Here is a 56,383-nt window from a genome sequence, read left to right on the forward strand (position 1 = left end):
ATCGCCTGGACCCGCGGCGGTTGGCGATTACCGGTTTCGTGATTATGACGGCGTCGTTTAGCGCGGCGCTCGTGGTGATTAATCTAGATTTCGGCGCGTGGTGGATGTGCGCGCCTATTGCTGTGCTGGGCTGCGGGCAATCCTTCATCTGGGGCTCGAATGCAGCGACCACTATGCGCGACGTACCGCCGGAGCTAATGGGGGCTGCTTCGGGCGTGTACAACACCTCGCGCCAGGTGGGCTCGGTCCTCGGCGTCGCGGCAGTCTCGGCCGCACTTCAGGTGGCGGGTATTTCTGCTGCACTTTTCGTCATCATAGCGGTGCTTGTAGTCGGTGGGCTGGCTTCCTTAAGCTTTCGGGACACCCTGCACGGTGCGAGCGAAATTATGAGCGGGTAAGTTGGAACTCATGCGCCTTGCTGTACTTACCTCCGGCGGCGATTGCCCCGGCCTGAATGCTGTTATCCGCGCGGTTGTTCGCACCGCTTCCAACGAATTCGGTTCCACAGTCGTGGGCTACGAAGACGGTTGGGTAGGCCTGATGGAAGATCGCCGGCGAGATCTTTATGACGACGCCGAAATCGATCGCATCCTGTTGCGTGGCGGAACCATTCTGGGTACTGGCCGTCTGCACCCCGATAAGTTCAAGGCTGGTCTGGATACCATCAAGGCAAATATGGAAGACGCTGGCGTTGACGCGCTCATTGCCATCGGTGGCGAGGGCACGCTAAAGGGCGCGAAGTGGCTGTCCGACAATGGAATTCCGGTCATTGGTGTACCAAAAACTATTGACAACGACGTTAACGCCACCGACTACACCTTCGGTTTCGATACCGCAGTATCCGTGGCTACTGACGCTATCGACCGCCTGCACACCACTGCTGAGTCCCATGACCGCATCCTCATCGTGGAGGTCATGGGCCGTCACGTGGGTTGGATTGCACTGCACGCGGGCATGGCCGGCGGCGCGCACTATACGGTCATTCCCGAGGTGCCTTTCGATATCGCCGACATCACCAAGGCGATGGAACGCCGTTTCCAGATGGGCGAGAAGTACGGAATCATCTGTGTGGCTGAGGGTGCGTTGCCGAAGGAAGGCACCATGGACTTTGAAGAGGGCGGAGTTGATCAGTTCGGTCACCAGACCTTCAACGGTATCGGCCAGGTTATCGGTGACGAGATTAAGAAGCGCACCGGCTACGACGTGCGTACCACGGTGCTAGGCCACATCCAGCGTGGCGGTACGCCGACTGCTTATGACCGTGTGCTTGCAACGCGCTACGGAGTCCATGCCGCTCGCGCCGCTCACGATGGCAAGTCGGGCATGTGCGTGGCGCTGCATGGCGAGAGCATCGACCTGGTTCCGCTGGAAGAAGCCGTGGGCAAGCTGAAGGTTGTTCCGCCGAAGCGTTATGCCAACGCCCAAGCGTTGTTTGGCTAGATAGGACGCATATAAAAAATGTCACCTCGCCTGTGAGGTGACATTTTTCGTTTTGCCTAGAAATGGATGCGAAGGGCGGGCACGTCGGCGTCGACAATCCACGGCTCCGCAGTGATGCGAATCGGGGGTTCGCCCTCCGCGAAGGCCATGGTGTCGCCATCCTTTAAGGTCGCGCCTTGTTGGGCGTAGTCAGCAATGTTGGCAAGCATGGAGTACAGTTCGTCGGGGCTGCCCTGGAAGTCGCGGATCTGGAGTTCTGGGTGGCCGAGCATGGGCATGCCCAAAGTATAGGCCTGAAGGCCGTTGTCGTCCTGTGCCACCCAAGTGGACGCGAGGTAGTGCGCGGGCAGCTTATCGGCCACAGCTTCAACGTAGTTTTCCGTGCTCTCGGCCACGCGGCCCACGGAGTTAAGGACCGCAATTGCGCCGGGAGTCTGGGCAATTGCCGACGTCGCAAGGCCTAACGTGACCAGCTGGTGCAGACGGGCCTCGCGGGTGTTCTTGATGAGTTCGAGGCGCTCGTTAGAGGGGAAGACGTTGATAAGGACCATGCACGCGATGTCCTCCCAGCCTGCAGGATCGCCGGACAGAATTGGGTGCTGATGGAAGGATGGATCACCTTCAAGGTCTGCTCGAGTTGCTGCGGCCGGAGTAAACGCGAGGGCATACTCGTCGTTGATTTCTACGACCATGGACTTCTCCGATTTCTCCAGCGGTCCGAGGTTCTTGCCGAAGGCTTGTGTAATCATGGACTTCATCGCTTCGGTATCGGGCGCGCTGTCGAAGAACACGAGGGAGGTGGCCAGAGACGTGACGAGGCCATAGTCAACAGCGTGTGGGGTTCCTTGTGGGGAAGCGGTGGTCATTGAGGGCTCCTTAGCTGTTTGTGGCTTGCTTTCGCTGTAGTTTCGCTTTAGTTATGCGGTGGTTTCGGGCGCACGCCGCGTAACCGTATCGGCCATCATAGGGGAATGCATGCGCGTTCGTGGCTTCATACTAAGATGGCACCCATGACTGCTGCGATTTATGACCTGATGGACTACGACGAGGTCCTAGAGAAGTTCGAACCAGTAATGGGTATGGAAGTTCACGTCGAGCTCAATACCCAAACCAAGATGTTTTCCACATCGCCGACGAACTTCAACGCAGCGCCGAACTCGAACGTCGACCCAGTGTCCTTGGGCCTGCCAGGCGCACTGCCGGTAGTCAACTCTGCCGGCGTCGAGGGCGCAATCAAGATTGGTCTTGCGCTCAACTGCAAGATCGCTGAGTCTTCTCGGTTCGCGCGCAAAAACTACTTCTACCCAGACCAGCCGAAGAACTACCAGATCTCTCAGTACGACGAGCCGATCGCGTACGACGGTTACCTGGATGTCGTTCTGGAGGATGGCACCGAGTGGCGCGTTGAGATCGAGCGAGCACACATGGAGGAAGACACCGGCAAGCTGACTCACATCGGTGGCGCTACCGGCCGTATCCATGGTGCGACGAGCTCCCTGGTGGACTGTAACCGCGCCGGCATCCCGCTCATCGAGATCGTTACCAAGCCGATCATCGGCGCTGGCGAGCGCGCTCCTGAGGTTGCCAAGGCTTATGTTTCCGCTTTGCGCGAGCTGGTTGCAGCCCTCGGTGTTTCTGATGCTCGCATGGACCAGGGCTCTATGCGCGTTGACTCCAACCTCTCCCTGCGCCCGGTGGGCCAGGAGGAGTTTGGTACCCGTACCGAGACCAAGAATATTAACTCCCTGAAGTCCGTGGAGCAGGCAGTGCGCTTCGAAATGCAGCGCCAGGCCCAGGTCATCACCGATGGCGGCGAGATCGTCCAGGAGACCCGCCACTACCAGGAGGCGGATGGTTCTACCTCCAAGGGACGTCCAAAGGAGACCGCTGAGGATTACCGCTACTTCAACGACCCGGATCTGCCGCCGGTTATCGTTTCCCGCGAGTGGGTGGAAGAGATCCGCAAGACCTTGCCGGAGATGCCATGGATCCGCCGCGCTCGCATCCAGGAAGAGTGGGGCTTGAAGGATGAAGAAATGCGTGACCTCGTCAATGCTGGCGCGCTTGATCTCATCGTCGCTACCGCTGAAGCTGGCGCGAAGCCGGATGAGGCACGTTCCTGGTGGGTTTCTTACCTGGCGGGTAAGGCGAACGAGGCCGGCGTGGAGCTTAGCGCTCTCGATATCAGCCCGGAGCAGGTCGCGCGCGTTATCGCATTGATTAACGAGGGCAAGCTGACCAACAAGTTGGCGCGCCAGGCGGTCGACGGCGTCTTGGCGGGCGAGGGGGACGTTGACGAGGTCGTCGCTAAGCGCGGGCTCGAGGTTGTGCGTGACGACGGCGCGATTGAAGCTGCTGTTGACGAGGCTCTTGCCGCTAACCCGGACATCGTGGAGAAGTACAAGGCTGGCAACACGAAGGTCACCGGCGCCATCGTGGGTGCCGTCATGAAGGCCACCCGCGGCAAGGCAGACCCAGCGCAGGTTAACAAGCTGATTGCGGAGAAACTGCAGGGTTAATTGAGTTTTGGGAGCCATTTTCATTAGGCGCCGGTAATGAAAACAGGCGTAGGGTGGTTCTCATGCCAATTAAGACTAAAGCACTTCAGAAGACCTCTCCCGATGCACCATTCAAGGTCGTGGAAATCGAGCGCCGCGACCCGCGCGAGGATGATGTAGTTATCGACATCAAGGCCGCGGGTATCTGCCACTCTGATATCCACACCATTCGTAATGAGTGGGGAGAGGCTCATTTCCCGCTGACCGTCGGTCACGAGATCGCCGGAGTTGTCTCCGCGGTGGGCGAGAACGTCACCCAGTTCAAGGTTGGTGACCGCGTCGGCGTCGGCTGCCTCGTCAACTCCTGCGGAGAGTGCGAGCAGTGCCAGGCCGCTATGGAGCAGAACTGCTTGAACGGCAACGTTGGCACCTATAACTCTAAAGACGTCGACGGGACCATCACGCAGGGTGGCTACGCGCAAAAGGTCGTTGTTAACGAGAATTTTGTTCTGCGCATTCCAGACGGACTCGACTTCGACGTTGCCGCACCGCTGCTGTGTGCAGGTATCACCACCTACTCACCCCTAGCGCGTTGGAACGTCCAGGAGGGGGATAAAGTAGCCATCGTCGGTCTCGGCGGCCTGGGCCACATGGGCGTCCAGATTGCTGCGGCAAAGGGCGCAGACGTCACCGTGCTCTCCCGTACCTCACGCAAGGCGGAGGAAGCGAAGAAGCTTGGCGCACACCGCACGCTCGCAACCTCTGAGGAAGAGGACTTCTTCAAGAACCACCGTGGTGAGTTCGATTTCATCCTCTCCACGATTTCGGCGCAGTACGATCTTGAGGGCTACCTTGGGCTGCTGAAGCCACGCGGCACTATGTCCGTGGTTGGCCTGCCTCCGGAGGCAATGTCGCTGAAGCTCAGCCGAATTGTTGGCGGCGGTAAGGTCCTCACGGGCAACAATATCGGCGGCATCGCCGAGACTCAGGAGATGCTCGACTTCTGTGCGGAGCATGGTTTGGGTGCAGTCATCGAGAAGGTGGATGTAGACGAGGTTGACGCAGCTTACGCTCGCGTGGTCGAAGGTGACGTCAAGTTCCGATTCGTAATTGATACCGAATCGTTTAATAACTAAATACTTCTCGGGTTTCCACAGGTCCGGGCGCTTTTCTATCGAGCCTAGTTTTCAGGTTTTAAAGGATTGGCGCTCGGGCGTTTGTGATTTGCGGGCTAGGCTTGCGTACTCTTGATCGAGGCTATCGTTTATTAAATCGTCTAATAAGTAAGGCAATCAGACACACGTGTCTACCAAAAATATTCTGTCCATTTCTTTGTCCTTCGTGGGACTGCTCGTCGGTGCCGGCTTTGCAACCGGCCAGGAAGTCGTGCAGTACTTCACGTCCTTTGGCCTATCTGGCGTGTGGGGAATCATCGTTGCTGGCATCGTAATGACGCTGGCCGGCACAGTCTTCCTGCAGTTGGGTAGCTACTTCCATGCCTCAGAGCACAACCAGGTATTCCGTGAGGTCACCCACCCAATCGTTTCCAAGTGCCTCGATGTGGCCGTTATCTTGACCTTGTTTGCGGTCGGCTTCGTGATGTTGGCAGGCGCAGGTTCCAACCTAGAGCAGCAGTTCGGCTGGTCGGCTTGGGTGGGCTCACTGCTCATGCTCGTCATGGTCATGGGTGTGGGCATGCTCGACGTCAACAAGGTCTCGCAGGTCATCGGTATGCTCACGCCAACCATCATCATCGCGGTTTTGGGCGTTGGCATCTACACGTTGATGAACATGCCCGCTGATCCGGGTGCCGCTATCGCAGCTTCTGCTGAGATCGAGTCTCCGATCTCCAACTGGTTGGTTTCAGCGCTCAACTACAACGGCCTAGCTCTGATTCTCGCGGTGTCCATGTCCCTGGTTATCGGTGGCGATAACATCAGCCCGCGCGAAGCAGGCTGGGGCGGCGTTGTCGGCGGCTCTCTCTATGCGGTCCTGATGGGAATCGCAGGCTTTACGCTGCTGATGAACACCGATATGCTCGGTGACTCTGACATTCCGATGCTGACCTTGGTTGACTCCATCCACCCAGTACTGGGCGTCATCATGGCAATTATCATCTACCTGATGATCTTCAATACCGCTATCGGCATGTTCTACGCGCTGGGCAAGCGTCTGTCCGCTGGCCATGAAGACCGTTACCGTCCGATCTTCCTGGCGGGCTGCCTGGCAGGCTTTGCGGTTTCTTTCGCCGGCTTCAAGACTCTGATGCAGTACGTTTACCCGGTTCTGGGTTACATTGGCTTCATTCTGGTGGTCATCTTGGCCGTTGCGTGGCTGCGTTCCCTTGGCCAGATCCGGGATGAGGGCATGCGCCGCGAGCGTATCCGTGCCCTGATGCACCTGAAGCTGCACCCAGATAAGGAATACGACGCTGCTCGTTACGATGACGAAATCGGCCAACACATCGTTGACTCCAACATGGAGGACGAGACACTGTACGAGGATCTGGCGACCGAAGTTGCAGAGAGTCTAGACGGTGACGAGGAGGTCGACTTCGATAAGGACGAGTGGGAAGAGAACCGCAACGAAGCGACCTACTACACCGAGCGCGATGCAGTCGAGACTGACCGCTCTGAAGAAGAAATCAAGGCGTGGATTGAGGAAACCGGCGCTACCGGTGACCCAGAAGAGGACGAGGAGCTTCCTGCCGAATCTGGCGAGGCCAAGCCCTTCACGCCAAACAGCAAGTAAAAATACTCGCTAATGAAGAAGTAGCTTCGCTGTCAGAACCATCATCACGCAACCGATAGCGAAGTTCACATAACGCCATGTGATGGGCTTTGCAAGCACAGGCGAAAGCTTGAATGCTCCATAGCCCAGGGTGGGGAACCACACGGCACTGGCCAGCAGCGCGCCGGCGGCAAAAAGCCAGCGCTGCTGGCCATATTGCTGTGCAATGCCGCCAAGCATGACCAATACGTCAACGTATGCCAGGGGGTTGAGCCAGGTCAGTGCCATCGCTCCCATAACGGGTTTTAGCCAGGTGCGTGACTTAAGGCGGGGTTTGGTTATGACGGCAGTAGAGCCGTGGACTGGCCGTGGCTGCACCGTGGGCTGAGTGCTTTCGACGACGAGTGCCTCTTGTTCCTTCTTGAAGGCATCGCGGAAGCAGCTAAAGCCAAAGTAAAGCAGATAGGCCGCACCTAGGTACTTCATGATGACTAGGCCGGTAGGGAACTTTTCCACGAGGACGCCCATGCCGCCGACACCGGCATTGATCAGGATGACGTCGCTAAGCAAGCAGGCGAGGATGATGGCGCTAATGTGATCGCGTTTAACACCCATCTTGATGATGTACGCATTTTGGGGGCCAATGGCGATGATCAGAGATAGACCGAGAAGGAAGCCTGCGAGCAGAATTGACATGAGACTTAGTGTGCCTGAGCAGTGTTCTGAAGTCTAGTTAATGATTCTAAAGCTGATTTAGAATAGCTTCATGAACCCGGTGCATTTGGAAACTTTGCTGGTGATTTTAGAAGAGGGCAGCTTTGAAGTTGCGGCCGCAGTGTTGGGAATCACTCCTTCGGCGGTTAGTCAGCGCATCAAGGCGCTTGAGCAGAAGACGGGCCGTATTCTTCTGCATCGCTCCACGCCTGTTACGGCAACCGAGGCGGGGGAGATTTTGCTGCAGTCGGCCCGGCGCATGGCGTTGTTGCAGGCGGAGACAGACGCCCGTCTGCAGGCCCGGCTAGCTCGCGTGCCGCTTACCGTAGCGGTCAATTCTGATTCCTTGGCCACGTGGTTCAAGCAGGTGGTGCGCGACGTCGCCAAGCGCGGCGAGGTGGCGCTGCGCATCCGCATTGAAGATGAAGCGCGCAGCCTGGCCATGCTGCATCGCGGCGACGTGCTGGGTGCGATCACCCGCGAGCATGCGCCGGTCTCCGGCTGCGAGTCGACCTACTTGGGTTCGCTGCGTTATTTCGCGGTGGCGGCCCCGAACCTGGCTGAAGGGTTTGAGTCATGGGAGACAATGCCGCTGGTGGGATATGGCCCCAATGATCAGATTTTGGACGATGCGATGCGGGAGCGATTTATTGATTCGCATGTCATCCGCGCGGGTCTCACAGATTCCTTCTTCCGAGGGCTATCTCGACGCTGTGCGTTACGGCTTGGGGTGGGGCCTAGTCAGTGAGCTGCAGGCGCGGCCGCTTATCGACGCCGGGGAGCTAAAGGTCTTGGATGATAAGCCGATGGACATCGATCTCTACTGGCAGCGCTGGCGCCTGGAGTCAGAGATGCTCGAGCATCTCACCGAGACAGTGATTGCTGCCTCTAGTGTTTTGCGGCAAGTTGGCGCTGGAAGGGCTCAGGATTCTTAATCTCCTCGCCAGCAGGGAGTGGTCCTGGAAGCTGGGTGCCTGCAGCAAAAGGCTGACCGCTAAATCGCCCGCGGTCATGTGGCTGCATGAGCCAGTCCATATTGGGGCCAACCGGGACAATCTTGGTGGGGTTGATCTCGGTGTGGACCATGAAATAGTGCTGCTTGATCTCAGTGAAGTCGGTGGTATCACCGAAGCCCGGAAGCTGGAAGAGCTCCTGCAGGTAGCCGCGGATGTTGGGCATTTCCGCCATCTTGGCCCGCGAGCACTTGAAATGGGAGTAGTAGACGGGATCAAATCGGATCAGCGTGACGAAAAGGCGGATATCGGTCTCGGTGATGTGGTCACCGACCATGTAACGCTGGGTGCCCAAGCGCTTTTCAACCCAATCGAGCGCCTCCCAGAGGTCTGCGTATGTCTTTTCGTAGGCATCCTGGGAGCTGGCGAAACCGCAACGGTACACGCCGTTGTTGATGTTGTGGAAGATATAGTCGTTTAGCTCTTCAATTTCGGCAGCGTGCTCGTCAGGGTAAAGATTCGGCGCACTGGCGCGCTGGAATGGCATCCACTCCTTGATGAAGTCGCGCACCATGGAAGAATAGTCATTGGTGACTACGCGCTTCGTTGACTCTTCGACGAGCGCAGGGACCGTGATTCCACGTGGGTAGTCGGGGTAGCGGTTGAAGTATGCCTCCTGAAGGCGCGCGATGCCGAGGACCGGATCTACTTCGCCCGGATCAAGGTCGAAGGTCCAGGAGCGGATGTCATGGGTGGGGCCGGCCAGGCCCAAGGAGATGGCGTCTTCCAGCCCCATGAGGCGGCGGGTGATAACGGCGCGGTGTGCCCATGGGCAGGCGCGGGCGGCAATCAGGCGGTATCGTCCGGACTCTAGTGGCCAGCGGAAGGTGCCGTTTTCTTGGGCGGTCACCTCGCTTACCCGGCCGGAGATCCTGTCTTCGATGTAGTTGGTATCGCGGATAAATTCGCCGTCGGGTGAGGCATTTTTAGCGTCGCCGGCCCAGTCGGCTTTTGAATTGGTGCTCATTTCGAGTGGCCCTCCAGTGGTCTGCGCAGTTTTGTATACGTGTCAACAAAGTTTATTTCTCGATGGTACATCCTTTAAATGGAAGTGGCCAAGGCGTCGATAAAAATCTATGGCTAGCCCGCGCCGCGCCGTGTGATGTGCAACATTTGCGCTGGGTGCTGCCCTAAGTTTGAAGTATGAGCGATAAGAACGTACCCGATAAAGCAACGAGCTTCGACGACGATCTCGATATCCCGACCTATAACGCCGACGCGAAGGCTGAAGAAAAGCCCACCCGGTCCCGCTTGTTTAAGCGTGCCGGCCGCGCTGAGCCGCAGGAAATTAAGCCGAATGCGCAGACTGTGCCAGAGACGGCCCTCGGGGAGGAAGAGGCTGAGGAAGAGGCTACTGAAACCCGGCAGTTTGAGACGCTGCGTGCGGAGGACCCAAAGACGGAGAAGGTGGAGAAGGTAGAAGAGGTGCCGGAACCTGTCTACGGTGACGAGGACTTTGCTACCGCTGCGATGCCGACTAGCGCGGCTGACCTCGATGAGGATGAAGAATCGGTGGATGAGACTGCTGTCGAGACCAACGAAGACGAGCAGGTACGCCGTGATGGCTACCGCGAGTATGGTCGCCGCGGAACCATTGACTTTGGTCTGCTTTTCGTGCGTATCGCGCTGAGCGCTTACTTGCTTATCGCCGGTGCAACCACCTTCTTCAAGCTCGGTGGCGGCGAAGGGCTTTCCGGCCTGGAAACGGACTTTGCTGATTACGCTTTCGCATCCCCGCTGGCTATCGCGGTTCCGACGATGCAGCTTATCGCTGGCGCCTTCTTGCTGCTCGGCCTAGTGACTCCTTTTGCGGCAATGATTGGCCTCGTCGTTACCGGCTTTATGGCGCTGCACGAGCTGGCCGCCTCCGGTGCTGGCCTGGACATTTTCAACTGGCCGGATTCCGTCTGGCTGTCGCTGGTGCTGTTCGTTATTGCGGTGGCACTGCAGTTTACTGGCCCGGGCTTTATCTCCTTCGACGCAAAACGTTCTTGGGCGCGTCGCCCACTAGCTACCTCGTGGATCTTCGTGGTCATCGGCATCGCCGTGCTGGTAGCGCTGTGGTGGTTCGGCGCCGCCGTTAATCCGCTGGCCTAAATCGCTCTTTAGTTTAGGAATCCGCTGGCTCGCATTGGGCTGGCGGATTTTTTTAGATCCCCTTGATTTCCATAGTGGAAAGTGTCATAGTTTCTTATATGGAAAACAAGCAGAACTCCGATGACGTTCTCGAAGCTTTGAACTTCGAGACGCAGGTAAACGCGCGGGCGAGCCGCAAACAAACTTTTCTATATTTTCTGATTGCGATTTTTGGAGCCGGTTCGATCGTCGCGATGAATCTTCTCCCCAAAGGAGCGCCCTTGGCAGCCTTTTTAGTGGTCTTTTTGGTTGTAATATGCGCCATTGCGATTGTTGTGGAGCGTAAAAAGAAGACGCGCCCCGCTCTGCGCCAAGATCCCCTCAACCAGCCCAAGGCGGATAGGCGCTATATGTTGGGCGTGTTCATTATGCTAAGCCCGATGCTTTTCAACCCGTTCATTAAGGGCAATGTCGTTGCGGTGGTCGTTGTGGCCGCGGCCTGGGCGTGCGGAGCTTTTTGGGCACTGCAAAGCGGTGCGCTGGATTTGCAGAAGCGAGCAGTGGGCAATGCCTGAGCTTCATCCGGTGATTCACCCGATTAACCGCTTCAAAATTTGCGCCACGCTCAATGCTTATGGCGCGGCGGATGTCACGATGCGCATGGAGATGCGCTTTTCCTCTCTGCGTGATGAGACGGGGCTTTCCGACGCCACGCTGTCCAAGCAGTTGAATACGCTAGAGGAGGCAGGGTTGGTCAGCCGCTTTAGAGAATATGGTTCCTCACGGTCGAAGGACACCGTGTGGGTGATGCTGACTGCCGAAGGCCGTGAGGCCTTTGCAAATCATTTGGCGGCTCTGCGCGAGATGGCAGGCGAGGCCGCAACGTAGCGCAGGCAGTAGGCAAAGAGCGCTACTGCGATGAAGGTGAGCCAGACGAAGTCGTCGACCAAGAACTTCTGATAGTAGGGCTGGCTGTGAACGTCGATGGAATCGCCGAACCACCATTTCGGCGGGACGGATACAACCATGGCGATCCACGCCGTCATTACTGCGAGGAGAAAGCCCGCAACCCAGGTGTGGTTGCGCCAAGTCCATGCGCGGTAGGTAAAGACCGGGATGATAAGCGCCAGCCAGACCCAGTGGTGTGACCACGAGACGGGGGAAATCAGCAGCATGACGAGGGCGGTGACCAACTGGGCGTCGACAAGCATGTTGCGTTTCAAAAGAGCCAGGATAAGGCGTGAGCCAATCACAACTACCGCGAGGGAGCCGACCAACCAGATGAGATTGATCAGGGTGCTGTTGTTTTCCATTGCTTCCGTGGAAGTATAAAGGCGCTGGACCACCGCCTTGAGCGAGCTATTGGACTGATAATCCGTGGCCACGCCGAAATCCGCGCCGGAGCCCATGTCGAGCAGCTTTGAGGTGAAAAACTCCTCGAAGGCCTGCCAGCGCACTGCGCCGGCGATGAGGGTGGCCGCGGTTGCTGTGCCGATCGCAACGAAGATCGGCTTCAGTTCTTTGCGCAGCAAGAAATAAAGGAGCATCGCCAGCGGGGTAATCTTGATGGCGGCAGCCAATCCGATGAGGATGCCCTGCGGCAGAAAACGCTTACGGGGTACCAGATCGAGGACAACCAATGCCATCACCACGATGTTGACCTGGGCAAAGCCATTGTTGAGGCGAATCGGCTCAAATGCCAGGGCAGTCGCCCAACACAGCGCAACGACGGGAAGCAACAGGTCTTGACGCTTTAAAATCGCGCGGAATACAAAATAGAGGCAGACCAGAAGCAGCAGGTCTGACAGGACGTTCATGATGTCGCCGGCTAGATCGTGGGTGATCCAGTCGGGCGCAGTAAGCGGTACCATCGCGAGCGCGCCGAAAGGTGGGTAGATAAAAGGCAGCGCAATATCACCGGCCATCATTGGCTCGGAGTAAAGCGAACGTCCCTCGATGTATGCCTTGACGCCTTCGCGGTAGATCACCATGTCGATGGGGAAGTCGGTCATACGCGTGTGCATGACCATTCCAATGGTTCCGGCAATTAGTCCAAAGAGGGTCAGCGCCCATTTGGCCGCCGATGCAGTCGTAGTATTCGCGGATTTCATCGGAATCCACAATAGGACACTTTCGCCCATGCGCTGCGTAGGACGTGGCGCATGGGCGAAGTTAGTGTGATGATTTGGGCTAATTCACGTGTCCATCGACCACGCGGACTGCGCCGCGGTCGGCCGAGGTGGCCATCGCCGCGTAGGCGCGCAGTGCCTTGGTGACGGGGCGATTGCGGGAGATAGGCGTCCAGGGCTTTTCGCGGGACAGCTGCGCTTGGCGACGGCGCTCAATTTCCGCCTCATCAATGTCCAGGGTGAGCTTGCGCGCGTGGACGTCGATGGAAATCTGATCGCCATCTTCGACCAAGCCGATGAGTCCACCGTGCGCGGCCTCCGGGGAGATGTGCCCGATGGAGAGTCCGGAGGTGCCGCCAGAAAAACGACCGTCGGTAATCAGCGCGCATGCCTTGCCGAGACCCGAGCCCTTGAGGAAGGACGTTGGGTGCAGCATCTCCTGCATGCCGGGGCCGCCGGCCGGGCCCTCGTAACGGATGACGATGACGTCGCCCGCCTGCACCTCGCGCTTCAAGATGATGGAGACGGCCTCCTCCTGGGACTCCACCACGCGGGCCGGGCCGGAGAACTTCCACAGCTCTTCCTCGACACCAGCAGCTTTGACGATGGCGCCATTCGGAGCGAGGTTGCCGCGTAGGACCACGAGGCCGCCGTCGGAGGAGTAAGCGTGCTCTGCATCATGGACGCAGCCATTGGCTTGGTCGGTATCCAGCGACTCCCAGCGGTTGGATTGGGAGAAAGGCTGGGTGGTGCGCACGCCACCCGGTGCGGCGTAGAAGAGCTCGCGGGCCTTGTCCAGAGCCTTGTCGTTACGGATGTCCCAGTCGTCCAACCACTGTTCAGCGTTGTCGTAGAGCGCGGTGTGGACCTTGAGGTTCAAGTGGCCAGCGCGACGCAGCTCACCAAGGATGGCGGGGATGCCGCCGGCGCGGTGTACGTCCTCGATGTGGTAGGTGCCGTTAGGCGCGACCTTGGACAGGCACGGTACGCGGTAGGAGATCTCGTTGATGTCCTCCAAAGTGAAGTCCACCTCGCCCTCCTGCGCTGCGGCCAAGGTGTGGAGGATGGTGTTGGTGGACCCGCCCATGGCCATGTCGAGTGCCATGGCGTTGCTAAAGGCTTCCTTCGTTGCGATGGCGCGCGGCAGCACGGAATCGTCCTCTTCACCGTAATAGCGGTGACACATGTCGACGATGGTGGTGCCTGCCTTTGTAAAGAGCTCCTTGCGCGCGGTGTGGGTTGCCAGAGTGGTGCCATTTCCGGGCAACGCGAGACCCAAAGCCTCGGTAAGGCAATTCATCGAGTTGGCGGTGAACATGCCAGAGCACGAGCCGCACGTCGGGCACGCGGATTCCTCGATGGTACGTAGGTCGGAGTCTGATACTGCCTCGGATGCCGAGGCGGTGATGGCGGTGATGAGATCCGTCGGTGCGTGCGCAATGCCATCGACGACGACTGCTTTGCCTGCCTCCATCGGGCCACCGGAGACGAAGATGGTGGGGATATTGAGACGAAGCGCGGCATTGAGCATGCCCGGGGTGATTTTGTCGCAATTGGAGATGCATACCAAGGCGTCGGCAGTATGCGCGTTGGCCATGTACTCGATGGAATCGGAGATGATCTCGCGCGAAGGCAGGGAGTAGAGCATGCCTCCGTGGCCCATGGCGATGCCGTCATCAACTGCGATGGTGTTGAATTCCTTGGGCACGCCACCAGTGGCGCGGATTGCATCCGCTACGATGTCGCCGACGTTTTTAAGGTGAACGTGTCCGGGCACAAACTGTGTATAGGAGTTTGCGATCGCCACGATGGGTTTGCCGAACTCATGTTCTTGGGTGCCGGTTGCGCGCCAGAGCGCTCTGGCGCCAGAGGCTTGCCTGCCTACGGTTGTAACTTTAGAGCGCAGCGGATACATGGGGAGTGGGTCATCCTTACTTAATTAGTGCGACCAGCGTCTTTCTTGAGCTCCGGGTGCTTTGCTAGATGGCGGGCATACTCTTCTTTGCTCATCAAGACTTGTTGGCCGTCGCGGTGGACTACCACGACTTTCTCGTCGGCCGCCTCGCGCCCGGCAGTCAGGGCGTCGGGAATGCGGCCACGCGAGGCCTTAGAAAGCTCAGGTAGAGAATTGAAGGTTATGCCGGGAAGGGAGTGCTGCTTGCCCGACTTCGTGCGCGCAAAGGCGCGTGCACGCTGGAAGCCGATACCAGAGAACTCTTCCCAGGGGATGGTCTTGGAGCCTTTGAACGCGTAGCTAATGGCGATGCCTTTTTCGCTCACGCGGGTGCGAGACTTGAGAACCCACCAGATTCCGAGGATGGGGATGATGAGCAGCCATCCCAGGTATTTTGGGGCCCAACCGATGCTGAGCAGAGCGATGGCGGAGAGGAAGATAATTCCTAAGATGTGGTCGCGGGCGGGTGTGAATACCTTTGCCTGGGCATGGGTGGCCTGGGCGTCCGCGGTAGATGCGGAGTCAGCTTTCCGTGGGTGAGATGGCGTCATAGCTGCCTATGCTAATTCACATGGACAGCGCTGTGTAAACCGCCTCACCAGAAAAATCCCAACTTATGGGACGCACATCCCAAAAATGGGGGTATCTGCCGCATCCTGAATACCTGTATGTGTATAGTAATTGCCATGATCATTATTCGACTTCAGCTAGTAGTACCGGCGCGGCGTTTGTCGCATCGAGTCGCCGAGCAACTTCTTTAGCGACGTCGAAAAGCAAACGCCCTCGTCAACTACCTACCAGGCAGTTGGAACGAGGGCTTTTGTTATTTCTGGTCAGCTTGTAAGCCTCGCCGCCGCACCCTGGGCGCCGAAAGCTTACGGACTCCTCGCCACCCATTGGGGAGAAAACGCAAAGTAAATACCGAGACCAAGTAAAAGGAGCGCTTTAGAAGTGGCGACTACAAAAATGCCGACACCGGCAACGGTAGCTTCTGCAATGCAGGGGAAGCCGGAAACGCTAAGCGGCGCTGAGACCATTGTTCGGACCCTAGAGGATCTTGGTACTGAGATCGTTTTTGGCATCCCAGGCGGCGCAGTTCTGCCACTCTACGATGCGTTGAACCGTTCTGCGAAGCTGCGGCACGTGCTCACGCGTCATGAACAGGGTGCGGGTCATGCCGCTGAGGGATACGCGCAAGCTTCAGGGAAGGTGGGCGTCATGATCGCAACCTCTGGCCCTGGGGCGACCAACTTGGTGACGCCGCTTGCCGACGCCAACCTTGACTCCGTGCCGGTGGTGGCCATTACGGGGCAGGTGGGCACTGGGCTCCTTGGCACCGACGCCTTTCAGGAAGCGGATATCAGGGGCGTGACGATGCCGATTACCAAGCACAACTTCATCGTCACCGATCCGCAGGAGATCCCCACTGCCATTGCTGCGGCCTTTCATTTGGCGTCCACAGGTCGGCCTGGTCCGGTGCTGGTTGATATCCCTAAGGACGTGCAAAATGCGCGGGTGGCGTACAAGTTTCCGCCGGAAATTGATCTGCCAGGATACAAGCCCAACACCATTCCACACCCGCGGCAGATTGCGCAGGCCGCCCAGCTGATTGCTTCGGCGAAGGCGCCGGTGCTGTACGTCGGCGGTGGCGTAATCAAGGCTAATGCTGCGCAGGAGCTAAGGGAGTTTGCGGAGCTTACTGGTATCCCCGTGGTTACTACCCTCATGGCCTTGGGAGCATTCCCGTCTACACATCCGCAATTTTTCGGTATGCCCGGTATGCACGGAACTGTATCTGCGGTTGCCGCCCTGCAACGAGCGGATCTTCTGATAGCGGTCGGTGCGCGCTTTGATGATCGAGTTACGGGAGAAGTGGCAACCTTTGCTCCGCGTGCGCAGGTGATCCACGCTGATATTGATCCAGCCGAAATAGGCAAGATTCGTGCGGCCGAGGTACCCATCGTTGGCGATGCCAAAGGGGTGCTGATCCAGTTGCGGAAGGCTTTCGTTCGGGACGATCAATTAGCCGTGCCCGAGATTGGGGAGTGGATGACCTATCTGGTGGGGCTGCGAGAGCAATTCCCGCGTGGCTACGAGCCGACCCCGGATGGGTTGATGAATCCGCAATATGTGATTGAGCAACTCAGCGAGCTTGTTGGACCTGAAGCCATTTACTGCTCGGGAGTTGGTCAGCATCAGATGTGGTCGGCTCAGTTTATTGACTTTGAGCATCCGCGCACGTGGCTGAATTCTGGTGGCGCGGGAACGATGGGCTATTCCGTCCCTGCGGCGTTGGGGGCAAAGGCTGCCTGTCCAGATAAAGAGGTGTGGGCAATTGATGGTGATGGATGCTTTCAGATGACCAACCAGGAATTGGTCACTGCCGCCATCGAGGGGCTGCCGTTTAAGGTGGCCGTCATTAACAACGGCAACCTGGGTATGGTGCGCCAATGGTAGACCCTTTTCTATGACCGGAACTACTCGCACACCAAGCTGCGCGAGCCTGACGAGTATCTGCCGGATTTTGTCCAACTGGCCAAGGCTCTTGGATGCGAAGCGATTCGGGTGACCACTCCGGAAGAGATGGCACCTGCCATACGCAGGGCGCGGGAGATAACTGACCGGCCGGTGGTCATCGACTTCATCGTGGGGCACGATGCGCAAGTGTGGCCCATGATTGGCGGTGGCGCATCCAATGAACAAATTGAATACGCGCGGGGACTGCGCCCATTGTTTGAGAAAGCCGGGGAAGAAAAGTGAGTCAGGTAGCAACGAATGAAGTTACTCGCCATACCCTGTCGGTATTGGTCAGGACATTGAGGGAATAGTCTCGCGCGTGACCGGTATGTTCACCAGGCGCGGCTACAGCTTAGTGTCCCTCGTCTCGGCGCGCACCGAAGTGGAGGGGATAAACCGGCTTACCATCGTGGTTGATGCCTGCGACGTCGTTATCGAGCAGGTGACCAAGCAGCTGAATAAGATCGTGCCGGTTCTCAAGGTAGTGGAGCTGGAAGAAGAGGCAAGCATCGCCCGCGCGATCATGCTGGTGAAGGTCAATGCTGACAACACGAACCGCCCGCAGGTTGTGGATGCGGTGAATATTTTTAGGGCCCGCATAGTCGACGTCGCGCAAGAGTCGGTTGTCATCGAGGCAACCGGTACGCCAGGTAAGCTACGAGCATTGCTCGACGTCTTGGAGCCGTTTGGCATCCGGGAACTAGCGCAGTCTGGTCACGTGGCGCTGGGGCGCGGGCCTAAGACTCTAGCCCCTTCCAATTAAGAATCTCACAACACGAACATTCAATCTCACAGTGTGGTACAAGTGGACTTAGGTTCCACACCCACCATTGACACAGTAAGGAATTAAAGAAATGGCAATCGAGACTTTTTACGAAGCCGACGCTGACCTGTCCATTATCCAGAATCGAAAAGTTGCCGTCATTGGTTATGGCTCTCAAGGCCATGCGCATGCGCAGAACCTGCGCGACTCCGGCGTGGAGGTTGCTATCGGCCTGCGCGGGGAGTCTGCATCCCGAGAGCAGGCAGAAGAAGCTGGCTTCCAGGTTATGAGTAACGCTGAGGCTGCGCAGTGGGCCGACATCGTCATGCTGCTTGCTCCGGATACCTCGCAAGCGCAGATTTTTGCCGAGGATATTGCACCCAACCTGGAGCCTGGCAACGCGATCTTCTTCGGCCACGGACTCAATATTCACTTCGGTCTCATCAAGCCGGATGCGTCCATCACGGTCGGCATGGTTGCGCCGAAAGGGCCGGGTCATCTGGTGCGCCGCCAGTTTATCGACGGCAAGGGCGTGCCTTGCTTGATTGCAACGCAGCAGGACCCGCGTGGGGAAGGCCGCGATCTGACGCTTTCCTACGCTGCCGCTATTGGTGGTGCTCGTGCCGGCGTCATTCCAACGACGTTTAAGGCAGAGACCGAAACCGATCTCTTCGGCGAGCAGGCGGTTCTGTGTGGCTCCCTCGAGCAGTTAATTATGTATGGCTTCGAGACGCTGACTGAGGCGGGCTACGAGCCGGAAATGGCTTACTTTGAAGTCTTGCACGAGATCAAGCTCATCGTGGACCTCATTTACGAAGGTGGCCTGAGCGCCATGAATCACTCTATTTCTGATACGGCCGAGTTTGGCGGTTACCTGGCGGGTCCTCGCATCATCGACGCTTCCGTGAAGGCGCGCATGAAGGATGTGCTGACTGACATTCAGAACGGCACCTTTGTGCGACGCTTGGTCGCGAACGTTGAAGGCGGCAACAAGGAACTGGAAGATATGCGTGCCAAGGTTGCCCAGCACCCGGTGGAGGAGACCGGCGTGAAGCTGCGTGAGCTCATGAGCTGGGTGCAGACGCCGACGCAGAGCGGGTTCTAGAACACCATCGGTGTGGCTTTGATGTCTGAATGATTGCGAATATGTGAGATATATTTCTGGACGGGCAATGCCGTGTGAGCGAGGGTACTGTCAAAGTTATGGGTTTTACGACGCCAAGCTACGACCTCAACGACCTCTTCGCACGCATTGACCGCGGCGATATTCAGCTTCCGGACTTTCAGCGCTCATATTCCTGGGACGAGGATCGCATCCGTTCCCTCATCGTCACGGTGTTACGTGGATATCCCATAGGCGCGCTCATGGCGCTGGATACGCGCAACGAAACGATGCGCTTCCAGCCCCGGGCGCTTGCGGGCGCTCCCGATACCGGCGTCAACCCGGGACTTTTATTGTTGGATGGTCAACAGCGTCTGACCACGCTCTATCATTGCTTCCGCGGCAACGGCTCGGTTGCCACTACCGACTTCCGTTCGAAGAAGGTAACCCGCACCTTCTACTTGGACTTGCGCAAGGCCATCTCGCATGAAGTTATGCCGGATGAAGCGGTCTTCGCCGTCGATGAGCGCGGTGAGGTTTGCTCCCACTTTGCGCCGGCTATCGAAGGCGCCATCGTGGACCGTGAATCTGCGCTAGGTGCTTGCTGCATTCCGGTATCGGCGCTGCTGAGCGAAGAGGGCACCAGCATGCTCTTCGAGCTGGCTGCAGTCGGCGACGGCATCAACCGAGAGGTTGTCGCGGCCTTTAACAACCGCATCCTGCGTCCGCTTTCTGGCTATAACGTTCCGATGATTCGTCTTTCCCGCGAGACAGCGCAGGCGGGCATCGGCTCAATCTTTGCGCAGGCAAACTCCGCTGGCCTACAGATGGACGTATTCGATTTGCTCACCGCAGTCTTTGCCTCTGAGGATCCAAAGTTCCATTTGGCGGATGATTGGGCGCTGGTCGAGGCCGATCTGCGCAAGTGCGCGGCGCTTGACGGAATCGGGCGCACAGAGTTCCTTTCTGCGGTCTCGCTATATGTTTCCGGGCAGAAGGGAGCAGCCGGCGGGCAGCGTGAGGATATCCTGCAGCTGTCACTGGACGAGTATAAGAATGCCTCGGCAACATTGCGCATCACCTTCCGCGAGGTCGCAGAGTTCTTGGCGGATCGCTGCATCTTGAGCCTGGAGCAGGTGCCTTATAACGAGCAGATCATTCCGTTGGCCGTAATTCTGGCTCGCTTGGCCGGTCGTCGTGGCGTCTTGGCGGATAAGAAGTCCTGGGACCGTTTAAACCGTTGGTTCTGGAGTGGCGTATTTGGTGAGCTTTATGGCTCCTCAGCAGTTATGCTGCGCGCGGCACGCGACGTCGACGAGGTCACCGCCTGGGTTGCTGGCGATACCGAGGAGATGCCGAAGACCGTGAAAGATGCTTCCTTCCGCGAGTCCCGCCTGCTTTCGGTGGGCGAGCACGACGGAGTCTGGCATGGTCTCTATGCACTGCTCATGGCTCGCGGTGCACGCGATTGGCGCACGGGTACCGAATTTAGCCGCAAGACTTTCGAGGAGCTGAAGCCGGGCTTTTATCCGGTCTTCCCGCTGAACTGGTGCAAGCGCCATGGGATCAGTGACGTTCTTGCTAACTCCGTTTTGAACCGCACACCGATGGGCAAGCGCACCGAGGTGGTCCTGGATGGCTATGCGCCGGAGCGCTACCTGCCGCGTGTACAGTCCAAGTCGATCATGGAAGATGCCGAGTTCGACGCCGTACTTTCCTCGCACGAGCTCAACATCGACCTTTTCCGTTCGACCAAGGCCGAGCAATTCTTCGTGGATCGACGTGAACGCTTCGTCGGCATCGTTGAATATGCGCTCGACAAGGAGGTAATCCGCGACGTTGATGAAGCCAACCTCTCTGGCGGCGAGGAAGGCCCGCGAGCTTTTGGGCGTTAAGAAGGTCCTCGCGGCGTCGTTAACCGCGCTGATGCTTCCCACGCTTTATGCATGCTCTGACATCGGGCGTGGGGAAAAGCTTGTCACGCCTGCGTTGGCGAGAATGGCTGACGAGGACATCGATCTAACCCGCGCGCATGCGGAGAACACGAACCGACTTATCGACCCGAAGTTCGTCGACAAAGTGACGGTGGTCCAGGACGAATGGGGCATCGAATCAGCGCGACTTTTCTTTAATAAGTCGCATACCTTGTTCGTGGCGGAAAATTCCGACGCGGCAAAACTGCGTTCGGCTTCAATTGCCATCGCGCAACGTGCGCCGATGGTGGTCTACGACGATTCCAACCGCAGCGAGATTCTACGCTTGGTTGACGACATCGGAGCTGGGCTCGTGGTTACGGTGGGTGATGTTCCCTTCGCCGATACTTTCCATCCGGGCCATGAGCACGAGCATCAATTTGTCCATGACCCGGGAAACACTAAGGCGCTGGGAGAATACACAGCCTATTCATTTACCTCGAAGGTGATCGCGGATCCTGCACGCATGGTCGAGGAAGTAGCGAGACTGGATGCAAACGACCGCTTCGAGTTGAAGGCGGCATGGCAGCCGCTGCCGCAGGAGATTACCCACGAGAAGATGCCGGCTATTCCTGGCCAGACCCGCAGGGACGGGCAGATGGCGCCGAACATCGTTGCCACGGCGCAGACTCCGCTGGTCAATGTTGCCAACGCCAACGCATATGGCGGCAGCATTCTGCTGATGCCGGACCCGGATCCCACGGCAACCAAGGTAGGTGCGGCCATGGTTATCGGTCTCGAAAACGGGCCGGTAGTGGCCCTCGGCCCCGAATTCGGTCAACCGAAAGAATTTAGCGAGAAAATCGCTCAAGGCTGGCAAGAATAAACTACACTTCCTTGCAACATGCGCATGGTTCATGCGTTTGCCCAACACAGCCTAACTAAGGAAGTCATGTCGAAGCCGGTCGTATTAATCGCCGATAAGCTTGCCCAGTCCACCGTCGTCGCATTGGGAGATGGGGTGGAAGTCCGCTGGGTCGATGGGCCAAACCGCGCCGATCTGCTCGCTGCAGTGCCGGATGCGGATGCCTTGCTCGTGCGTTCTGCCACGCAAGTCGACGCCGAGGTGCTCGCCGCAGCTCGGCGCCTCAAGATTGTCGGGCGTGCGGGCGTGGGGCTCGACAACGTTGATATCCCTGCTGCCACCGAGCGTGGCGTCATGGTGGTTAACGCACCAACCAGCAATATTCACAGCGCCTGCGAGCAGGCGATTGCCCTGCTGCTTGCTACCGCCCGGCAAATTCCTGCAGCCGATAAGTCCTTGCGTGACGGCGAGTGGAAGCGCTCCTCGTTCAAGGGCGTGGAAATCTACGGCAAGACCGTCGGAATCGTCGGCTTTGGCCACATTGGCCAACTGTTTGCCCAGCGCTTGAAGGCCTTTGAAACCACCATCATCGCCCATGATCCTTATGCCAATCCGGCACGCGCTGCCGCATTGGGTGTCGAACTCGTGGAACTTGAGGAGCTAATGCGCCGTGCTGACTTTGTCACCATTCACCTGCCTAAGACGAAAGAGACCGCGGGGATGTTCGACGCGGAGCTGCTTGCTAAGGCGAAGGAGGGCCAAATCCTTATTAACGCCGCACGCGGTGGTCTTGTGGATGAGGCTGCGCTGGCGGAATCCATTAAGGCGGGCAGGCATAGGGGAGCAGGATTCGATGTATTCGAAACCGAGCCGTGCACCGATTCGCCATTATTTCAGCTGCCGCAGGTGACCGCTTCGCCGCACCTAGGCGCCTCGACGGTTGAGGCGCAAGACCGGGCGGGTACGGATGTGGCGGCCTCTGTGCTCAAGGCGCTTTCGGGCGAATTCGTTGCTGATGCCGTTAATGTGTCCGCGGGACACGTGGGCGAAGAAGTGGCCGGTTGGCTGGATCTCGCACGAAAGCTGGGGCTTACCGCAGGAAAGTTGCTGGGCCAGGCACCGGTTGCCATCGAGGTAGAGGCGCGCGGCGAACTCGCTAACGAGGACGTCTCGGCGCTGGGCCTTTCGGCTGTGCGCGGCATGTTCAGTGGCGTCGTCGACGAGCCTGTGACCTTTGTTAACGCCATGCAGATTGCACGTGCGCGCGGAGTCGAGGTGGACGTGCGGACCCAGGCTGAATCGAAGGGGCAGCGTTCCTCGCTCGTGGTGATGGTGATTGGCGCGGATGGCTCGACCTCCCAGCTGACCGGCGCCATCACGGGCATCGACGGCGTGGAGAAGATCATCCGCATCAATGCTCGTGGCGTTGACATGCGGGCAACGGGTCGCAACCTCTTCTTTAGCTATGATGACGCCCCCGGTGCGCTCGGCACGGTGGGCACCAAACTGGGGGCCGCCGGGATCAACATCGTGGCGGCTGCACTGACACAGGGCAAGACGCCAAGCGACGCCGTTCTCATTCTCCGCGTCGAGCAAGAGGTGCCAGACGAGATGGTTGAAGACATTAAGGCGGCGCTCGGTGCGGAGTGTGTGCAGCTGGATCTCGACGCTTAAAGAGGGAGGCGGAAATTCGAGAAATAGCGTTGAAGGGTCTGCTAACCTGATTCTCACATCCATTATGTGAGAAAGGAATCCCGCATCATGAAACTGGCGGTTATTGGTGGAGACGGCATCGGGCCTGAGGTCACTGCGGAAGCGCTCAAGGTATTGCGTGCCTTGCGTGACGATATCGCAGTGACCGAATTTGACCTCGGTAGCCGCCGTTACCTGCGCAATGGCGAGCTTCTCACTGCTGCCGACCTTGAGTCGCTACGTGAGCATGATGCGATCTTGCTCGGCGCCATCGGCGCGCCCGATAAGGTTGCGCCCGGCATCTTGGAGCGGGGCCTGCTGTTAAAGCTGCGCTTCGAGCTTGACCATCACGTCAATCTGCGCCCTGCCAAGCTCCATCCCACGGCAACCTCGCCTTTGGCAAACCCGGGGGAGATTGACTTCGTGGTGGTCCGCGAGGGTACCGAAGGTCTCTATTGCGGCAACGGTGGAACTTTGCGGGAAGGCACCAAATATGAGGTGGCTTCGGAGGTTTCCCAAAACACCCGCTTTGGTGTCGAGCGCGTTGTGCGTGACGCATTCGAGCGGGCGGCGAGCCGCCGTAAGCATTTGACCCTGGTGCACAAGACCAACGTCTTGGTCAATGCGGGTGGGCTGTGGCAACGCACCGTCGACGAGTTATCCGCGGAGTATCCCGAAGTAACCGTGGATTATCAGCACATCGATGCTGCGACCATTTTTATGGTGACGGATCCTTCGCGCTATGACGTCATTGTTACCGATAACCTTTTCGGCGATATCCTCACGGATTTGGCCGGAGCCATCACGGGCGGTATCGGGCTCGCAGCCTCTGGAAACATCGACGCCTCAGGCGTGAATCCTTCTATGTTTGAACCGGTGCATGGCTCAGCGCCGGACATTGCGGGTAAGGGGGTCGCCGACCCGACTGCGGCCATTTTGTCCGCGGCGATGCTCCTGCGGCATCTCGGAGACGATGTAAACGCGGTGCGGATTGAAGCCGCTGTGGAAGGCGACGTCGCCAAGCGGGGCAATGAAACGATCCATACCGCAGAAGTCGGCGACAGGATTGTGTCCGCGCTAGCCTAAGCTCGGGTGTGAAAAGAATTCACACGCACCCTTAGCTAACGAGTGAAGAACGCAAATTGGTAGCATAGCCGTTATGCGTTTAGGACGAATAGCTCACCCAGAAGGAATCTGTTTTGCCATCATCGACGGGCCAAAGGATGCCCCGCTCGAGGAACTAACGGCAAAGGAGATTGCCGGTACTCCATTTACCACTCCAGAACCGACTGGCCGCGAGTGGAAGTTGAGCGAAGTTCGCCTGCTAGCTCCGACCCTGCCAACCAAGGTTGTAGCGCTTGGCCGAAATTATGCAGACCATGTCGCGGAGGTCTTCAAAGAGTCCGCCGAGCACCTCCCGCCGACAATCTTCATCAAGCCTTCCACCGCAGTCGTCGGCCCGAACGTGCCAATCAAGATCCCGGACTTTGCCACCAAGGTGGAGTTCGAGGGTGAGTTGGCCGTTGTGATCTCCAAGGTTTCGAAGAATATCAAGGCTGAGAACTGGAAGGATCACGTTTTGGGCTACGTCATCTGCAATGACGTCTCTTCCCGTGATCTGCAGTTCAAGGATGGTCAATGGGCGCGTGCGAAGGGTATCGATACCTTCTGCCCGCTGGGTCCATGGATTGAAACCGACTTGGACTCATTGAATCTGGATGATCAGAAGATCAATGCTTACCTGACTCACGATGGTAAGCGCGAGCAGAAGCAGGACTCCAACACTGACCAGATGATTGTGAAGATGGGCGGAATTCTCGAGGAAATCTCCGCCTCCTATACTTTGCTGCCTGGTGATGTCATCACAACCGGATCTCCGGCAGGTACCGCGCCGATGTTCCCTGGCGATACGATTGAAATCGAGATTCCGGGACTTGGCACGCTTAAGAACCCGATTGAAAAGGCTTAAAGCTTAAAGCCTTCGTTGCCTACTCGCGAGGAATTCGAGGAGCATTACTTACAACGCGGACGTGGTTTTAAAGGCCCAACGCCCGCAGAATGGTGCGTAGCTTTGCGGTGGTCTCAGCCAGTTCCTCCTGCGAATTAGAGGACTCGACAATTCCGCCGCCGGCCCACGCGCGGGCGCTAAGGCCGTTGCCGGCTACTTCGGCGCAACGGATGGCCACCATGTACTCGCCGTCGCCGTTGTTGTCGCACCAACCCACGGTGCCCGCGTAGAAGCCGCGATCGGTTTCTGCGGTTTCGATGAGTGCCTGGGCGGCCTCGGTGGGTGTACCACAGATTGCCGGGGTGGGGTGAATCAGCATGGCAAGCTCCAGTGCGGTTAGCTCGGGTTCCTTCAAGGTGCCGGCGATAGGCGTGCCCAAGTGCCACATCTCATTGGTGTTGATCAGTTCCGGGGTGCTCGGTGCGTCGAGAGTGGTGCACAGCGGACTGAGGATGCGGCGCAGGTGATCGACCACAAAGGAGTGTTCGTGGAGATCCTTCGCGGAACGCAGTAGGTCTTGCCCAGCCAAATGGTCGCGGGCTTTATCAGCTTGGCGTGGTGCAGAGCCTGCTAGCGGGAAAGCGGTGACAGTCGAGCCTTGTTTCTTGACTAGAACCTCTGGGGAGGTGCCGACCAGCGTGGCGCCCTCACGGCCCGCCGGGGTGAGATCGGCGATGAAACCGTCACGGTTCGCGGAAAGATCGATAAGCCTTGCGGCCACGAGACGTGGATCGACCGCTTCGGTGAATTCGAGGTCGACGGCGCGCGCTAAGACCACCTTGTCAAGCTTGGAGGTTTGAATCGTGGCAATTGCGGCGTCGACGCGGCGCAGGTGTTCTTCTGGTTCCGGGTCGAATCCGGTAACCCGTGCGTTGAGCGTGCCCTGGCGATAGTAGGCCGGCGGTTCAAGCGGGCCGTCCTCGCGAATGATGGAAGCAGGCTCGGTGAGTGCGGCTGGCTCATCCGTGTTGAATGGCAGCGCGCCGACAATCATCTCCGCGGACTTATCACGCAGTGCGGCGATTGCTTTCTCGACGTCGGTAAAGGTGCGTTGAGAACCCTGTGTGCGTACCGATCCCGTGGCTCGGGAGAGCAAAAAGTCAGGTGCGGTGGCTGGTCTGTTCTCGTGCATGAGAATCAAGCTTACTTCCTTAGAGAAATTTGACAGAATCCCGTGTGTTGAATGAGGTCTGTGTGAAAAGCGTGATTACTGTGTCAACAGTGATCTTTTCCCTACCAAAGGAGTCCCCAGGTGCTTAGCGCCCAAAACTGGATGAATAAGCTTAAACGCTCAGCGGTATCCCTCGCCGCCGCAGCCATCGTCGTCAGCGCGCCTGGTTTCGCCGCCGCTCAGGAAGCGCCTGCTCCGGCACCAGCTCCAGCACCCGTTCCGGCCCCTGCACCAGCTCCAGCCCCCGCTCCTGCTTCTGCGCCAGCCCCGGTATCAGCACCTGCACCTACGGCTGATGGCTCTCATCTGATTCCTGAAGGTGTTAAGGAATCGACCCCGGCCGTATCGCCTGAGCTGGCAACTCAGCCGCAGCTGCCGCCAGAAAATGTTAATCCTGCCGCGCCAGCTGAGCCGGTAGTCCCAGCGGACCCGACCGTGAACCCAGTTCAGCCGATTTCAAATGGCCAGATGCGTTCTATCAACATGGAGCACGAGGGCAAAACTCGCCGCTACCTGCTGCGGATCCCGAACAACTACAACCCGGACGTGGCAGCACCGGTACTCTACGGCTTCGGCGGTTGGGAGGATTCCCCAGAGAACTTCTCCAGCTACAACCGCATGGGAAATACTGGCGCCGCTAAGGAAGCGATCATCGTTTACCCTGAGGGCTTCGAGCGCGCTTGGGAGGCTGCGCCGTATGCAAAGACTCACGACGGCGAGGATATTCGCTTCATTCAGCGCATCTTGGACGACGTCGACAAGGATTACCGCGTCGACCGCTCCCGCGTTTATGCGATGGGAATGTCTAATGGCGGCGGCTTTACTTCTGTTCTGGGCTGCCACGCGCAGGAGACCTTCGCTGCTGTGGCAACCGTCTCCGGCGCTTTCTACAATCCGGTCGAGCAGAACTGCGTTGACGCCCCGATGCACACCCTCATCATGCACGGAGTGAATGACCGCATGATGCAGTACGAGGGCGGCATCCGCCATGAGGCCGGCTACCTACCGGTTCGTGAGGTTCTTGGCGGCTACCTCAAACGCAACCGTTGCGATATGACTTTCCAGGCTGAGCAGAACGGCCCAATGGCTGAGCGCCTGCGCTTTAACAACTGCCTGAAAAACGTTGAGCTCCTCAAGGTCAAGGGCGACCACACCTGGTGGTACGAGCCGGACACCTCGAACGAGGTGTGGAACTTCCTTTCGGATAAGCGCAAGTAACTAAAGGATCTGCTGGGTTTGGCCTAGTTCCTGTGACTGATTGCGCTTTGGCTTGCGGAAGAACTGGGCCCAAATAAACAAACCGGTGCCCAAAAGCAATGCGAATGCACCGATACCGGAGAGAACGCCGGCCCAGAAGTTGAGCATCGGGACGCCATAGCTTAATTCTTGCGCATCCGTTTCTACATAGCCTTGTCCGTCTTCGGTGGCAAGGCTATTTCCACGTCCGGGGCGGTGTGCGCTTGCCGACGCCTTCTTCTTTTTCTCTGTTTCCTTTTGTTCGGACTTCGACGGTGCTGACTTGGTTCCTGTGTTAGTGGATCCTGCCGTATTAGCCGAGCGGACTGCTGGCTTGCTGCCCATAACCGTGCCGCCTGGCGTCGATTGTGGCTGCGGGTTAGCAGCCTTCTTTTCGGTTTGGGCCTTGGTGGTGTCCTTGGCCTTGGACTTGTCCTTGGCCTTGTCTTTGTCTTTTTGCTCGGTCTTGTTCTTGCTTTCGTTCTTGCTCTTGTCAGACTTGGCTTTAGGCGCCTCCGTGGCAACCATCTTGTCGGCCTCGTCGAGGGTCTTATCGAGGGCCTTGTCGAGGGTGCCGATGGCCTTTGCGGTATCGTTGATGTCAGTGGTCAACTGTCCAGCCTTGCTCTTTGGGCCAGAGTTGCCTGCGGAGCTGCCGCCCCAATCGAGCTCACAGAGCTCTGAATCATCGGTTGAATTGCCCACGAGGAACGGGGCGTCGAGTGAGTGCTCGGAGCCGTCCGGGAGGGTGAAGGTAAAAGCGACGGCGTAGGCGCCCGGCTGGGTGAAGCCGAAATTGACGTGGGTATGGGAGCGTGGGTAATCCCATGTCATGCTCGGGTCTTCGCTATCGAGTTTGAGCTCTGAGTCGCTCAAGTCGCCGGTTTGCCAAGCGAGGACGCGGCCGCCCTCAGGTGCGTCGTGAAGCTCCATGGATAGCTGAGCGGTTTCATCCTCAGTCATGTTCGAAAGGTGCAGCAGCGAGAAACCGAACCACGGGCGGTCATGGTCTTGGTCTTGGGGAAGCAGCCATGCATCGCCAGAAATGCCGGGGAAGCCTAGCTCGTCGAGAGAGCCCGTCATGTTGTCATCGACTACCACGACGAAATCGCGGGAGTCACGCTCGACGTGCTCACCGGAGCTGTCGTCGTCCACGGTAAAGCGCAGCGGGCCGTCGTCGTCGCGCACTGCGACATCCTGGTGGCCTTTTTCGATGTGGTAGCTATCCGCCACGGCGCAGGTATCCTCCGCGAAAGCCTGTGGTGCGGAAAGGCCTAGGAAAGTCGCAGCGCCGAGGGCGACGACGGTGCGTGGTACGCGGGAGTGCGAGAAAATCATGTGGGGTAGTCCTCTCTATGAGTTGGTCTTGGATTCGGAAGTCTTCTTCTGAAGAATCGGGGAGATTGCCCATGCCGCAAGGAAGAGGGTGGTAAGCACGAGCACGATGGTGGCGCCCGCCGGTAGGTCGATGGCCCACGCCAAGTAGATGCCGGTGAAGCTCGCGAAGATGCCTATGGCACTGGAGGTGAGCATCATCGTGCCCAGCGAGTTGGTTAGCAGGCGGGCAGTAGCCGCGGGAGTGATAAGCAGTGCCAGCACCAGGATGTTGCCGATGGTTCCCACCGAGATGACCACCGCGCCGGTTACGCAGAGGTAGAGCACGATGTCGAGGGCGAAGACGGGAAGGCCCATCGCGCGTGCCGTTTCTTTGTCCAGGCAGTTGGCCGTAAGTTGTGGGCTAAGCAATGCGATGAGGCCCACGATGATCACGGTGACTGCAGCGGCGGTGTAGAGATCCGCTTTCGATACGCCGGTCAAGGTGCCGAAGAGAAAGCTCGTCAGCGATGCGGTGTAGCCCTCAGTCCGAGAGATGATCACCATGCCGAGGGCAAAGGAAGCCGCAAAGAAGATTCCGATGACGGAGTCGGCGCGCACGCTGCGGCGCTGCGAAAAGCAAGCGATGAGCAATGCTACGACCGTGCCGGCAACCGCCCCACCCAGCAGGATGGATCCCTGCAGGGCAAAAGCAACCGCCAGGCCCGGGAACACCGCGTGGGAGACAGCATCGCCGATGAAAGCCATACCGCGCAGCACCACGTAGCAGCCCACCACGGCACAGACCACCGCAGACAGCATCGAGATACCCACCGCGCGAGCGAGGAAGTCTAGCTGCGGGTTAGCCAGATCGCTAAAGAAATCAAACAGGGAGACCTCGATCATGCGGCCACCCCAATCGCGGAAAGGAGCGGGGAATCGGTGCTGACGCCGAAGGCGGCGGTCCAGGCGGCGGCGTCGCCAAGCACTTGCTCAGCAGGGCCATCCGCAGTGATTTCCTTATTGAATAGCACCAAGCGCTGGCACGTGTGCGCAGCCTCCGCCAGATTGTGGGTGGACATGATGATGCTCGTGCCACCTGCACAGAGCTCGTCGAAAAGATAGAGCAACGCCTCCGTATTGGGGGCATCGAGACCCGTGAAAGGCTCATCAAGCAGGAGCACCTGCGGATTTGTGGCTAAAGCGCGCGCGATGAGCACGCGCTGGCGTTGGCCACCGGAAAGCTCAGCGATGGGCCGCTTTGCCAAGTGCGTGAGGTTCGTCAGCTCCAGCGCGCGCTTGGTTGCCGCGTGGTCTTTGGCGCGGGGCCTGCGGAACCACCCAATCAAACCCGTGCGCCCGTTCAACGCCGCCTGATAGACGTTGATGGGAAAGTCCCACTCTACGTCGTGACGCTGTGGCACATAACCCACCGACGCCGCGCACTGAATGTGCCCGCTGGCAGGAACCAAGCCCAGGATTGAGCGCATCAACGTCGTCTTGCCGGCGCCGTTGGGGCCTAAAAGACCGATGAATTCGCCAGGGTATACGCGCAGCGATGCATCGTTGATAACGCGGCGCCCGCTCAAGGTCACGCGCACGTGTTCTAGATCTATCAGTGCTTCCTTAGTCTTGGTCGGCATGCTTGCCTTTCTTGCGCGCTGCAAGGATAAGAAGGAAAGCCGAGACAATAAGCACGACTGCGCCGGCTCCGAGCAATACCCAAATCCATCCAGCGATGGAGGAAGAGGAGCCTTCTTGAGCAGCCTCTGGATCCCACTCGGTGGCGTTGGCCTCAGTCACGTCGGTCTCTGCTCCAACCGCGAAGGTCAAAATGCCGTCGGTGCTGAAGTCTTCTCCATTTTTGGTCTTTCCCTTAAGGCGGATACCCACCTGGTGGATGCCCGGCTCAGCGAAAACCCAGTTGGCGTGGGTATGGGTGTTGAGGTCTACCCAGAAATCCTCGCGCTGGTTCTTAGCGGTGGACCAGAGCACCTGGGGTGCTTCGAAGCCGCCATTTTGGAGGAAGAGCGAAAAATCGCCCGGGCCGGTGTGACCGAGGAACTCCATGTTCACGCCGCGGTCGGCGGCATCGATAAGCGAGGGTGCCTGGGTATTCCAGCCCACCCAGGGAACGCCTGCTTGCTCCGTCTGCGGGATGACCCAGACGTTCTCGCCGGCATTGCCGCCGACGAAGCCGAATTGCTCATCGTCTGGGAGCGCGAGTTGGGCTTCGTCGCCTACTTTGAACACGACGTCGTCAAGCTCGCGCCATACGGGTGTGGCTGCGGAATCGTCGCGCGCGAGGAAGTGCGCGCCTTCGCCTGTAAACTGCGCGCCGACGTCCACGTGGCCATGGTCAATGATTGCTTCGGTGCCTGCCGGAGCGAATTCTTCGTCGTCTTTGACCACCTGGGCGAGGTCACCAGCCCATGCACTAGGCGCCGGGATGGCGGCGGTTACCAAGATCACAGCTAGAACGGCCAAGCACGCATAGACCACCGTCGCACTCGCGAGGATGCGACTTAGCGGCCCAGTGGCTTTCGCGGAAGTTGAATTCATTTGTGGATTCCTTGTTTCTCAGAGATTTTCTTTAGGTGTGACTGGTTAGGGCGAAGGGTTAAGGCAGCGGTGGAGCGTCTGCGCATTGGTACGCATCATGTCGATGTACGTCGGAGCCTTTTCATCCAACGTGTCGCCGTAGATGGTGCAGACGCGGATTCCTTGTTGCGCGGCTGCCTCGGTGAGTGTTGCCGTGCTTGCTTGCTGTGTTGGCTCTACAAAAACGGCCGGTAGGTGCAGGTTCTCCAACGTCCTGCGCAGCGCAATGACATCGCGCGGGGAGGGCTCGATGGCAGGATTCGGGGTGATAAAGCCTGCGACCTGCATGCCGTAGCCTTGGTCCAGGTAGGCATAGCCGTGATGCGGCGTGACCAGATGGCGCTGGGCCTGCGGGATGGAGGCTATTTGCTCGGCAACGAAAGCGTCGGTCTCCTTCAGCTGCTCGATATACGACGCCGCGCGCTCGCGGTAGGCCGCACCATGGGTAGGGTCTGCCAGCGCGAGGTTATCGGCCACCACCTCGGTTTCTGCGATGACATTGTCGACGTTGTGCCACAGGTGTGGGTCAACCTCGCCATGGATGTGCTTGCCCAGCACGGCTTGTGGCAGGAGATAGGTCTCGCTGCCCGGGCGGCCCAAGAAGCGATACGCCGGATTCGGCGGAATCGGCTGCAATGTTGAAGAAGGCAAAGCCACCGCAGTGGTGTTGGGATCGAAGTGGGAGCCGTTATCCTGCAGATCAATGGACCCCAATGCGATATTCGCGGTGATGTCCACGTGCCCCTCATCGTGTGTGCGCATTCCTTCTGGGGGATTAACGCCCACGGCGACGGTGATATTTTGCACCGCGGTATCGCCGTCTTCAGAGTGGGCCTTAAACCCAATGCGATAGATACCGGGTTTGGAAAAGCCCCACGAGACATGCGTGTGCGCGTTAGCGGGCAAGCGGGCGGTGTCCTCATGATCGTTGATACCGTCTGCGCTGTTGAACAGCACCTCTGGCGTACCGAAGGTGGAGACCACGTAAGCTGCCACATCACCGGGTCCCTCCGCAGAAACCATGCTGAGCTCCACCGCGTGCGAGTTGGCCGGGGCATCCTGGATGCGCAGTCCGAGCCACACGGTATCGAGGGCCGTGTTTTCCACGAGCGGAACGAGCTTCGCGCCGCGGGTGGAAGCCTGGTCTGCGACCTCGATGACCGGGACATGCGTGGTCTCACGCAAGGTATCCATGAGCCCTTGCGGCTCAAGCAGATAGCCGTTTGCGAACGCGACGTCCGCGTTCGCCGCGTTACGGATGGTGCGCAGCGAAGGCTCAAAGGTATGTGGGTCTTTACCTGCAGGGATAAGGGTGGTGACGTTGGCGTCTTCGCCTGCAACGTGGCTAATGACGTCCGCGAGAATCGGCGTTGTCGCCACGACATTCAGGCCCTCCGGCGCCTGCCCAACACCTGGGGCCGCGCAGCCGGCTATGAGAGCCACGGCGCTTAGCGACGACGCGACAGCCCAACGATTGTTTCGGTGCAGCATTAGTCCTGGACCTTCGCCAGCACCCAGCGCATAACACCAAGGCCCAGCATCAACATGCCAACGCCGAGCAACCCCAAGCCCCACGGCAGGTAGTTGGGGGCTTCAACGAAGTCGTTGCCCGCCGATTGCAAAGCCACATCCGAGCCATCTTCCTGCGCACCCGAGTGCGACTTGTGGCCCCGACGCACATGCTTGCGCGACTTTTCGCGGCCGGGCTTGCCCGAAGACTTTGCGCCCGAAGAGTGATTACCTGAAGCCGCACGATTGCCGCTTGCATTGGCACCGCCTAGTGCTCCACCAGCAGAAGACAAGGAACCTGCCGAGGCAGAATGCCCGTCGGACTCGGCATCCGAATCGGTGGAATCGGATTCGCCCTCGACGTCGTCGAAGTCCTCGTCTTCAACGTATTCTCCATCTTCTTCGCCTGCGGCTTCACCATCACCTACGGACCAGGTGTAGGTGACCTTGTTACTGGTATCGCCATTAGAAGAAGCCTGCACGGTCATGGTGTAGGTACCTGGCTCGCTAAACGCCCAGTTGACGTGGCGATGAGCAGGGTAGGGCTGATTGATGACCTCGCCGCTGCGCAGCTCCAAGTCACCGGAGTCAGTAACAGATTCAATGTCACCGAAGCCCGTTGTCTCAAAGATGTAGACCGCACCAGGCCCACTAACATCCACGAAGTTGAGGTCAACGTCCTTGTAGCCTGCTTGCTGTGCCTTCTGGGTATCCCAGCCCGGCCAGATGATGTCCGACTTCTGGGTCTGCGGCAGAAAGTACGTGGGCGTGCCGATGGCGTCCACGCTCTCGGTGGCATCAGACCACGCGTTTTCGTTGACCCGCAACACTACGTCATCGCCGGGACGCTCGACCTCTGAGCCGGTGATGTCTTCCTTCATCGACAGTGAGAGCTGGCCATCCGGCGCAGTGACGTAGAAGACGTCGACGTGACCGGAATCAAATTCCGTCTCTTGGGCCTGTGCCGCAGCAAGCGGCATCGAAAAGACTACGAGCATCACCGTAAACAACCAGCCCAGGGTGCGACGGTAAAGCGCAGGCCGAGGTACGACCCGGGACGGCATAGGAGAGAGTGTGTCCATAACTATTTAAGTCCTCTGCAATTAACAAATGCGGTTTAGGAACGGTCAGGGCCCATTTAGCGGCCAGTGATTCCCTTTACCCAGTAATCAATCTCCGCGCGGTGATCATGGATGAAGTTCAGCGCCGCCTGGAAGATGGTCGCCAGCACGAGCGGGAGCACCAGACTCCACGGGTTGAAGGAAGAACCTTCAGCAGAAGAACCTTCCTTATCTGGCTTGGGTTGCGGCTTCGGCTGCGGCTTGGGCTCTGGTTTCGGTGCTGGCTTGTCTTTACCGCAGTTGTTGGTGGCCTCGTCGCCGATGGTGAATAGCAGCTCTTGTGGCTCAGATTCGACCTTCTTGCCGTCGGTGGTGGTGGCGGTGTAGGTCACGTCGAACTTGTAGACGCCTGGCTTGCTGAAGGCCCAGTTGGTGTGGGCGTGTGATGCGAAGACGGTATCGATGGTGAAGTCGTCCTTGTTCGAATCCATCAGCACCTTGTTGTCGCGGATGTTGTTGCCGGTGGTCCACATGCCAAAGGTGGCGCCTTCCGGCACCTCCTTTGGCTGCAGGTTCAGGTGCACCTTACCGTCCTTGAACTGCGAATAATCAAGCTTCTCAGTGTTGTAGCCCGGCCAGATGATGTTGCGGTTCTGCGTTTGCGGCAAGACATAAGTCTTTTCGCCGACTGGGTTCATGAAGTCGTACTCGGCACCTCCGAACTTTTCGGGGCGCTTCATCAGGGCGTTGTCGCGCACGGCAATCACGACGTCGTCAAGCCGGCGCATCACCATCTTGTTTGCACCGATGTTGGTCTCGTCCTTGAGACGCACATCGAAGTGATCCTCCTTTCGAGTGGCCATGATGTCGATGTGGCCGCGGTTCAGGACGAGTTTTTCGTTGCACGTGGTTGAAGGATCGGCAGCGCCTTCTTCCTTCTCGCCTTCCTCACGCTTGTTGGCGTCCTGGTGCTGTGGGGAAGTACCCAGAGCACCGTCCTTTTCGAAGGTCTTACCGAAGGCATAGGAATCAGCGACGACGACCGAGCCGGACTCCGCTTTGACCGTCGGATGCGGGTTCAGCGTCAACTTGAGCTTGTAGTCGTTATAAAAGGTCGCCTCGTCCACAAGGAACTCGCCGTGGCCGTTGGTAACAGCGCCCGTGAAATCAAGAGTGGCGATATCGCTGTCGTTTTTGTAGAAGCCGCCGCTGATAAAGCCATTGAAGTTCTTGTCCTCAGTATCGACGACGACCTTGGATGCAGACTTGCCGGCCGGCTCAATCTTGGCCTGAAACTTCTTGCTCGTTGGAGTCATCTCCTCCTGCGGCGCAAGCTTGCGCACGTTGTGGGATTCTTCCCACGCATCGGCAGACTTGATCGAATTCGTCGAATTTGTTGCGCCTGGAGCGTATTCAACCTGTTGCGAGATCCATCGTGGTTCCGAGCCTTCCGGAGTAAAGACGGCCTGGATGTTCGATTTTTCCGGGCCCAGGAATTCGTCCCACTCGGCCTGGCCATCGGTTACAGGCAGATCGGTGAGGAAATAGCCGTCGATAAGCAGCGTCAGCGTGCCTGAAGCCTTGTTTTCTGCATTGAAGCTGATGGTGGACAGGTTCTTGTCGCCGTCCTTTTCAGGATTGGACTTCGGAGCAATGTCGAGCTTGTAGCCTGCCGCAGAGGCATCGCCGTCAGTCGCGGCGTCGTAGCGCTCCCGCAAGGAAGGAGTCGTGTTATCGGCAGGCTTCATGCCTCCTACCTGTAGGGAAGTGGTGGTCGGCTCCGAGGCGACGAGCGTGCCGTCCTTCTTACGCGCGGTGGTGCGGTAGGTGACCTCGTAGCGGCCAGGCTTGGTGAAAAGCGTGTAGTTATGGGTGTGGGAGCCTGCGTGCAGCATCGAAGAATACGCGGAGTTCGACGTGGTGCCGATGAAGCGGTCGAGGCCGCCCTCGGAGTCGCGATACCTGAAAAGCTCGAAATCGCCAGGACCGTCTACCGAGAGGATGTCGAGCGAGGCGAAGTTATCGCGGAAGTCATCTTCAGGCAGCCCGGAATCCGCGCCGAAGCCAATCCAGATTGGATCGTTGCTGCCTAAGACGTTGGCTGGTGCCGTGTAGTAGGTCTTGCCTGCTTGACCAATGAAATCGAAAGCGCCGTTGTCCGGCAGAGTGAATTGGTATTGGTTTCCTCCGTCGACATTCCAGCCCTTGCCGATCCACGCGACGGTGTCTGCTAGGTCTGTGGTGGTGGAGTTATGCTCAGACTTGAGCACGAAGTTATCGTCTTCCCAAAATGTTTTGGGGGAATCGACGTGTCCCTGTGTGGCGATTGCCTTTCCGTCGTCAGGTCCGGCGAAGGCCGGTGCCGGGGCGATAAGCGAGAGAGTAGTAAGGATGGCTAGGTAGCGGGTGCTAGAACGTGCCACAGCGTGGAGACCTTTCTTCAGTTCTGATCCAAGGCCTTCACTATAGAAAATAGTTTCCATTTTGTTTAAGTAGTCTGATGTAGATTGTGAAACCGCTGGCAGAAACTATTGAATTCTATTTTCAGTTACCCCATTTTGGGTGAAGCCCTGGAAGCAGCGGGAGTTGGGTGGTGGCACAGGCCTAAAGGGCCTGCACTACCATGGTGGGCATGACTGAAACTACTTCTGACGTACGCGTACGTTTCTGCCCATCGCCCACCGGCACCCCGCACGTGGGCATGGTTCGTACTGCGCTTTTTAACTGGGCATACGCGCGCCATACTGGTGGCAAGCTGGTTTTCCGCATTGAAGACACCGACGCTGCACGTGACTCCGAAGAGTCCTACCAGGCCATCATTGACTCCCTGAAGTGGCTGGGCATGGACTGGGACGAGGGCGTTGTGACAGGTGGTCCGCACGAGCCTTACCGCCAGTCCCAGCGCATGGACATCTATGCCGATGTTCTGAAGAAGCTGAAGGAGGGTGGCTACGTCTACCCGGCTTATTCCACTGCCGAGGAAGTGGAAGAGCGCCACAAGGCGGCCGGCCGTGACCCGAAGCTGGGCTACGACAATTACGACCGCGATCTCACCGACGAGCAGATTGCGGCATTTGAGGCGGAAGGCCGCAAACCAGTGTGGCGCCTGCGCATGCCGGAGCAGGATTGGACCTGGAAGGACCTCGTTCGTGGTGAGTTGACCTTCAAGTCTGAGACCCAGCCGGACTACGTCGTTGCACGTTCCAACGGCGCGCCGCTTTACACTCTGGTTAACCCGGTCGATGACGCGCTGATGGGCATCACGCACGTTCTGCGCGGTGAGGACCTTCTTTCCTCCACTCCGCGTCAGCTGGCACTGTACGAGGCGCTGAAGGAACTCGGCATCGCTAAGCAGACCCCGGAATTTGGCCACCTGCCGTTCGTTATGGGCGAGGGAAACAAGAAGCTTTCCAAGCGCGACCCGCAGTCCAATCTCTTTAATCACCGCGACGCCGGCATCATTCCGGAGGGCATGCTCAACTACCTGTCCCTGCTGGGCTGGTCCCTGTCTGCGGATCAGGACATTTTCTCCGTGGACGAGCTCGTTGCGAACTTCGATGTGGAAGACGTTCTGGGTAACCCGGCTCGCTTTGACCAGAAGAAGCTGGAGGCCATCAACGCCGATCACATTCGCCTGCTAGAGCCCGAGGTCTTCGCGCAGCGTCTGCGTGATTACCTGGCCGAGTACACCGATTTCCCGGCTGATTATGACGAGCGGAAGTTCGCTTTCGTGGCAGACCTGGTGCAGACCCGCATCAAGATGCTTGGCGACGCCTATGGCCTCATGAGCTTCCTGGTTACTCCGGATGCCGAGCTGGAGCTCGACGAGAAGTCCGCAAAGAAGAACCTCAAGGAAGATGCGGTGCAGCCGCTGGAGGTCTCCATCGCTCGCTTGGAGGAGCTGGAGGAGTGGAAGACGGATGCCATTGAGTCCGTACTGTCCAAGGCCCTCATTGAGGAGCTTGAGCTGAAGCCGCGCAAGGCCTACGGAGCTTTGCGCGTAGCTATCTCCGGCCAGCAGGTCTCTCCGCCACTGTTTGAGTCCATGGAGCTCCTGGGCAAGGAGTCCACCCTCAATCGCTTGCGCGCCGCTCTGGCTGTCACGCCGTTCCAGGCGCCTGCGCAGCAGTAGGGGCAAAGCTGTAGCTACTAGCTGGCGCTTCTCGTGGCCCCATTCCCGCAATGCGTTGGGAGTGGGGCCGCGACCGTTTTGGACAGTCGGAAGCGGCGGCTGGTGCAAAGCGCAACGTTGTAATTAGAACGCGCTAAAACGCACCTTTTCAAGTTCAAAAAGCTGCGATGACGTGGCGATTTGTGTGAAAACCGAAACGGTGGCTATAGTAATAAACCGTTGCAGCGAGCAACGCCGCGGGGTTCGCCTCCAAGGTGGTTAAAAGCTCAAAGCGATGATGGCCTATGGTGTAATTGGCAACACAACGGTTTCTGGTACCGTCATTCTAGGTTCGAGTCCTGGTAGGCCAGCAGTGATACTGCTTCAAGTCGTATCACAGTTCTAAGCCCCGTTCGTCTAGCGGCCTAGGACGCCGGCCTCTCACGCCGGTAACACGGGTTCAAATCCCGTACGGGGTACAAATTAAAAATCTCGAAACACTTTCGTCGAAATTCGTCGAAGATTGTGTTTCGAGATTTTTCCTATGTTGGCGGCGCGGACCGGTCCTTGTTTACCCCATACCAGCGCGCTAAATCTCGAGCACTTTTTGTCTTAGGCTTTAGTACCAGGGGAGGGACCACTGGGAAGTTCTCCAAAGTGCTTCCGCGGCTGATATTCGGTGCCTAGACTGCAGATATAAGCAGTTACCGGATGAAAGGAGAGTAGATGGCGGATATTGAAACGCATCATTTTCACCGACGCTACTCTAACGCCTTCGACTAGGCAGCATCGCTAGAATCCACAACTTCCTTTTAAACCAACTCTCGTAGAAGTAGGAGCCTCGTGCGAATGCTGTTAGACGTTAAGCGTCATCCCGAACCCGAGTTGGCACGCTAAATTTCCAGGCTCTGTCTATCAACAGATTGCAAGCGGAATAACCACTGATTCGATCCGCGCCCAGCCTAAGAGAAAGCAAGCTGCTAACCACGCAAGAAAAGCGCCAAAGGGTTCGGGATTTTCTATTGCTAGCAGGCGATTTGTTTAATTGTTTACGCATCGTTTACTCTTATCAAGTCCGCAACGGACAGCTAAACGAGCCCCGTTCGTCTAGCGGCCTAGGACGCCGGCCTCTCACGCCGGTAACACGGGTTCAAATCCCGTACGGGGTACAAATAGAAAATCTCGAAACACTTTCCAGGTGGTTAGTGTTTCGAGATTTTTGCTTATGGTTTAAAACTCGCGCGTACCAATCGTTGGTGCTTTTGGCTCAACGCCCTAGACGATGAAAACCGTGGCGTTGTTGCCACCCTTGCAAGTGATCAGCGCGTTTTCGGCCACGGTACAGCTCATTTGGTAAGTCTTGCCGGTTACTGGGCTAGCAACGTTTAAGGAGCCGGGGATATACCCGCGCAGGTCGTCTTCGGGGCTTGGGGTGGCATTGATAAGCGCGCTGGTGGTTTCCTTGGCAAAGTCGCAGCTGGTGTTGGGGCCCGCCATGAGGAAGTTGATGCGGTAACCGTCACCCATCATGCACATCTCGGATGGAGTGCCGTTAACCGTCACCTTCGTTCCTGGAGCGTCTCCTGCCTGTACGCCGAGGGAGTCGATGAGATTCTGGCGTGCGTTTTGGTCGGTGACGTGGTTGTTAGCGTCTTCCTGGCCACCACCTTGCGGGGTTGCCTGCTGTGCCACTGTTTGTGGTGCGTTGGGGTCCAGCGTGGGCTGCGGGGCATCGGGGACGGAAGCGCCGTTGGTTTGCTGAAGGGCCTTTAACTCTTCGAAGCTGTTGTTGAAGCTCGGCTCAGCCGGGGTGGGGTGATCGCTCGGGGCGGGGCTGCAAGCCGCAGTAAAGCCGCCGGCGAGCGCGATGGTGGCGAGCGTTAGCAGAAGGCGTCGTGAAGCAAACATGCCCTAAGCCTAACGCGGATCGTGTGGCGTATGTTCGAAAAGATTAAAACCGTCACCTCTAGGAAAGAGGTGACGGTTGAGGGAACGGTTTATCTCGCTACCGATTAGTGGTCATCCCAGTGGCCTTCGTGGGCGGCATGGCGGTGGCCATCGTGCAGGTAGTCAACATGGTCGCCGTGGGGAACCGCAACGTGGCCGCAGCCTTCACCGTGCTGGTGGTCGTGGTCCGCATGCTCGTGATGTTCAGTGCTCTCGCACTCGTCCCAGTGGCCTTCGTGCTCACGGTGGATGTGGCCATCGTGGAGGTAGTCGGTGTGGTCGCCGTGTGGGAATGCGACGTGGCCGCAGCCCTCGCCGTGGGTGTGTCCGTGGTCTTCGTGGATGGTGTGTGTCATGGTTTCTACTCCTTGTGGGTCGTGCGGTTGCTCCGCGTTTTCAATCTGTTTCCATTAAACAGTGTTTTCATTTCGATTTCAATAAGGCGGCCAAAGTTTTTCAAAACTTTTTCTTTAGTGACGCGCGGGGTGTGGGCGAGGTATGAAAAACGCTCTCGGCACGCTATGTTAAGGAAGTGATGCAAGGGAGGAAGGGATCTATGCGACTAATGAAGGGGTTTGCTGCCGTTGCTGGCGCAACGCTTGCCCTGCTGGGCGGCCAGGCCGTGGCCCATGCCAATCCGGGGGTTGGTGTGAAGCAAGGGCAAGTAATTCTTACTGCCGAAGGCACTGCTTGCACTGTTGGATACGTGGAAGGTTCGCGTGCTTGGACCTCCGCGCACTGTGGTCTTTCGGGGCAGCAGGTCTACAACGAGTATGGCCAGCACCTGGGTACCCTGCGGTGGTTTAAACCTTCCGGTGCAGCAGAACATGACCTGGCCTATGTGCAGTTTGCGGCCGGCACCTACAGCGAAGGTAATCCGCTCAGTGGCGACGGCATCAATCCGGTTCCGCGTGCCGGCGAGCAGGTCTGTGTAACCGGTCGTCTCAGCGGCAATGATTGCGCGCAGGCGATCGACGGCCCGAAGGACTTCGACGGCATGCACTACGCCACGAACCTGCCCAAGGTAAACGGTGACAGCGGCTCTGGCGTGTTCATGCCGGGCCGTTCGGGCGTCGTTGGAATCTACCAGGGCGGAACCGTGGTCAGCCGCAACGGCAAGCAGGCCTCCTTTACAAACTATGCGCGCATGCCTTATGCCAACGAGTTGGCTGGCCTGCCGCATCAGGGCTTCGTGCCGCGCCGCCCCAACATCGCACCGCCGCGCAACATCGTAGAGGTGCCGGGGGTTGAGCTCCGCAAGGCGGGTGATCAAGCTGAAGGGCTGGCAACCACCAGTAGTGAGGGCTTTGGTATCGATGCGATCCGCGGCATTGCAAATAACTACGGAATCATTATCTAGTCAGCCGGGAGTTGTAGGCGGCTGAGGTAGAAAGCCTGCCCTTTAAAAGAAATAAGCCGTCACCTTTTCTGAGGTGGCGGCTTATTCGAAGTTTTATAGATTCATGTCTTATAGGCGGGTAGTGAGTTTCTGCGCGGCGTCGGCAAGCAGCGGGGCGTACTTCTCGGAGGGGGAAGGGCGGAAGCGCTCGGCGGAACCGGACACGGAAATTACCGCGACGAGTGTGCCGGACGGATCGAAGACTGGTGCAGAGATGGAGGCAAGACCTGCTTCGCGCTCTTCGATGGATTCGGAGTAGCCATTGCTGCGGGCCCTTTCGACGTCCTCGACACTGAAGGTCGCGTTTTCAATATCGATATCTTCGAAGGCGGCGAAGATGCGGGCGGCCGAGCCGGAAGTAAGAGGGAGCTGGCGGCCCACGGGAACCACGTTGTGCAGGCCGGACTCGGGCTCGCGGGTGGCAATGCAGGTGCGAGAATTGCCCGAGAGCTGATAGAGCTGCACGGATTCGCCGGTGTCTGCGAGCAGCTTGTCCATGATGGGGCCGGCTGCTTCGATGAGGTGATCCCGGTTGCCGGGGAGCGCGGGCCCGGCGCCCCATTTGCCATCCGGGGTGCGGGTCAAGATGCGGTGAGCCTCTAGTGCGGTGGCGAGGCGGTGCGTGGTTGCCCTAGGCAGGCCGGTGGTTTCACAGAGCTCGTTGAGGTTGGACGGACGGTTGGCGGCTGCCATCATGATGGCGACGGCGCGATCTAAAACCTTGATTCCGGATATTTCGCTATACTCTCCCATATAATGAAATTTACGTTCCAATTCATGAGATTTCAAGCGGAGTGATGAATATGTCGGAAAAACTGACTTTGGCTGAGAAAGTCTGGCGTGATCACGCAGTCCAAAAGGGAGATGGTGGCGCACCAGATCTCATCTATATCGACTTTCAGCTCCTCCACGAAGTTACCAGCCCGCAGGCCTTCGATGGGCTGCGTTTGTCTGGCCGTCCTCTTCGCCACCCAGAGCTGCACCTGGCAACGGAGGACCATAACGTTCCAACCCGCGGGATTGCCACGGGAAATCTGCTGGAGATTAAGGACGAGGTCTCACGTACACAGGTCAAGACCCTCCGAGAAAATTGCGAAGAGTTTGGGGTGCGGCTGCATTCGATGGGCGAGGAGCAGCAGGGAATCGTCCACACCGTGGGCCCGCAACTTGGAATTACGCAGCCGGGTATGACAATCGTCTGTGGCGACTCGCATACCTCGACGCACGGTGCTTTTGGATCCATCGCCATGGGCATCGGTACCTCCGAGGTTGAGCACGTTATGGCAACGCAGACGCTTTCTTTAAAGCCATTCAAAACCATGGCTGTAGAGGTAAACGGCGACCTGCCGGAAGGCGTGAGCGCGAAGGACCTGATTTTGGCCATCATTGCCAAGATTGGTACCGGCGGCGGCCAAGGCTACATTATTGAGTATCGCGGCGAGGCGATTCGCAACATGTCGATGGAAGCGCGGATGACCATCTGCAATATGTCTATCGAGGCGGGCGCGCGTGCGGGAATGGTCGCTCCGGACGAGACCACTTTTGAGTATGTGCGTGACCGCGAGTTTGCCCCAAAGGGCAAGGACTGGGAAGCCGCCGTGGCCTATTGGAAGACCCTTCCTACCGATGAGGGCGCGCATTTTGATGCGGTCGTGGAAATCGATGCTTCCGAGCTGTCCCCATTTGTCACCTGGGGCACCAACCCGGGCCAAGGCTTGCCATTGAGCGCAAATGTGCCAGACCCAGAGGATATTGGTGATGAGAACCTTAAGGCCGCAGCGCAAAAGGCTCTGGCCTATATGGATCTTGAGCCCGGCACGCCGCTGCGAGACATCAAGATCGATACCGTCTTCTTGGGCTCGTGCACGAATGCGCGAATCGAGGATTTGCGCGCGGCCGCCGCGGTGGTTAAAGGAAAACGCATCCATCCCGAGACAAACATGCTCGTGGTGCCTTCCTCTACCTTGGTCAAGGCCCAAGCTGAAAAAGAAGGCCTCGACACGATTTTCAAGGACTTTGGCGCGCAGTGGCGTACGGTGGGCTGCTCCATGTGCCTGGGCATGAATCCGGATCAGCTAAAGCCGGGGGAGCGTTCAGCTTCGACCTCAAATCGCAACTTCGAAGGCCGGCAGGGCCCAGGCGGGCGCACCCACCTGGTTTCTCCCGCCGTGGCCGCGGCGACTGCGATCTTAGGGCACCTGGCCAGCCCAGCAGACCTTAGCTAGGCCAATCTACCCGTTTCTAGATTCGGTACCAACATCAAACCCTATTAAGCAAAGAAGGCAACCACCATGGAGAAATTTTCTACCCATACCGGCATCGGCGTGCCGCTGCGCGCTTCCAATGTCGATACTGATCAAATTATTCCGGCCCGCTACTTAAAGTCCGTCAAGCGCACGGGCTTTGCCGAGGGGCTTTTTTCAAATTGGCGCGCGGATGAAAACTTCGTGCTCAACCGTGAGCCTTTCTGCAACGGCTCGGTGCTTTTCGCAGGCCCCGACTTCGGTACCGGTTCATCGCGTGAGCATGCGGTGTGGGCGCTGCGGGAATTCGGTTTCAAGGCAGTATTTTCCTCGCGCTTTGCGGATATCTTCCGCGGCAACTCCGGCAAGGCGGGGCTGCTCACCGGCATCATGGCGCAGGAAGACATTGAGCTGATATGGAAGCAGCTGGAACAAAACGAGACTTCCGTGACGGTGGACCTGGCGGCGCGACGCTTAAGCGTTGGCGGCAATCAGTATTCCTTCGAGATTGATGACTACACGCGCTGGCGCCTCATGGAGGGACTCGATGACGTAGGGCTGACGCTGCGCAACGAAGACGCGATCACAGACTACGAAGACCGGCGTCCAACTTTTAAACCTTCTGTTGTTTCTTTTCGTTAATTGCCAGTCACTCACCCCTGTTGCGTTAACAATTGGTAACAGGATTGATTTTTCTCTAGAAACCTTGCACGCGTCAGAATAGTCTGTGAGTCGTGACTCAAGAATTTGGAAACAATAACGGATTTAACGCTAACGGTAATAACCCGAACGCTAACCAGAACGACCCGAACAATCCCTTCGGGCAGTCTGGCCAGCCTGTTCAGGGCGGACAGCCTAATCCGGACCTGCCTTCTTACGGCGAGTACGGCGAGTACAGCGCGCAGGGCGGCGCGGGTTATGCCGGTGCTGGCAACGCCCCTAATGGCAACCAGATGACTGGTCAGTTGCAGGGGCCGCCGCCAAGGTTAGATGCCGGCGACGCCATCGGACAGGGGTTTAAGGGCTTCTTCCGCAATCCTGGACCGTGGATTTTGGCACCGCTTGCGCACTTTGTCATCATGTTTCTGCTCGCGGGGGTAATAGTAGCAATCGTCGCGGGGCTAGCACCGAGCACTTCCGATCCTTCCGAAGCTGGAAATATTTTGGCACCGATTGGGGGCGTTTTCTGCGTAGTCTTCATGTTGTTCTATTGCTTTTGGATGACAGCAAACGTCTACAGAGCCGCCGCGAAAGAGACGGACGGCCAACGCGCGAGCTTTGGAGACTTCTTTAAAAGCGGAAATACCTTTGGCTTAATGGGTCACTACATCGTGGTCCAAATCATCGTGTATGTGGGCCTTATCCTGCTTATCATTCCGGGTTTGCTTGCCAGCTTCTTCCTCTCCTTCGTTCCATATATCAAGGCGGATAACCCAGAGATGAGTCTCGGCGAAACTTTCCGCACCTCCTTCAATCTGACCAAGAATAACGTTGGCCAGTCTCTCCTGTGCCTCATTGTGGGCGGATTGCTCGTTAGCCTCTTGGCCTGCATTCCAATCGTCGGGCTCTCGTTCGCCCTCGGCATCCAGGCATTCATGATGATGATTTTCTACAGGCAAGCCACTGGCCGCCCGGTTCACCGTTGGGTATAAAACGGCGAAAACCTAAAGAACTCGGATTCCTAAAATAGGATCCGAGTTCAATACGTTTTGCTAGCGAACTGGCAGCGCGCTAGCGAGGTAGTCAGCGCCGGTGAGCACGCCGTTGTTGAAGGAGAGCACCCACACCGAGCCCTTCTTGAAGCGAAGGTCTTCGAAGTCGGTCTTGAGGAACTGTGGCTTTAGGCTTTCGAGAATGCCGGGGATGGTTTCACCTTGGCTGACGATGACCGGCACGCCGCCCTTCGCCACCACCCGTTGGAAGGCTTGCTCGGCAGCTGCGGGAGACTTTTGCCAGCCCTCGTCCCCGAAGTCCTTGTTGACAGCAATGTCGAGCCCGAGTTCGTCGGCAAGCGGCGCTGCGGTTTGCTGGCAGCGCTGTGGGCTCGCCGAGTAGATGGCGGTGGGGTGGTAGGGCGAAAGCATCGGAACGAGCATTTCTGCTTGGCGACGCCCCTTTTTATCCAACGGGCGCAGATTATCGTCACCCTCCCAGTTGCGACGCTGATGGGCGCGTGCATGGCGCACATAGAGAACGCGGGTGGTGGGAGCCAAGCGCAGACGCTTCTTGGCCTTAGCTAAAACGTCAGTATCGACGTCGTAGGTAAGCAGCTCGCAGGCCTCATCGATGGGCAGCCAGCGCAGCTCATCGGTCTCGCTATTGTCTTCGAAGCTGCCTTTAAGGTACTGGGCCAACCAGTAGTAGACCACCTTCGTGCGGCCTTGGACTGGATAGGTGACCTTGCCGATGAGCTTGCCAAGCTTGACATCATAGCCGGTCTCTTCAAGGATCTCGCGCGCCGCAGTGGTGGGCAGGGACTCACCTGGATCGACCTTGCCCTTAGGCAAAGACCAATCGTCGTAGTGGGGGCGGTGGATTACCGCTACCTCGGGATCCTGGGGATTGCCACGCCACAACACGGCGCCGGCTGCCAAGGTGGTGCGCTTGAATTCCTTGGCGGGATTGGTAGGAATTTCCTGATGACGGCCCGAGATGAAGACCTCAGACTTTGCGTCTTTGTCCGTCTCATGCATGTTTTTTGCCTTGGGCATTTCGCTCCTTAACAGATGGCTGCGCAGCTTATTCTTAACTATCTTGCGCTTTTTGAGCGCGCTTTGCATCCGCACGCGCCGGTTCTTCGCGCTCGGTTGGCTGAATATTACTTCACTTACCCCCAGTTGGCCCGCAGGCTGAAAAAGCTTGTCTTTTGTGCGGGCCGGTTGGGCTAATCTAGGTATGTTGCACGAGATACGCAAAGGGGAGAGCTAATGCAAAAGGTTGCAGTAATGGGCGCGGGTTCTTGGGGAACCACCTTGGCGAAAGTCTTCGCTGATGCGGGAAGCGAGGTCCACTTGTGGGCGCGCCGCCCCGAGCTGGCTGAGGCTATTAATACGACGCATATCAACCCTGATTACTTGCCGGGCCTCGAGCTGCCCTCGGGCCTTATTGCGACGTCGGATGCCGCAGCGGCGCTCGACGGTTCCGCCATCGTGATTTTCGGTGTGCCCTCGCAGACCTTGCGCAGCAACTTGGAAAAGTGGGCGCCCTTGCTGCCTGCTGATTCCACCTTGGTGTCCATCTCGAAAGGCGTGGAGGCAGCAACTCTAAAGCGCATGAGCGAGGTCATCGCTGATGCAACTGGTGTCGATGAATCGCGCATCGCAGTACTTTCCGGCCCGAACCTGGCTAAAGAGGTAGCGGAGGAGCAGCCGGCGGCCACCGTCATCGCGTGCACCGACGAGGAGCGCGCGAAGGCTGTCCAGCATGCAGCGGCCGCACCGTATCTGCGCCCATATACCAACACCGATGTCATTGGTGCCGAGATCGGTGGTGCCTGCAAGAACGTCATCGCCCTCGCCTGCGGCATGGCCTCTGGTCGTGGCTTGGGCAATAACACTCTGGCCACCATCATCACTCGCGGTCTTGCGGAGATCACTCGCCTTGGCGTGGCTTTGGGTGCTGACCCGTTTACTTTCTCTGGACTTGCTGGCATGGGTGACCTCGTGGCCACCTGTAGCTCGACCCTCTCTCGTAACCGCACCTTTGGCTATCGCTTGGGCCAGGGCGGCACGCTGGAAGAAGCCAAGGCTGCAACGAATGGCCAAGTGGCAGAAGGCGTTATCTCCTCGGATTCTATTTTCCGGTTGGCTCAGCAGGTGGGCGTCGAGATGCCTATTACCCAAGCGGTCTACGGAGTTTGCCACCGCGGCGTCGACGTCGAAGACATGATCGTCGCGTTGATGGGGCGTTCAAAGAAGTCGGAATAGTGCGAGGGTAAAGTTTGCCGTTATGAGCGAAAAGATCCGTGTAGCCGTTGTATATGGCGGTCGTAGTTCCGAGCATTCTGTCTCTTGTATTTCCGCAGGCGCGATCATGAATCACCTTGACCCTGCGAAGTACGAGGTGGTGCCTATCGGAATTACTAAGCAAGGCCAGTGGACGCCGGGAACCACCGAAGGCCTAGAAATCATCGATGGCGTTATGCCGGAGGTGACCTTGGGCGATGAATTGGCGTTGTCCCTAAACCCAGCCACCAAGGGCCGTTTCCACAACGTCACTCAGCACAACCACTATGCGGAAGTCGATGTCATCATCCCGGTTCTGCACGGACCATATGGCGAAGACGGCACTGTCCAGGGGCTGTTTGAGCTTTCCGATATTCCTTATGTGGGCACCGGCGTTCTGGCTTCTTCGGCCGGAATGGACAAGGAATTTACCAAAAAGCTGCTCAAGGCAGAGGGCCTGCCGGTAGCGCCCGAGGTGGTGCTCAAGGAGCGCACCGCGTTGACCGAGGAAGAAAAGCAGGAACTGGGTTTGCCGGTCTTTGTAAAACCTGCACGTGGTGGTTCTTCCATCGGCGTTTCCAAGGTCAGGGATTGGGCGGATTTCCCGCACGCAGCCGAGGTGGCCTTCGAAAGCGATGGCAAGGTGCTCGTCGAGCCTGAGATCGTGGGCGCTGAGGTAGAAATCGGCGTGCTGGAGTACGCGGATGGTTCCATCATTGCTTCGGTTCCGGCACAGCTCAATGGCATTGAGGAGGCTGACGAAGGCTTCTATGGCTTCGATGCCAAGTACATCGATGAAGGCGTCAGTGCACAGATTCCGGCCCCGCTGGCGGAAGACCTAACCAAGACTTTGCGAGAGACCGCCATCGCGGCTTTCCGCGCACTGGGCTGTGAGGGCATTAGCCGCGTGGACTTTTTCATCACCGAAGATGCTTTCTACATCAACGAGATCAACACCTTCCCGGGCTTTACCCCGATCTCCATGTATCCACAGGTATTTGCCGCCACCGGCGTCGATTACGCAGCGCTTCTCGACGCCCTGGTAGACAACGCTCTCGCTCGCGCGAAATAACCTTCGCTACTGGCCAGGGGTGTGCTTGGCCAAAGTGTCGCTCATGCGCACCAGCGCAGAGTTGGCAACGTCTTGGGGCGCGAACAAGGCTAAGTCGTTCGCGCGGCCCAAGGCGAACCAGGTTCCGCCGGTAGTTCCCTCGGCCAAGGTGGTGTCTTCGAACCAAGGCACATCGTTTACTTGCTGGAGCTGTACGCCCGGTTTGTAGTTTTCGGGTGCGCCGACGCCGCAGCGCACCACGATGTCTTCGCGGCCTTCCGCGCTCCAGACATAGGTGTTTTTTACCTTGACATCACTGCGGCGGGTGTAGCCATCCGCGATGTGCTCCGGTAGTGCCTTTTCCAAAGGGGCACACATCTTGTCCGGGCCGTCGGCAAGCTGCGAAAGCGGTGCCGGGCGGGGCTCGTGGTGCTCCTTGCGCAGAGGCTCGAGCGTCTTTTCCAAACCGGTGGGACGCTCGTCGTTGAAGGTGGTCACTGCTACCACAGGGCTGCGATCGGTGTCGTACCACGTGGTGAGGTTGGAGCCTGGGGTCATGTCTTTGACCTTGAGCCAGGCATCGCCGTCGATGTCCTCGGTCTGGGAGTAGGCGGTGTACTGATAAGGCAGGTTGGCGCCGCAGCGCAAGCTGACTGACTCGGAGGAAAGTTTTGCCCACGCAGCGGCGCCTGCCGGAACCGGCTCGGCGATTTCGGCTCGGGGCTGGCCCATGAATTCCTCGGGCGCTGCGGCGACGACGGCCTTACACTCCGCGGAGTTAGCGTCGTCTGATTGAATGGGGGACAGCGCAACTGGGGCTTTGGCCGTGTTTTCGAAGTAGAACTTCGCGCCAAAAATAACCGCGAATACCATAGCAATGGATAGTCCAAGTGAGATAAATACGGCGGTGCGGTTAAATTGGTTGGTCATAAGCGTTTATCCTAACGCGTTAAGCAATGTCAGCATTAACCTCCCGTTGAGAAAGGCCATTGTGCATTTGTCGCATACCCTCGGGCAAGCAGGCGAGCAACATGTCATCGGTGAAATCGTAGCCGCGGCGCCCAGCGCGCTAAACGGCGATGACGCCGCCGTCATGTTCCCGGATCCGCCGAACTCACGCACGGTGGCTTGCACCGACATGATGGTGGAGGGCAGGCATTTCCGCCGTGACTGGTCCACTCCGATGGAGGTGGGCCAGAAAGCGATTCTGCGCAACTTTGCCGATATCGAGGCGATGGGCGCGCGTCCCACTGCAGCGTTGCTCGCGATTGCGGCGCCTGCGGAGACCCACGTGTCCTTCGTGCGCGGTATTGCGGAAGGTATCGCCCAGCGTTGCGCCCTTTATAACGCAGAGCTGGTCGGCGGTGACCTCACGCGCGGTTCACAGCTGGTTATCACCGTTACCGCAATTGGCACGTTGGGCGGAAGCCAACCCCCATTGACTCTGGATGGGGCACGAGCGGGACAGAAGCTGGTCAGCCACGGCAAGATTGGTTACTCCGCGGCGGGGCTTGCGTTGCTGCAGGAACATGGGCGCGATTTACCGCCGGAGCTTTCGGAGCTATGGCCGCTTATCGACGCCCACTGCAATCCTTCGCTCAAACCAGGCCGCGGCGTAATCGCCCGCGCCACGGGGGCTACCGCCATGACGGATAACTCGGATGGCCTCGTGCCAGATATCGCGGGTGTGGCAAAGCGCTCCAACGTGCACATCGACTTGCACTCCACCGCCATCGCTCCTGACGCTTTGCTCACCGAAGCTGGCGTGGTCTTGGGCGTTGACCCATGGGAATGGGTGCTCACAGGCGGCGAGGACCATACCTTGGTGGCTACCACCAACAAGGAAGCGCCGTCGGGGTTCCGCGTCATCGGCACCGTCAACCGCGGCACTGGGCTGACCGTGGATGGTAAGAAGCCGATGTATGACGCTGGCTGGCAGAGCTTTTAAACCAGCGAGGAATTTTCAGGGGAGGAAATGATGACTGCGCCGTACTCGCAACTTTTTGATACCTCGGTAATCGATAGCTCGTGGTTGCCGGTCTTGGCGCCGGTACTAGAAGAGCACCTGCCGTCCATCGAGCAGCAATTGCAGCAGCTGCCGGAAGGTGGATTCCTGCCAGCGGGCGAAAATGTCTTTGCTGCCTTTCGCGTGCCTTTGCCCGAAGTGCGCGTGCTCATCGTGGGGCAGGACCCTTATCCTACGCCAGGACATGCGGTAGGTCGGTCTTTTGCCACGGCACCTGGGGTTAAACCGCCGCGTTCCTTGCACAACATCTACAAAGAGTTATGCGAGGACGTAGGCGTTAACCCGCGCGAAGACGGTGACTTGCGCGCTTGGGAGTCCCAGGGAGTCATGCTTTTAAATCGCGTGCTCACGGTGGCACCGGGTGAGGCAGGCTCGCATCGTAAGCTCGGCTGGCAGGCCATCACGGAGGCTGCAATCCGGGCGCTCAATCGGCAGCCGATGGTGGCCATTTTATGGGGCAATGATGCCAAGGCCTGCGCGAAGTTCTTGCCGGACGTGCCGATTATCTCTTCGGCGCATCCTTCGCCTCTTTCCGCACGCCGAGGATTCTTTGGCTCACGGCCTTTTTCGCGCGCTAATGAGCTTTTGCGCGACCAGGGCGCGCCGGATGTCGACTGGCACTTGTAAACTATTCGGCATGTCATATCCGAGTTCGTTAGATGCCCGTGGTCTTCATAACTGGGCGATCCGAACTGTTGGTGAACTTTCCCACCGACGCGCTGAAATCAATGCGCTTAACGTATTCCCGGTTCCAGATTCCGATACCGGCTCCAACATGGCCCACACCATGGAGGCTGCACTCGAGCAGGTGGAAAAGGGAGGCGACGTAGCCGAGGCACTTGCCATCGGTTCCGTGCGCGGCGCCCGTGGCAACTCCGGCATGGTGTTATCCCAGGTGCTGCGCGGCATCGCGGATACCACGGTTGATTCCCGCGTGGATGGCCAGACTTTTGCGTCTGCTTTGAGCCTCGCAGTGCAGCTGGTGGAACGCGCCATTGCGCGTCCGGTGGAGGGCACGGTCATTTCGGTCTTGCGTGCGGCGGCAGCAGCGGCTTCCGCGTCTGCTGAGCAGCCTGGCAAGCAATTCCACGACATCGTGGTCGAAACTATCACTGCCGCCCGCACTGCATTGTCCAAGACCCCTTCGCAGCTTGCTGTACTGCGAGAGGCCGGTGTGGTCGATGCTGGCGGTACCGGGTTCGTCATCCTGCTTGAGGCCTTGCTGGCTGAGATCGAGGGCGGCGCGGTGCGCGAGGCCGAACACGAAGACGAGGTCGAGGCCGAGCTCGAGGTGGTCTTCTTCTTCGAAGGGGATCTGGACGCACTTGGTGAAAAGATAGGTGAGCATGGCAATAGCCTCGTCATTGCCCGCGCCACTGAGAACTCCGGCTCGGTACACATTCATACCCGTGAGGCCGGCCCTGTCATCGAGATGGCCTTCGGCTCCGGCGTGGTAAGCAACCTGCGCTTGGAAGTATTGCCGGAGCAAGCAGACGAACCCGTAGCGGATGAGTCATCCCGGCGCATCTTTGCGGTAGCGCCGGCAGGCCCGGTCGCAGCACTTTTTGAAACCGTAGGCGCCAAGATTGTTCGCCCAGGCGAGCAAGTCACGGTTTCGCAGCCGCAGGATATTTACCTGCCCAACGGGTTTGAGGGCGATGCCGGGGAGGCCCGCGTGGTGCCCACTGAGTCTCTGGTTGCAGGCCTGGCGGCAATTTCCGTCTATGAGCCGGATAATCCTGACACCGATTCCATGGTTTCGGTTATGAGGGATGCCGCGCGTTCCATGCGCGTGGATAAACCTACGCATGAAGACGCTGACTCTATCTTGGCCAAAAGCCGTGAGATGTTGGCTGCCGGGGGAGAGCAAGTCACCGTCCTCACCAGCCTTAAGCTGGATGATGATTACCTGTCTGAGGCACTCGAGGTGGAGGTCGTCGCCATCCATGTTGAGGGCATCAAGACTGAGATCGGAGTGGAGTAAGCATGCTGGGATGGCGGGACGAGCGGGAGTTGAAAGAGATCTTGCCGGCCAAAGACGCCACCAAAATCAAAAAGGCATTTGGGTACACCACCTGCGGTGAGCTGCTCAGCCACTATCCGCGTGACTACATCCGCCACAACAAAGAGGTAGGCCTGGGCGGTGCCAACGAAGGCGATTATGTCACCGTCACCGGCCAGGTGGTGCGTCTCCAGCAGCGGAACACAGCCAAGACCTTCTTGCTTACGTTATCGATGGATAATGGGATTACCGCCACCTTCTTCAACGCGCATTATCTCACCCGCGTGCTGCGCCAAGGCATGCGTTTGATGCTAAGCGGCAAGCTGAAGTTCTACCGCGGGCAGCCGCAGCTTCAACATCCTGACTTCGTGGTTATCGATGCAGGCGGTGCAGGCAGCGCGAGCAACGCGCTGTACGACGCAGCGCCTTTCGGAGGCAGCGGCGGCAAGGTTACGGCTACAGGCTCGCTGCGTAATCTCTCGCAGTTCGGGCAACTGGAATCTTTGCTTGAGCGCGAGTGGATTCCTATTTATCCCGCCAGCGGCAAGGTGACCTCGTGGTACATCATGGGCGCTATCCATATGGTGCTGGAGAATACTCCGACGATCCCCGAGCCGCTGGACTACCGGATGATGGTGGAACTTGACCAAGCTGTCCGTGAAGTCCACGAGCCCACAGCGGCTGGCCCGGAAAGAGCTATTCAGCGTTTGAAGTACAACGAGGCTTTGTCCATTGGCCTCGTCATGGCCCTGCGCCAACGCGACTTCAAGGCGCGTACCGCCGTGGCGATGCCTTCCATCTTGGACGGCTACCGTGATGGGCTGCTGAGCAACCTACCCTTCGAACTAACGGCAGGGCAGCGTAAGGTCATTGCGGAAATCGACGATGACCTCTGTGGCACACTGCCCATGATGCGCCTGCTGCAGGGCGAGGTTGGTTCCGGCAAGACCATGGTGGCTACGTGTGCGATGTTGCAGGCGGTCGATGCAGGCAAACAGGCGGCACTGCTCGCACCGACTGAGGTGCTGGCGGCGCAGCACGGGGCGTCGATTAGCGCGAGCGTGCCTGATGGCGTCAAGGTGACCGTCCTGACCGGCTCCCTGCGCACCGCGGAAAAGCGCCAGGCATTGCTGGACATTGTCTCCGGCGAGGCCGACATCGTCATCGGCACGCACGCCATTATCCAGGATTCCGTTGAGTTCTTCGACTTAGGCTTGGTGGTAGTAGACGAGCAGCATCGCTTCGGCGTGGAGCAGCGCGATAGTCTGCGCTCGAAAACTCGAGAGGGCACGAGCCCACACATGCTGGTCATGACGGCAACGCCGATTCCGCGCACCATCGCCATGACTGTCTTCGGTGACTTGGCGGTATCTACCCTGCGCGAGCTGCCTGGCGGGCGCAAGCCCATCCAATCCAGCGTGGTTCCGGAATGGGCACCAGCCTGGGTGCAGCGTGCCTTAGTGCGCATCCGCGAGGAGGTGCAGGCCGGGCATCAGGCCTATATCGTCTGCCCGCGCATCGAGGGAGAAGGCGGCGTACTCGAGGTGGCGGCCCAACTTCAGGCCGGACCGCTACGTGACCTTAAACTCGACGTTCTGCATGGTCGCATGAACGATAAAGATGAGGTCATGTCGCGCTTTGCGCGGGGTGAAACAGACGTGTTGGTCTCTACGACCGTCATCGAGGTCGGCGTTGACGTGCCCAATGCCACGGTGATGCTCATTCGCGAGTCCGAGAACTTTGGTGTCTCGCAGTTGCATCAGCTACGGGGCCGCGTCGGCCGTGGCGGCAATGCTTCCATCTGCCTGTTTCACACCACCGCGGCGGAAAACACGGCCTCCTTTAAACGCATCATGCAGATTGCGGATACCACCTCAGGCTTCGAGTTGGCGGAGATTGACCTGCAACAGCGCCACGAGGGAGACATCCTGGGCACGCTGCAATCGGGAACCCAGCGCTCGCTGCGCCTGCTGGACTTGGCACATGATCGCGACATCATTGACCGCACGCACGATGATGCGTACCGTTTAGTGCAGCGCAACCCAGAATTGGCGGTGGAATTAACCCGGAACATGACCGAGAGCGAGCAGGAATACCTAGAAAAGAACTAACCTAGAGCCCATGAACATTTGCGCACCTTTTGCCGGCACTGTGCGTTTTCACGTGAGCGTGGGCCAAGAGGTCTCTGCGGGAGATGCCATCGCTACCGTGGAGGCCACCAAACTAGAAGCTCCCGTCGTAGTCCCAGGACGTGGAGTGGTGGATAAGTTGTGTACTGAAGACTTTGCCGCAGTCTATGGCGGTGACGTACTAGCGATTATTGGGGAGGCACGATGACCAGAATTATCGCCGGAGAAGCCCGCGGGCGCAGCATCAAGGTGCCAGAGTCCGGCACGCGCCCTACCGCGGACCGCGCACGCGAGGGTCTGTTTTCCTCGTTGAATGTGCGCTGGGGTTTTGCTGATAGCCGCGTGCTGGATTTGTTTGCCGGCTCTGGTGCCTTGGGCCTGGAAGCAGCTAGTCGCGGCGCGGAGGAAGTCGTTCTGGTGGAATCCAACCCGGCGGCAGTGAAGGTGATCAAGCACAACGTGGACGTCGTCAAGCACCCGCGCGTGGACGTACGCGAGATGAAGGCCTCTACGTACCTGGCCACCGCACCGCGCGGTTACTTTGACATGGTGTTGGCAGACCCACCGTATGCTTTCGACGATGTGCAGGGCCTGCTGGAGGCCATTGAGCCCGTGCTTGATGATGCAGCGATTGTCGTCATCGAGCGTCACGTAGACAGCCCAGAACCGCAGTGGCCCGAAGGCTTTGAGCCCACCGGCCAGAAGCTCAAGAAGCGCACATTTGGTATAGCGCGCTTTGATATGGCCATCTACCACCGTCCGGATGCAAGCGGGGAGTAAAGGAAAACCTATGCCGACTAAAGCAGTATGCCCGGGTTCTTTCGACCCCATTACCTTGGGCCACGTGGACATCATCAACCGAGCGGCGGCGATGTTCGACGAAGTAACCGTGTTGGTCACCGGCAACCCGGATAAGCCTTCCGGCCTATTTAGCGTGGAAGAACGCGTGCAGTTTATTCGTGCGACTTTCGACGAGCACATCAAGGTCGATTATTGGTCCGGCCTGCTCGTGGACTACACCACGGAACACGGTGTGGACACACTGGTCAAGGGGCTGCGCTCCTCCTTGGACTACGAATACGAGCTGCCGATGGCGCAGATGAACCGCCGTCTTTCCGGCATCGATACGGTCTTCTTGCTCACCGATGAAAAGTACGGCTACATCAGCTCCTCGCTGTGCAAGCAGGTGGCCAAGTTTGGTGGGGACGTCACGGGCATGTTCCCA

At 58.3% G+C, this 56,383-nt stretch carries 48 protein-coding genes, 3 tRNA genes and 3 pseudogenes (2 of these 54 running past the window's edge); 35 read left to right on the forward strand and 19 right to left on the reverse strand.

The genetic code is table 11. The annotated features are described in order from the left end of the window. Together HMPREF3155_RS06360 and HMPREF3155_RS06365 are read left to right on the forward strand one after the other, a co-directional pair. Positions 1-398: the 3' portion of a DHA2 family efflux MFS transporter permease subunit gene (locus HMPREF3155_RS06360; protein ID WP_070432869.1), read on the forward strand. It extends 991 nt beyond the left edge of the window; the window shows 398 of its 1,389 coding nt (coding positions 992-1,389); the start codon falls outside the window, past its left edge; it ends in the stop codon at positions 396-398. A 10-nt stretch (positions 399-408) separates the two neighbouring features. After that, the gene (locus HMPREF3155_RS06365; protein ID WP_061922085.1) at positions 409-1,440 is read left to right on the forward strand and encodes an ATP-dependent 6-phosphofructokinase; all 1,032 of its coding nucleotides are present in this window, start codon (positions 409-411) and stop codon (positions 1,438-1,440) included. Between the two features lie 56 nt (positions 1,441-1,496). Here the strand turns inward: HMPREF3155_RS06365 and HMPREF3155_RS06370 are convergent, their stop codons facing one another. Further along, positions 1,497-2,306, reverse strand: a complete 810-nt coding sequence (locus HMPREF3155_RS06370; protein ID WP_061922088.1) for a DUF4261 domain-containing protein — start codon at positions 2,304-2,306, stop codon at positions 1,497-1,499. 144 nt (positions 2,307-2,450) lie between these two features. On the opposite strand from HMPREF3155_RS06370, the gene gatB reads away from it, so the two are divergent. The 3 genes from gatB (at position 2,451) to HMPREF3155_RS06385 (ending at position 6,689) form a co-directional block, all read left to right on the forward strand. Next, on the forward strand, positions 2,451-3,959 hold the full coding sequence (gene gatB, locus HMPREF3155_RS06375) for an Asp-tRNA(Asn)/Glu-tRNA(Gln) amidotransferase subunit GatB (protein ID WP_061922090.1): 1,509 nt from the start codon (positions 2,451-2,453) through the stop codon (positions 3,957-3,959). Between the two features lie 62 nt (positions 3,960-4,021). Beyond that, positions 4,022-5,074 carry an NAD(P)-dependent alcohol dehydrogenase gene (locus HMPREF3155_RS06380; protein WP_070432870.1) on the forward strand — a complete coding sequence of 351 codons (1,053 nt, stop codon included), beginning with the start codon at positions 4,022-4,024 and terminating at the stop codon, positions 5,072-5,074. Between the two features lie 166 nt (positions 5,075-5,240). Continuing rightward, complete coding sequence (locus tag HMPREF3155_RS06385) at positions 5,241-6,689, forward strand: YkvI family membrane protein (RefSeq protein ID WP_061922096.1); 1,449 nt, start codon at positions 5,241-5,243, stop codon at positions 6,687-6,689. A gap of 9 nt (positions 6,690-6,698) precedes the next feature. Here the strand turns inward: HMPREF3155_RS06385 and HMPREF3155_RS06390 are convergent, their stop codons facing one another. Next, positions 6,699-7,364, reverse strand: coding sequence for a LysE/ArgO family amino acid transporter (locus HMPREF3155_RS06390; protein WP_070432871.1), 666 nt, complete (start codon positions 7,362-7,364; stop codon positions 6,699-6,701). Between the two features lie 70 nt (positions 7,365-7,434). Between HMPREF3155_RS06390 and HMPREF3155_RS06395 the strand changes: the two are divergent. Beyond that, a pseudogene (locus tag HMPREF3155_RS06395) lies at positions 7,435-8,317 on the forward strand (LysR family transcriptional regulator ArgP). On the opposite strand, the gene HMPREF3155_RS06400 reads toward HMPREF3155_RS06395, so the two are convergent. Next, positions 8,271-9,362, reverse strand: a complete 1,092-nt coding sequence (locus HMPREF3155_RS06400; protein WP_070432872.1) for a glutathione S-transferase family protein — start codon at positions 9,360-9,362, stop codon at positions 8,271-8,273. The pseudogene HMPREF3155_RS06395 and the gene HMPREF3155_RS06400 overlap by 47 nt on opposite strands. A 176-nt stretch (positions 9,363-9,538) precedes the next feature. Between HMPREF3155_RS06400 and HMPREF3155_RS06405 the strand changes: the two genes are divergently transcribed. From HMPREF3155_RS06405 to HMPREF3155_RS06415, 3 genes are all read left to right on the forward strand, one after another. Then, positions 9,539-10,492 (forward strand): DoxX family protein, encoded by a 954-nt coding sequence (locus HMPREF3155_RS06405; protein WP_070432873.1) that lies wholly within the window; start codon positions 9,539-9,541, stop codon positions 10,490-10,492. A gap of 98 nt (positions 10,493-10,590) precedes the next feature. Next, entirely contained in the window at positions 10,591-11,046 is a 456-nt protein-coding gene (locus tag HMPREF3155_RS06410; RefSeq protein ID WP_070432874.1) for a hypothetical protein, read from the forward strand. Continuing rightward, positions 11,039-11,359 carry a transcriptional regulator gene (locus HMPREF3155_RS06415; RefSeq protein WP_070432875.1) on the forward strand — a complete coding sequence of 107 codons (321 nt, stop codon included), beginning with the start codon at positions 11,039-11,041 and terminating at the stop codon, positions 11,357-11,359. Before HMPREF3155_RS06410 ends, HMPREF3155_RS06415 begins: the two co-directional genes overlap by 8 nt. Here HMPREF3155_RS06415 and HMPREF3155_RS06420 read toward each other — a convergent pair. The 3 genes from HMPREF3155_RS06420 to HMPREF3155_RS06430 form a co-directional block, all read right to left on the reverse strand. Then, positions 11,314-12,582, reverse strand: a complete 1,269-nt coding sequence (locus tag HMPREF3155_RS06420) for a glycosyltransferase family 87 protein (RefSeq protein ID WP_070432876.1) — start codon at positions 12,580-12,582, stop codon at positions 11,314-11,316. The genes HMPREF3155_RS06415 and HMPREF3155_RS06420 overlap by 46 nt on opposite strands. 79 nt (positions 12,583-12,661) lie before the next feature. Continuing rightward, positions 12,662-14,515 (reverse strand): dihydroxy-acid dehydratase, encoded by a 1,854-nt coding sequence (gene ilvD, locus HMPREF3155_RS06425; RefSeq protein WP_070432877.1) that lies wholly within the window; start codon positions 14,513-14,515, stop codon positions 12,662-12,664. Between the two features lie 20 nt (positions 14,516-14,535). Continuing rightward, positions 14,536-15,105, reverse strand: coding sequence for a PH domain-containing protein (locus tag HMPREF3155_RS06430; RefSeq protein ID WP_070432878.1), 570 nt, complete (start codon positions 15,103-15,105; stop codon positions 14,536-14,538). Positions 15,106-15,520: 415 nt separating this feature from the next. Here HMPREF3155_RS06430 and HMPREF3155_RS06435 point away from each other — a divergent pair. The 8 genes and pseudogenes from HMPREF3155_RS06435 to HMPREF3155_RS06470 all read left to right on the forward strand — a co-directional run bounded on the left by HMPREF3155_RS06435 (position 15,521) and on the right by HMPREF3155_RS06470 (position 25,375). Beyond that, positions 15,521-17,314: pseudogene (locus HMPREF3155_RS06435) on the forward strand (acetolactate synthase large subunit). Further along, positions 17,311-17,834: pseudogene (gene ilvN / locus HMPREF3155_RS06440) on the forward strand (acetolactate synthase small subunit). Before HMPREF3155_RS06435 ends, ilvN begins: the two co-directional pseudogenes overlap by 4 nt. 91 nt (positions 17,835-17,925) lie before the next feature. Then, positions 17,926-18,939 (forward strand): ketol-acid reductoisomerase, encoded by a 1,014-nt coding sequence (gene ilvC, locus HMPREF3155_RS06445; RefSeq protein WP_070432879.1) that lies wholly within the window; start codon positions 17,926-17,928, stop codon positions 18,937-18,939. 98 nt (positions 18,940-19,037) lie between these two features. Further along, positions 19,038-20,831: a GmrSD restriction endonuclease domain-containing protein gene (locus tag HMPREF3155_RS06450; RefSeq protein ID WP_070432880.1), complete on the forward strand. Its 1,794-nt coding sequence runs from the start codon at positions 19,038-19,040 to the stop codon at positions 20,829-20,831. Further along, the gene (locus HMPREF3155_RS06455; protein ID WP_062035205.1) at positions 20,779-21,735 is read left to right on the forward strand and encodes a hypothetical protein; all 957 of its coding nucleotides are present in this window, start codon (positions 20,779-20,781) and stop codon (positions 21,733-21,735) included. Before HMPREF3155_RS06450 ends, HMPREF3155_RS06455 begins: the two co-directional genes overlap by 53 nt. Positions 21,736-21,801: 66 nt before the next feature. Next, positions 21,802-23,388, forward strand: coding sequence for a phosphoglycerate dehydrogenase (serA, locus tag HMPREF3155_RS06460; protein WP_070432881.1), 1,587 nt, complete (start codon positions 21,802-21,804; stop codon positions 23,386-23,388). Positions 23,389-23,475: 87 nt separating this feature from the next. Further along, positions 23,476-24,492 carry a 3-isopropylmalate dehydrogenase gene (locus tag HMPREF3155_RS06465; RefSeq protein ID WP_070432882.1) on the forward strand — a complete coding sequence of 339 codons (1,017 nt, stop codon included), beginning with the start codon at positions 23,476-23,478 and terminating at the stop codon, positions 24,490-24,492. Between the two features lie 73 nt (positions 24,493-24,565). Continuing rightward, on the forward strand, positions 24,566-25,375 hold the full coding sequence (locus tag HMPREF3155_RS06470) for a fumarylacetoacetate hydrolase family protein (RefSeq protein WP_210385647.1): 810 nt from the start codon (positions 24,566-24,568) through the stop codon (positions 25,373-25,375). A gap of 67 nt (positions 25,376-25,442) precedes the next feature. Here HMPREF3155_RS06470 and HMPREF3155_RS06475 read toward each other — a convergent pair whose 3' ends face one another. Then, positions 25,443-26,546: an isochorismate synthase gene (locus tag HMPREF3155_RS06475; RefSeq protein ID WP_070432884.1), complete on the reverse strand. Its 1,104-nt coding sequence runs from the start codon at positions 26,544-26,546 to the stop codon at positions 25,443-25,445. Positions 26,547-26,666: 120 nt separating this feature from the next. On the opposite strand from HMPREF3155_RS06475, the gene HMPREF3155_RS06480 reads away from it, so the two are divergent. Continuing rightward, a complete protein-coding gene (locus HMPREF3155_RS06480) occupies positions 26,667-27,803 on the forward strand; it encodes a CE1 family esterase (protein ID WP_246817705.1) in 1,137 nt (378 codons plus the stop codon). Here the strand turns inward: HMPREF3155_RS06480 and HMPREF3155_RS06485 are convergent, their stop codons facing one another. From HMPREF3155_RS06485 to HMPREF3155_RS06515, 7 genes are all read right to left on the reverse strand, one after another. Next, entirely contained in the window at positions 27,804-29,159 is a 1,356-nt protein-coding gene (locus HMPREF3155_RS06485; RefSeq protein ID WP_070432885.1) for a choice-of-anchor M domain-containing protein, read from the reverse strand. It abuts the gene before it with no gap. A 15-nt stretch (positions 29,160-29,174) separates the two neighbouring features. Further along, on the reverse strand, positions 29,175-30,041 hold the full coding sequence (locus HMPREF3155_RS06490) for an anchored repeat-type ABC transporter permease subunit (protein ID WP_061922147.1): 867 nt from the start codon (positions 30,039-30,041) through the stop codon (positions 29,175-29,177). Further along, the gene (locus HMPREF3155_RS06495; protein ID WP_061922149.1) at positions 30,038-30,778 is read right to left on the reverse strand and encodes an anchored repeat-type ABC transporter ATP-binding subunit; all 741 of its coding nucleotides are present in this window, start codon (positions 30,776-30,778) and stop codon (positions 30,038-30,040) included. The genes HMPREF3155_RS06490 and HMPREF3155_RS06495 overlap by 4 nt, the downstream gene beginning before the upstream one ends. Beyond that, positions 30,762-31,697: a choice-of-anchor M domain-containing protein gene (locus tag HMPREF3155_RS06500; protein ID WP_070432886.1), complete on the reverse strand. Its 936-nt coding sequence runs from the start codon at positions 31,695-31,697 to the stop codon at positions 30,762-30,764. The genes HMPREF3155_RS06495 and HMPREF3155_RS06500 overlap by 17 nt, the downstream gene beginning before the upstream one ends. Positions 31,698-31,742: 45 nt before the next feature. Further along, positions 31,743-33,227 carry an anchored repeat ABC transporter, substrate-binding protein gene (locus tag HMPREF3155_RS06505; RefSeq protein WP_070432887.1) on the reverse strand — a complete coding sequence of 495 codons (1,485 nt, stop codon included), beginning with the start codon at positions 33,225-33,227 and terminating at the stop codon, positions 31,743-31,745. Further along, on the reverse strand, positions 33,227-34,309 hold the full coding sequence (locus HMPREF3155_RS06510; RefSeq protein WP_141741038.1) for a choice-of-anchor M domain-containing protein: 1,083 nt from the start codon (positions 34,307-34,309) through the stop codon (positions 33,227-33,229). Before HMPREF3155_RS06510 ends, HMPREF3155_RS06505 begins: the two co-directional genes overlap by 1 nt. A gap of 74 nt (positions 34,310-34,383) precedes the next feature. Then, entirely contained in the window at positions 34,384-36,729 is a 2,346-nt protein-coding gene (locus HMPREF3155_RS06515) for a choice-of-anchor M domain-containing protein (protein ID WP_070432889.1), read from the reverse strand. A 200-nt stretch (positions 36,730-36,929) separates the two neighbouring features. Between HMPREF3155_RS06515 and gltX the strand changes: the two genes are divergently transcribed. From gltX to HMPREF3155_RS06535, 4 genes are all read left to right on the forward strand, one after another. Further along, positions 36,930-38,438 (forward strand): glutamate--tRNA ligase, encoded by a 1,509-nt coding sequence (gene gltX, locus HMPREF3155_RS06520; RefSeq protein ID WP_070432890.1) that lies wholly within the window; start codon positions 36,930-36,932, stop codon positions 38,436-38,438. A gap of 278 nt (positions 38,439-38,716) precedes the next feature. Further along, positions 38,717-38,788, forward strand: a tRNA-Gln gene (locus HMPREF3155_RS06525). 35 nt (positions 38,789-38,823) lie between these two features. Then, positions 38,824-38,896: transfer RNA gene (locus tag HMPREF3155_RS06530), tRNA-Glu, on the forward strand. A 617-nt stretch (positions 38,897-39,513) separates the two neighbouring features. Continuing rightward, positions 39,514-39,586: transfer RNA gene (locus HMPREF3155_RS06535), tRNA-Glu, on the forward strand. Between the two features lie 106 nt (positions 39,587-39,692). Here the strand turns inward: HMPREF3155_RS06535 and HMPREF3155_RS06540 are convergent. Beyond that, positions 39,693-40,325, reverse strand: a complete 633-nt coding sequence (locus HMPREF3155_RS06540) for a hypothetical protein (RefSeq protein ID WP_070432891.1) — start codon at positions 40,323-40,325, stop codon at positions 39,693-39,695. Positions 40,326-40,429: 104 nt separating this feature from the next. Next, the gene (locus tag HMPREF3155_RS12660) at positions 40,430-40,720 is read right to left on the reverse strand and encodes a hypothetical protein (RefSeq protein ID WP_083281270.1); all 291 of its coding nucleotides are present in this window, start codon (positions 40,718-40,720) and stop codon (positions 40,430-40,432) included. A gap of 200 nt (positions 40,721-40,920) precedes the next feature. On the opposite strand from HMPREF3155_RS12660, the gene HMPREF3155_RS06550 reads away from it, so the two are divergent. Next, positions 40,921-41,724, forward strand: a complete 804-nt coding sequence (locus tag HMPREF3155_RS06550) for a S1 family peptidase (protein WP_246817706.1) — start codon at positions 40,921-40,923, stop codon at positions 41,722-41,724. Positions 41,725-41,832: 108 nt separating this feature from the next. On the opposite strand, the gene HMPREF3155_RS06555 is transcribed toward HMPREF3155_RS06550, so the two are convergent. Next, positions 41,833-42,516 carry an IclR family transcriptional regulator gene (locus HMPREF3155_RS06555; protein WP_070432894.1) on the reverse strand — a complete coding sequence of 228 codons (684 nt, stop codon included), beginning with the start codon at positions 42,514-42,516 and terminating at the stop codon, positions 41,833-41,835. Positions 42,517-42,566: 50 nt separating this feature from the next. Here HMPREF3155_RS06555 and leuC point away from each other — a divergent pair, with 50 nt between their 5' ends. The 3 genes from leuC to HMPREF3155_RS06570 all read left to right on the forward strand — a co-directional run bounded on the left by leuC (position 42,567) and on the right by HMPREF3155_RS06570 (position 45,658). Beyond that, positions 42,567-43,988: a 3-isopropylmalate dehydratase large subunit gene (gene leuC, locus HMPREF3155_RS06560; protein ID WP_070432895.1), complete on the forward strand. Its 1,422-nt coding sequence runs from the start codon at positions 42,567-42,569 to the stop codon at positions 43,986-43,988. A 66-nt stretch (positions 43,989-44,054) separates the two neighbouring features. Beyond that, the gene (gene leuD, locus HMPREF3155_RS06565; protein ID WP_070432896.1) at positions 44,055-44,648 is read left to right on the forward strand and encodes a 3-isopropylmalate dehydratase small subunit; all 594 of its coding nucleotides are present in this window, start codon (positions 44,055-44,057) and stop codon (positions 44,646-44,648) included. Positions 44,649-44,740: 92 nt separating this feature from the next. Continuing rightward, positions 44,741-45,658: a hypothetical protein gene (locus HMPREF3155_RS06570; protein ID WP_070432897.1), complete on the forward strand. Its 918-nt coding sequence runs from the start codon at positions 44,741-44,743 to the stop codon at positions 45,656-45,658. 60 nt (positions 45,659-45,718) lie between these two features. Here the strand turns inward: HMPREF3155_RS06570 and HMPREF3155_RS06575 are convergent, their stop codons facing one another. Beyond that, positions 45,719-46,717 carry a bifunctional NUDIX hydrolase/histidine phosphatase family protein gene (locus tag HMPREF3155_RS06575; protein ID WP_062035170.1) on the reverse strand — a complete coding sequence of 333 codons (999 nt, stop codon included), beginning with the start codon at positions 46,715-46,717 and terminating at the stop codon, positions 45,719-45,721. Positions 46,718-46,933: 216 nt separating this feature from the next. Here HMPREF3155_RS06575 and HMPREF3155_RS06580 point away from each other — a divergent pair, with 216 nt between their 5' ends. Both HMPREF3155_RS06580 and HMPREF3155_RS06585 read left to right on the forward strand, forming a co-directional pair. Then, positions 46,934-47,932, forward strand: coding sequence for an NAD(P)H-dependent glycerol-3-phosphate dehydrogenase (locus HMPREF3155_RS06580; RefSeq protein ID WP_062035168.1), 999 nt, complete (start codon positions 46,934-46,936; stop codon positions 47,930-47,932). 22 nt (positions 47,933-47,954) lie between these two features. Beyond that, a complete protein-coding gene (locus tag HMPREF3155_RS06585) occupies positions 47,955-49,022 on the forward strand; it encodes a D-alanine--D-alanine ligase family protein (RefSeq protein WP_070432898.1) in 1,068 nt (355 codons plus the stop codon). A gap of 6 nt (positions 49,023-49,028) precedes the next feature. Here HMPREF3155_RS06585 and HMPREF3155_RS06590 read toward each other — a convergent pair whose 3' ends face one another. Then, entirely contained in the window at positions 49,029-49,931 is a 903-nt protein-coding gene (locus tag HMPREF3155_RS06590) for a DUF3515 domain-containing protein (RefSeq protein ID WP_070432899.1), read from the reverse strand. Between HMPREF3155_RS06590 and HMPREF3155_RS06595 the strand changes: the two genes are divergently transcribed. The 7 genes in view from HMPREF3155_RS06595 to coaD are tightly spaced (at most 27 nt apart) and all read left to right on the forward strand, a layout consistent with a single transcriptional unit that may run on beyond the window. Beyond that, entirely contained in the window at positions 49,879-50,949 is a 1,071-nt protein-coding gene (locus HMPREF3155_RS06595; protein ID WP_070432956.1) for a thiamine-phosphate kinase, read from the forward strand. The two genes, HMPREF3155_RS06590 and HMPREF3155_RS06595, sit on opposite strands and share 53 nt — an antisense overlap. 27 nt (positions 50,950-50,976) lie before the next feature. After that, the gene (locus HMPREF3155_RS06600) at positions 50,977-51,654 is read left to right on the forward strand and encodes a uracil-DNA glycosylase (RefSeq protein WP_246817707.1); all 678 of its coding nucleotides are present in this window, start codon (positions 50,977-50,979) and stop codon (positions 51,652-51,654) included. Between the two features lie 10 nt (positions 51,655-51,664). Continuing rightward, a complete protein-coding gene (locus HMPREF3155_RS06605; RefSeq protein ID WP_070432900.1) occupies positions 51,665-53,011 on the forward strand; it encodes a DAK2 domain-containing protein in 1,347 nt (448 codons plus the stop codon). A 2-nt stretch (positions 53,012-53,013) separates the two neighbouring features. Beyond that, positions 53,014-55,140 (forward strand): ATP-dependent DNA helicase RecG, encoded by a 2,127-nt coding sequence (locus HMPREF3155_RS06610; protein WP_070432901.1) that lies wholly within the window; start codon positions 53,014-53,016, stop codon positions 55,138-55,140. Positions 55,141-55,150: 10 nt separating this feature from the next. After that, complete coding sequence (locus HMPREF3155_RS06615; RefSeq protein WP_061922230.1) at positions 55,151-55,366, forward strand: biotin/lipoyl-containing protein; 216 nt, start codon at positions 55,151-55,153, stop codon at positions 55,364-55,366. Continuing rightward, a complete protein-coding gene (gene rsmD / locus HMPREF3155_RS06620; RefSeq protein WP_062040974.1) occupies positions 55,363-55,938 on the forward strand; it encodes a 16S rRNA (guanine(966)-N(2))-methyltransferase RsmD in 576 nt (191 codons plus the stop codon). The genes HMPREF3155_RS06615 and rsmD overlap by 4 nt, the downstream gene beginning before the upstream one ends. A 10-nt stretch (positions 55,939-55,948) precedes the next feature. Next, positions 55,949-56,383, forward strand: partial view of a pantetheine-phosphate adenylyltransferase gene (gene coaD, locus HMPREF3155_RS06625; protein WP_061922236.1) — the 5' portion only. It continues 42 nt past the right edge of the window; only the first 435 of its 477 coding nucleotides appear in the window; the start codon lies at positions 55,949-55,951; its stop codon lies off the right edge, out of view.

The organism is Corynebacterium sp. HMSC06D04 (assembly GCF_001807315.1).
GTDB lineage: Bacteria > Actinomycetota > Actinomycetes > Mycobacteriales > Mycobacteriaceae > Corynebacterium > Corynebacterium simulans.

Bases quoted from the DNA above. Each gene is read 5' to 3' on its own strand.
- HMPREF3155_RS06365 (WP_061922085.1), top strand. From the start codon at position 409: ATGCGCCTTGCTGTACTTACCTCCGGCGGCGATTGCCCCGGCCTGAAT.
- HMPREF3155_RS06370 (WP_061922088.1), bottom strand. From the start codon at position 2,306: ATGACCACCGCTTCCCCACAAGGAACCCCACACGCTGTTGACTATGGC.
- gatB (WP_061922090.1), top strand. From the start codon at position 2,451: ATGACTGCTGCGATTTATGACCTGATGGACTACGACGAGGTCCTAGAG.
- HMPREF3155_RS06380 (WP_070432870.1), top strand. From the start codon at position 4,022: ATGCCAATTAAGACTAAAGCACTTCAGAAGACCTCTCCCGATGCACCA.
- HMPREF3155_RS06390 (WP_070432871.1), bottom strand. From the start codon at position 7,364: ATGTCAATTCTGCTCGCAGGCTTCCTTCTCGGTCTATCTCTGATCATC.
- HMPREF3155_RS06400 (WP_070432872.1), bottom strand. From the start codon at position 9,362: ATGAGCACCAATTCAAAAGCCGACTGGGCCGGCGACGCTAAAAATGCC.
- HMPREF3155_RS06405 (WP_070432873.1), top strand. From the start codon at position 9,539: ATGAGCGATAAGAACGTACCCGATAAAGCAACGAGCTTCGACGACGAT.
- HMPREF3155_RS06410 (WP_070432874.1), top strand. From the start codon at position 10,591: ATGGAAAACAAGCAGAACTCCGATGACGTTCTCGAAGCTTTGAACTTC.
- HMPREF3155_RS06415 (WP_070432875.1), top strand. From the start codon at position 11,039: ATGCCTGAGCTTCATCCGGTGATTCACCCGATTAACCGCTTCAAAATT.
- HMPREF3155_RS06420 (WP_070432876.1), bottom strand. From the start codon at position 12,582: ATGAAATCCGCGAATACTACGACTGCATCGGCGGCCAAATGGGCGCTG.
- ilvD (WP_070432877.1), bottom strand. From the start codon at position 14,515: ATGTATCCGCTGCGCTCTAAAGTTACAACCGTAGGCAGGCAAGCCTCT.
- HMPREF3155_RS06430 (WP_070432878.1), bottom strand. From the start codon at position 15,105: ATGACGCCATCTCACCCACGGAAAGCTGACTCCGCATCTACCGCGGAC.
- ilvC (WP_070432879.1), top strand. From the start codon at position 17,926: ATGGCAATCGAGACTTTTTACGAAGCCGACGCTGACCTGTCCATTATC.
- HMPREF3155_RS06450 (WP_070432880.1), top strand. From the start codon at position 19,038: ATGGGTTTTACGACGCCAAGCTACGACCTCAACGACCTCTTCGCACGC.
- HMPREF3155_RS06455 (WP_062035205.1), top strand. From the start codon at position 20,779: ATGAAGCCAACCTCTCTGGCGGCGAGGAAGGCCCGCGAGCTTTTGGGC.
- serA (WP_070432881.1), top strand. From the start codon at position 21,802: ATGTCGAAGCCGGTCGTATTAATCGCCGATAAGCTTGCCCAGTCCACC.
- HMPREF3155_RS06465 (WP_070432882.1), top strand. From the start codon at position 23,476: ATGAAACTGGCGGTTATTGGTGGAGACGGCATCGGGCCTGAGGTCACT.
- HMPREF3155_RS06470 (WP_210385647.1), top strand. From the start codon at position 24,566: ATGCGTTTAGGACGAATAGCTCACCCAGAAGGAATCTGTTTTGCCATC.
- HMPREF3155_RS06475 (WP_070432884.1), bottom strand. From the start codon at position 26,546: ATGCACGAGAACAGACCAGCCACCGCACCTGACTTTTTGCTCTCCCGA.
- HMPREF3155_RS06485 (WP_070432885.1), bottom strand. From the start codon at position 29,159: ATGATTTTCTCGCACTCCCGCGTACCACGCACCGTCGTCGCCCTCGGC.
- HMPREF3155_RS06490 (WP_061922147.1), bottom strand. From the start codon at position 30,041: ATGATCGAGGTCTCCCTGTTTGATTTCTTTAGCGATCTGGCTAACCCG.
- HMPREF3155_RS06495 (WP_061922149.1), bottom strand. From the start codon at position 30,778: ATGCCGACCAAGACTAAGGAAGCACTGATAGATCTAGAACACGTGCGC.
- HMPREF3155_RS06500 (WP_070432886.1), bottom strand. From the start codon at position 31,697: ATGAATTCAACTTCCGCGAAAGCCACTGGGCCGCTAAGTCGCATCCTC.
- HMPREF3155_RS06505 (WP_070432887.1), bottom strand. From the start codon at position 33,227: ATGCTGCACCGAAACAATCGTTGGGCTGTCGCGTCGTCGCTAAGCGCC.
- HMPREF3155_RS06510 (WP_141741038.1), bottom strand. From the start codon at position 34,309: ATGCCGTCCCGGGTCGTACCTCGGCCTGCGCTTTACCGTCGCACCCTG.
- gltX (WP_070432890.1), top strand. From the start codon at position 36,930: ATGGTGGGCATGACTGAAACTACTTCTGACGTACGCGTACGTTTCTGC.
- HMPREF3155_RS06540 (WP_070432891.1), bottom strand. From the start codon at position 40,325: ATGTTTGCTTCACGACGCCTTCTGCTAACGCTCGCCACCATCGCGCTC.
- HMPREF3155_RS12660 (WP_083281270.1), bottom strand. From the start codon at position 40,720: ATGACACACACCATCCACGAAGACCACGGACACACCCACGGCGAGGGC.
- HMPREF3155_RS06550 (WP_246817706.1), top strand. From the start codon at position 40,921: ATGCGACTAATGAAGGGGTTTGCTGCCGTTGCTGGCGCAACGCTTGCC.
- HMPREF3155_RS06555 (WP_070432894.1), bottom strand. From the start codon at position 42,516: ATGGGAGAGTATAGCGAAATATCCGGAATCAAGGTTTTAGATCGCGCC.
- leuC (WP_070432895.1), top strand. From the start codon at position 42,567: ATGTCGGAAAAACTGACTTTGGCTGAGAAAGTCTGGCGTGATCACGCA.
- leuD (WP_070432896.1), top strand. From the start codon at position 44,055: ATGGAGAAATTTTCTACCCATACCGGCATCGGCGTGCCGCTGCGCGCT.
- HMPREF3155_RS06575 (WP_062035170.1), bottom strand. From the start codon at position 46,717: ATGCCCAAGGCAAAAAACATGCATGAGACGGACAAAGACGCAAAGTCT.
- HMPREF3155_RS06580 (WP_062035168.1), top strand. From the start codon at position 46,934: ATGCAAAAGGTTGCAGTAATGGGCGCGGGTTCTTGGGGAACCACCTTG.
- HMPREF3155_RS06585 (WP_070432898.1), top strand. From the start codon at position 47,955: ATGAGCGAAAAGATCCGTGTAGCCGTTGTATATGGCGGTCGTAGTTCC.
- HMPREF3155_RS06595 (WP_070432956.1), top strand. From the start codon at position 49,879: ATGGATAGTCCAAGTGAGATAAATACGGCGGTGCGGTTAAATTGGTTG.
- HMPREF3155_RS06590 (WP_070432899.1), bottom strand. From the start codon at position 49,931: ATGACCAACCAATTTAACCGCACCGCCGTATTTATCTCACTTGGACTA.
- HMPREF3155_RS06600 (WP_246817707.1), top strand. From the start codon at position 50,977: ATGATGACTGCGCCGTACTCGCAACTTTTTGATACCTCGGTAATCGAT.
- HMPREF3155_RS06605 (WP_070432900.1), top strand. From the start codon at position 51,665: ATGTCATATCCGAGTTCGTTAGATGCCCGTGGTCTTCATAACTGGGCG.
- HMPREF3155_RS06610 (WP_070432901.1), top strand. From the start codon at position 53,014: ATGCTGGGATGGCGGGACGAGCGGGAGTTGAAAGAGATCTTGCCGGCC.
- HMPREF3155_RS06615 (WP_061922230.1), top strand. From the start codon at position 55,151: ATGAACATTTGCGCACCTTTTGCCGGCACTGTGCGTTTTCACGTGAGC.
- rsmD (WP_062040974.1), top strand. From the start codon at position 55,363: ATGACCAGAATTATCGCCGGAGAAGCCCGCGGGCGCAGCATCAAGGTG.